We start from the raw sequence: 55,331 nt of genomic DNA on the forward strand, positions 1-55,331 counted from the left end.
AGACCCGGTGAAGCTGGCGGGTGGGATTAATGCGTACCGGTACGTGCCGAACCCTACGGGGTGGGTGGATCCGCTAGGCCTGAATAGCTGCCCGGGTGGGGGTGGGTGCAAGCCAACTACAAACACAGAAAATACGGGCAAACAGCCAAAAGTTGATGATCAAAGCCCCTCTCTGCCGACTTCCGATCAGAAACGAGAATATCTGTATCGTGGAGACTCGAGGCATCCAGATGAGATTTTTGAGGGGGGCTTTGAAAGTAGAGGCAAAAGCACAGATCTCTATCTGCACTCACAAAACAATGCGAATCCCCCAAGCAATTTTGTGAGTACATCAGTATCTAGATTGCAAGGTGTGATGTTCGCAACGACTTACGGGCTAGAGGATGGTTATCTTTACATCTTGAAAAAAATCCCAGGTCGAGATGTCAACAAAGAACTTGGCATTCGATCCGACTACCAAAAAGAACGTGAAATTGCTATACCTGGCCGAATAGACACAAAAGACATTTTAGGAGCCACGCCCTTACACGATGATGGCACACATAAAGGCTACTCATTAATTAACCCCAATAGAAGTTAGAAAATGAAAGAATTAGAGATAACCATAATCAAAAACTCGATTCGCGAAAATGCGACTATCGAATGTGACAGAAAAACAGCAACACTCTCGATAATATTCGCTAACGGCGTAAAAAAATCTTACACCGATATTGACATCTATATGTGTTTCGGCCTAATGAGAAAAGATTTTAGCGACATTAAATTTCTCTGCAAAGGAGCAAAAGTCAATGTGTATCCTTCAGCAATGGCCTCACAAATGTCTAGTGGAGTGGTGGCTTACGAAACAAAACTAGGTGATCCGGATGCGAAGCTCGTTCGTATATTTGATTATGAAGAAAAAGAACTAACAAACGACATCAACGAACAGATTGCTTACCGCACAAAATGGTCTGAATCGCTGTAGGTGCTGAGTGAAGACCTGTGAAGAGCAACCTCTCTCGCCACGGGCGAGTTACCTAACCTCGAAACTTAAGGATCAGCCCCCAAAAACAAAAAGTACGTGCCATTCACTACAAAATATATACAACAGACACCCTACTTACCACGCCAATAAAACCCAACGAAAGCCATGCAGGCCATTCAAACCAACCCCAGACAGAAAAAATATGGAAACGAAAAAAATATACATACTATCAAATGATGAAAAAATAGAAGCAACAGTAAAGTTTGACACAAGAAAACTCATCATGAAATTTTCAGAAGCAGAAAACTTCAAGAAAATTTATGAAGGAAGGGACATTTACGTTTGCCTCGCAAAAGTCAGAGCCGACTTCCCCCATATGACCTTCTTATGCAAAGGCGCAAAATTAAATGTAATGCCTTCAAGAATGGCATCTCAAATGAGTGCAGGACTTGTTGCTTACGAAATAACCTTAGGCAAACAAGCCACCAGAAAAGATATAGTTCACATCTTTGATTACGAGGAAGAAAACCTAACGAACGATCCAAAAGAACAAATCGACTTCTTTAAAAAATGGCTGGCATCATTGGGTGCCCAAGACTATGAAAAATTCAACTGAGCGTGATCGCAAAACATCAAAGAGCACTGCTCCTGTGACGAGCACCCTCACTCGCCACAGGCCCAAAACCCAAAATCAGATCCCGGCCAACGCCAAATCCATCGCAAAATACGTAAAAATCAAATCCGCGCCAGCGCGCTTAATCGACCCCAACGTCTCGCGCACCACTCGAGCCTCGTCAATTGCCCCTGCCTGGGCGCCAAACTTGATCATCGCGTATTCGCCACTCACCTGATACGCCGCCACCGGCAAGCGTGAGGCTTCGCGGATGTCGCGGATGATGTCGAGGTAGGCGCCAGCCGGTTTGACCATCAGCGCATCGGCGCCTTCCTGTTCGTCGAGCAGGGATTCGCGCACGGCTTCGCGGCGGTTCATTGGGTTCATCTGGTAGCTTTTGCGGTCGCCTTTGAGGGCGCTGCCGCCGGCTTCGCGGAACGGGCCGTAGAGGGCCGAGGCAAATTTGGTGGAATAGGCCATGATCGGGATATGGGTGAAACCGGCGTCGTCGAGGGCGCGGCGAATGGCCTGGACCTGGCCGTCCATGGCGGCCGACGGTGCGATGACATCGGCGCCGGCGCGGGCGGCGGCCACGGCTTGTTTGCCGAGGTTGACCAGGGTCGCGTCGTTGTCGACGTGGGCGCCGTGCATCACGCCGCAGTGGCCGTGGTCGGTGTATTCGCAGAAGCAGGTGTCGGACATCACGATCATGTCCGGTACGGCGTCCTTGATAATCGAGGACATGCGCGAGACCAGCCCGCGTTCCTTCCAGGTGTCGCTGCCGTTGGCGTCCAGGTGGTGGGACACACCGAAGGTCATCACCGACTTGATCCCGGCACGAGCATAACGCTCGATTTCACCGGCCAGTTTTTTCTCAGGAATACGCACCACGCCCGGCATGCTGGTGATCGGCACAAAATCATCAATTTCTTCTTCGACGAAAATCGGCAGTACCAGGTCGTTGAGGGTGAATTCGGTTTCCTGGAACAGGCCACGCAGCTCCGGGGAGCGGCGCAGGCGGCGAGGACGGGCTTGGGGGAACTGGCTGGTCATGGCTTTCCTGGATAGCGGCAGAATATTTGGGGCAAAAGCTTATGCCCCTTGGCCCCCGCAGCACAAACGCCCAGGGGCCAATAGTGTATTGCGTGGGCCGTAACAATATATTGATCTAGAGCTGGACTCGCCCTTCGATACACGCCGCCACTGCGCCGCCTACCCAGATTTCATCACCTTGGCGCTCTATGCGAATCCGTCCGGCACGCCCGATCGCGGTGCCCTGGCTGACCACATAACGCTCGGGCGCGAGGCCTTCGGCCAGCAACCATTGGGCCACACCGGCATTCAAACTGCCGGTGGCCGGATCTTCCTGGGCGCCGTCACCGGCGATAAAAGCGCGCACTTCAAAGTGGCTGTCCACCTCGTCACGCGTCGGATCACAGGCCGCGATGACGCCAATCGCCAAGCCGTGCAATTGCGAAAAATCAGGCTGCAAGGCCAACACCTGATCGCGCTCGCCCAGCATCACCGCCAGCCAACCTGCGCCATTATCCACCCACTGGCTGCGCACAACGGCCTCAGGTGCCAGGCCCAAGCCCAGGCGCACGCGCTCCAGCAGGGGCGCTTCCACCGCACCGGTGCGCAACAACGGTGGTGCAATAAACGCCAGTTCATCGCCTTGGCGACGGACCCGCACCAGGCCGATTTCGCACTCCTGGATGATCTCCTCACCTTTGGGCATGCCGCCTGCCAGCAGCCATGCATGGCAACTGCCCAGGGTTGGGTGCCCGGCGAACGGCAGCTCTTTAAGCGTGGTGAAAATTCTTACCCGATAGTCCGCCCGTGGATCCCGTGGCGTCAGCAAAAACGTGGTTTCGCTAAGGTTGGTCCAGTTGGCGAAGTCAGCCATTTGCTGGTCGGTGAGGCTATCGGCGCCGAGCACGACCGCCAAGGGGTTGCCCTTGAGCGAAACCCGGCTGAACACATCCAGTTGCTTGAAATCGAAAGTCGGCATGTCTTAGCTCGGAATACTCAGGCCACGAATCACCGCCGGACGGGCGACAAAACCGTCCAGCGCGCGCAGTACATTAGGAAAATCAGCGATACCAACCAAGTCGCCGGACTCGTAGAAACCAATCAAGTTGCGGATCCACGGGAAGGTGGCAATGTCGGCGATGCTGTATTCGTCGCCCATGATCCAGGTGCGGCCCAGCAGGTGTTTTTCCAGCACGCCGAGCAAACGCCGAGATTCGGCGGCGTAGCGATCACGTGGACGTTTGTCTTCGTATTCTTTGCCGGCGAACTTATTGAAGAACCCGACCTGGCCAAACATTGGGCCGATACCGGCCATCTGAAACATCAGCCACTGCAGGGTTTCGTAACGGGTGGCCGGGTCTTCGGAGAGCAACTGGCTGGTTTTTTCCGCCAGATAAATCAGGATCGCGCCGGACTCGAACAACGCCAACGGTTGGCCGCTTGGGCCATTGGGATCGATGATCGCCGGGATTTTATTGTTGGGGTTCAGGGACATGAACTCCGGCGACAACTGGTCCTGGGTCTCGAAACTGACCTTGTGCGCCTCGTAAGGCAGGCCCAGTTCCTCCAGCATGATCGACACTTTGACCCCATTGGGCGTGGGCAGCGAATACAGCTGCAAGCGCTCCGGGTGCTGGGCGGGCCATTTGCTGTTGATCGGGAAAGCGGCAAGTGCGTTCATCGGGAAGTCCCCAGGCTCAAAGTCCCCATAATAGCCACCTGCACGCCGTCCTGCATGGGTCATCATTGCGCAACATAGCCGCGCTATCGTGCGCGCAGGCGAACCAAAGAGCCGATTCACACTCTTAACTGCGCCATGACGGTGAAAGGAGATACGCCGTAACACTCACAGGTTAAACCGCAGCACGCCGGATGCGTCGCTGGGGCCAGGCTTGCCCGCCTTAATCGCTGCACTGAAGACTCGAACCTCTAATGACAATCAAGCCTCTGTGCCTTGCGCAACGCCTTAAACGTTATGCCTACATCATGTTGCCGCTGTTACTGGTGGGTGGCGCCATCGGCCTGACCCTGGAGTCGCGCACCAGCCGCGCCGCGCCGGTAGATGGCGTGCAAACCCTGGTGTTCCTGCGCCACGGCGAAAAACCCGTCGGCGGCCTCGGCCAGCTCAATTGCCAGGGTTTGAACCGCGCGATGAACCTGGCCACTGTGCTGCCGGAAAAATTCGGCAAGGCCAACTACGTGTTTGCGCCCAACCCGACGCGCAATGTCGAGGAAGGCGAGCACGACAACTCCTACAGCTACATTCGGCCCCTGATGACCATCAGCCCCAGCGCCATCAAACTCGGCCTGCCGGTGAACATCAAATACTCCGCCAATGATACCCACGACCTCGCCGATGAGCTGGTGGAAGACAAGTACCACAACTCCATCATCTACACCGCCTGGTCCCACGGCTACCTGCCGGAGCTGATCAACCGGGTGGCCAGTGAAGCCTCGGGTGAAAAACACACTATTACCGACGATTGGTCCGGTGGCGACTATGACACCCTGTATGTGCTGACCTTGACCTGGCACAACGGCAAGGCCTCGTTGCTGAGCCGCAACTACAAGCAAGGCCTGGATAACGGCCAGCAGACATGCCCGGATGCAACCCAAGTGAGCGCGGATATCTGAAGCCTGCGCAACACAGGCGTATGATGCCCCGCTATTGAATCATCTGCGGACCTGCACCATGCCCAACCTCATCTCCACCCAGCCCAACCGGGGCTGGTCGTTCTGGTGGAAACCAGCGCTGTTCGTGTTGGTGGCCTGCATCGGCCTCTATTTCGTGAAGTGGTCGCCCTACTACCTCAAGGCCTTTGTCGCTGCGGACAACCACAGCATCGGCGCCTCGATCCTCAATGATCAGCAAAGCTCACCCTTGGCCGCGGCACTGGCCTATGCCCAGGTGTATTTCCTGGCGATCTGGAAAGCTGCCGTGTTGGCGGTGATTTTGGGTTCACTGCTGCAAGTGCTGATCCCGCGTGACTGGCTGCTGCGCCTGTTTGGCCGTGCCGGGTTGGGTTCGACCGTGCGTGGCGGGCTATTCGCCTTGCCGGGCATGATGTGCAGTTGCTGCGCCGCTCCGGTGGCAGCGGGCATGCGCCGTCAGCAGGTGTCGGTGGGAGCGGCGCTGGCCTTCTGGATCGCCAACCCGGTGCTGAACCCGGCAACCTTGGTGTTCATGGGCTTTGTGCTGGGTTGGGGCTTTACTGCGCTGCGGCTGGTGGCGGGGATTGTGCTGGTGGTGGGCGTGTCGTTGGTCGCACAACGCATTGCCCGTCCCGACCACGTGCCGGAAGCGGCATTGGACGCCGTGGCTGATGTGAGTCAGGCCGAGTCGCAGCCATTTCTGAGCCGGTGGCTGCGGACCCTGTGGCAGCTGTTCTGGAGCACGATCCCGATCTATATCGTTGCCGTGCTGATTCTGGGCGCCGCGCGGGTGTGGCTGTTTCCCCATGTCGACGGCGCCATGGCCAATAGCCTGGTGTGGCTGGTACCGCTGGCCATCGTCGGCACGCTGTTCGTGATTCCTACGGCAGCCGAGATTCCTATCGTACAAACCATGATGGCATTGGGCATGGGCACCGGCCCGGCCGTAGCGTTGCTGATGACCTTGCCCAGCGTGAGCCTGCCGTCGCTGTTGATGCTGCGCAAGGATTTCGACGCGCGGGTGCTGGTGACGGTGGCTGGGCTGACCATGTTGGTGGGGGTGGTGTGTGGGTTGATCGGGGCATTGATTCTTTAGTGCTGTTCAGGGCCCTTTCGCGAGCAAGCCCGCTCCCACATTTGACTGCATTCACAGGTCAACATGTGGGAGCGGGCTTGCTCGCGAAGAGGCCCTCAAACCCACTGCATTAATTGCGCCTGGCAACCCGCTCACGCAGGTACTCCACCACAGCGCCCTGCTCTCCGGCAAACTCGATCCGCGCGCCTTTGCTTTCACGCTGGAACGCATACATCGGGTCGTAATACTCGCGCAACAAGCCTTCGATCCACACCCGGTGTAAATCCACAGCACCGCTGCGTGCCTGCTCTGCCAGGGCTTCCTGCAAAATGGCCTGCAAGCGCTGAAAGCGCTCGCCACCCAGGCGCTTGTGGATATTGGCCAGGCTCTGAGTCAGGCGCTCGGCAAACAGGGCCTGCCCGCTTTCGCCAAACACCGCGATAAATTCGGCGCAAAGATCCACCACGTAATCACGCAAAATCCGTTCGACGCGGCCTTCAACACTATCTTCCAGCCATACCATCGGAAACGACTGCATGCCCTTGTGCAACGGCAACGGCAGCGCACAGCTGCCGATCATGCGGCTTTCGTCTTCGACCACAAACTGTTCGATACCACCCGCGCGTTTCTTCAGCAGGTCCACCGCCAGGCGGTTCTCAAAGTCGATGTTGGACGGTTGCGCCGTGGCGCGCTTGCCGAAACTGGAGCCGCGATGGTTGGCGTGCCCTTCGAGGTCCAAGGCATTGCGCAACTGGCCTAACACCTCGGTTTTGCCGGTGCCAGTCATGCCGCCGAGCAAGACGAAATCACACTCGGCCGTCGCCTGCTCCAGGGTTTCCAGTAGAAAGGTGCGCATGGCCTTGTAGCCACCGCCGACGCGCGGATACTCGATACCCGCTTCTGTCTTCAACCATTGCTGCACGATCTGCGACCGCAACCCGCCGCGAAAACAGTACAGGTAGCCGTCGGGGTTGGCCTGGGCGAACTGCGCCCAATGCTCGATGCGTTCGGCCTTGATTGCCCCGGACACCAGTTCATGCCCCAGCACGATGGCCGCTTGCTGGCCTTGCTGTTTGTAGCAGGTGCCGACCCGCTGGCGTTCGTCGTCGGTCATCAGCGGCAGGTTGACCACGCCGGGGAACGCGCCCTTGGTGAACTCGATCGGCGCGCGGGTATCCATCATCGGCCGATCGTTGAGGAAGATGTCGCGGTAGTTGGTGATGTCAGTTGCCATCAAAACACCTCTACCGCGTGGGTCTGTCGCTCAACCAGCGTGCCGATCGGCTCAAGGTTCAGGCCCAGTTCAACAGCCACGGCGTGAAACTCGGCGTCGCCCTCTGGGGTGACGGCAATCAGCAGGCCGCCACTGGTCTGTGGGTCGCACAGCACACGCTTGTGCAGTTCCTGCAGACGCCCCAGCTTGCTTGAATAGCTGTCGAAATTGCGCAGGGTGCCACCGGGCATGCAGCCCTGGTCCAGGTAGTCCTCGATCCCAGGCAGGAGTGGGACTTTGGCGTATTCGATGCGGGCCGTGAGACCACTGCCGTCAGCCATTTCCACCAGATGGCCCAACAGGCCGAAACCGGTGACATCGGTCATGGCCGTTACGCCGGCCAACTTGCCAAAACGGCTGCCAGGCTTGTTGAGCGTACACATCCAGTCACGGGCCAGGCCGATATCCGCCTCGCGCAATTTGCCCTTCTTCTCGGCGGTGGTAAGGATGCCGATGCCCAGCGGCTTGGTCAGGTACAACTTGCAACCGGCGGTGGCGGTGTCGTTGCGCTTCATATGGCGCTTTTGCACGATGCCGGTCACGGCCAGGCCGAAGATCGGCTCCGGCGCGTCGATGGAGTGCCCACCGGCCAGCGGGATGCCGGCGGCGTCGCACACCGAGCGGCCGCCACGGATCACTTCGCGGGCGACTTCCGGCGCCAGCACATTCACTGGCCAACCCAGAATCGCAATGGCCATCAGCGGGTCGCCGCCCATGGCGTAGATATCGCTGATCGCGTTGGTGGCGGCAATACGGCCGAAGTCGAAGGGATCATCGACAATCGGCATGAAAAAGTCGGTGGTAGAGACCACGCCACGCTCGTCGTCGATGGCGTACACCGCCGCGTCGTCACGCGAGGCGTTGCCCACCCACAGGTTGGGGTCGAGGTTCTGCGCGCCGCTGCCGGCGAGGATCACTTCCAGCACCTGGGGTGAAATCTTGCAGCCGCAACCCGCGCCGTGGCTGTACTGGGTGAGGCGAATCGGCTCGTTCATGGTGGACCTCAAGGTAACAAGTGGGCCGATTCTAACAGACAGCAAAAAGCCGGCTGGGCTCTTGTGAGCACAGCCGGCCTTTTTGCTTCAGCGCTTACTGGCGGGCAGCGAGCAAGCGTTTGTGACGGTTACGCCGGGCGATGTTCAGGCATTCGATCGCCGCCGAGAACGCCATGGCCGCATACACGTAGCCTTTTGGCACATGGGCGCCGAAGCCTTCGGCGATCAGCGTCATGCCGATCATGATCAAGAAGCCCAGGGCCAGCATCACCACGGTAGGGTTGTCGTTGATGAACTTGGCCAACGGCTCAGCCGCCACCAGCATCACGATCACCGAGACCACTACGGCGATGATCATGATCGGCAAGTGCTCGGTCATGCCCACAGCGGTAATGATGCTGTCGATGGAGAACACCAGGTCGAGCAACAGGATCTGCCCAATCGCGGCGGCAAAGCCAATGGCCACAGTGTTGCTGACGGAGGCCTTCTCCTCGGGCTCCGGGTCCATGCTGTGGTGGATCTCGGTGGTGGCCTTCCACACCAGGAACAGGCCACCGGCGATCAGGATCATGTCTTTCCACGAGAACGCCTGGCCGAAGATTTCAAACACTGGCGCGGTCAACTGCACGATAAACGCGATGGTGCTCAACAGGCCCAGACGCAGGATCAACGCCATGCTGATGCCGATACGCCGCGCCTTGGCCCGGTGTTTTTCGGGCAATTTATTGGTAAGGATCGAGATGAAGATCAGGTTGTCGATGCCCAGCACGATTTCCATGACGATCAAGGTGGCCAGTGCGACCCAGGCGGTCGGGCTGGCAGCCAGTTGTAAAAGGTAGTCCATAGGTCAGTCCTGACGTTTGCTGGGAAATTAAGCTTCTTTACGGTCGGTTTCAGGTTCTTTTTCGGCCTGTTCAGCGTCTTTTTCAGGCTGGATCAAACCCTGGGTCGCTTCACTCAATGCCTGCTCGGCGGCCTTGTGGGTGTCATCGATGGCTTGTTTGGCCGATTCGGTGGCTTTGCCCAGCACCTGCTGCGCGCTCTTTTCGACTTGATCACAGCCGCTGATCACCACCAATGAAAGCGCAAGTACGGACGCCGCGCCCAGGGAATTGAGTTTCATCATGTATTCCTCGTTAGAACCATTGGGTCCAAGTAGTGGCCCCTCGATAGCGAGGCATTCTATGCAGCTGAACAGTTCAGTAAAATTCGTATTTTTCTCACGTATACTTCGGTTTTTACGAAGTGTAGACCGCCATGCTCAATTATCGACAATTGCATTACTTCTGGGTGGTGGCCAAGACCGGCAGTATTGTGCGTGCCTGTGAGCAGCTGAACCTCACGCCGCAGACCATCAGCGGCCAGATCAGCCTGCTGGAGCAGACTTTTGGTATCGCGCTGTTTCAGCGCGTCGGTCGCCAGTTGGAACTCACCGAAGCCGGGCGCCGGGCCTTGCCCTACGCCGAGCAGATGTTCCAAACCGGTAACGAGTTGGAAGCCATGTTGCGCGCAGCGCCCGACGAACAGCAGATCCTGTTTCGGGTCGGGGTCGCGGATGTGGTGCCCAAATCCATCGTTTACCGGCTGATCGCGCCGACCATGGAGCTGAGCGAACCGATCCGCATCACCTGCCGCGAAGACAAACTCGAACGGTTATTGGCCGACCTGGCGATCCAGCGCCTGGACCTGGTGATCTCCGACAGCCCGATGCCCACGCACCTGGACATCAAAGGCTACAGCCAGAAACTGGGGGAATGCGGCATCAGTTTTTTCGCCACCCAGGCGTTGGCTGACCAGTATGGCGGCGATTTCCCACACTGCCTGCAGGGTGCGCCGTTGTTGATTCCGGGCGCAGAGACGGTGGTACGCAGCCGCTTGCAGCGCTGGTTCGCCGAGCAGCAGATCCAGCCAAAGATCATCGGCGAGTTCGATGACAGCGCGTTGATGCAGGCATTCGGCCAATCCGGCAGCGGGATTTTTATCGCCCCCAGCGTGATTGCCGATGAAGTGGTGCGCCAATATGGCGTGGCGCTGATCGGCCAGACCGATGCGGTCACCGAGTCGTTCTACGCGATCTCGGTGGAGCGCAAGATCAAACACCCCGGTATCGTGGCGATTACCGAAGGCGCGCGGCGCGAGCTGTTTACCGCCCTGCCCTGACGGCAAGGTGTGGGAGCTGGCTTGCCTGCGATAGCATCAGCTTGGTCTCACTGATACACCGAGGTGCCTGCATCGCGGGCAAGCCCGGCTCCCACATAAGCCTGATCCCATCCAAGCCAGGCTGACTCAAGCGCAGGCAGGCAGAGGTTTCGCGGTCATCAACCACAGCGCCAGCAAAATCGACACCAGGATAAACCCGGACGCCGCAAAGCCCAGGCTGGCAAGGCCCAGGGTGTCGATCACATGCCCACCCACCATTGCTCCCAGGCCAATCCCCAGGTTGGCCCCGGCGATGTTCAACGACGCCGCAAAGGCCGGGGCGTGGGGCGCGGCTTTCATCAAGCGCACATGGCTGACCAGAAACATCGCCGCCTGCGTCACACCCCACACCGCCATCGCCGCTGCCAGGCCAATGGTGGAGTGAATCGCCGGGACCACCGCAACCATGCCGGCGATCATGAACCCACAGAACACCATCGACGCGATCAACGGATGACGGTCCACCGCACGCCCGCCGAGGGCGTTGCCAATCAGGCCCACCGCGCCAAAGCCCATCAGGCACCAGCCCACCAGCGTGCCGTCGAAGCCGGCCAGGCGCTCAAGGATGTCTGCCAGGTAGGTGTAAGCGGTAAACATGCCGCTGAACACCAAAATCGACAGCAGGATATGGCCCTGCATCAGCGGGCTGCGCAGGATCTTGAACTGCGAGCGCAGGCTCACCTGATCGTTCTTCGGCTTGGTCACCGGCAAGTAGATAAACAGCAACAAGGCCTTGGCCAACGCCACTACCGCGAGAATCGCAAAGGCGGTGCGCCAGCCGAACATATCGGAAATCAAGGTGCCTACCGGAATGCCGAACACCGTGGCGCAGACAATTCCGAAACCGATCTTTTCAATGGCCCGGCCGGCAAACTCCGGCCCGACGATGTCCACCGCCGTTTCACTCGCCAAGGCCCAAAACACCGGCAAACCCAACGCCGGGATCAAGCGCGCCAAGGCCATGACCCAGATGTTCGGCGCCAATGCCGCCACCGTATTGGCCATCGCAAACATGATCAGGATGCAGATAAACAGGCGCTTGCGCTGGAACCGCGCGAAGTACGCGGTCAGGAACGGCCCGAACGCCGCCACGGTAAACGCAAACAACGTCACCAGCAGCCCGGCCTGGGACACGCTGACATTCAGGTCCCGGGCGATCGACGGTAGCAGCCCGACAATGATGAATTCTGTGGTCAGCACGGTAAAACCGGCAGCCGACAGCAGCAGGATAGGGAACAACATGAAAACTCCAGAAACGACGACATCAACGACAGCCCGAAGGGCTCGCTGACAGAGAGGAAAGATGAGAGGCGGCGATCTTAACAGAATATGTCTTGGCCTGGCCAAACCCTACAGATGCGGGTGACGGAATGCCGCACCGAATGGGACGCTTCCTACAGCATGTTAGACTTCTGGCCTGCTTCCTACGGCGCTATCTGCCTGCAATGCTGCGTCCTACTAAAAAAACTAGAGACAACTGTTTATGACTGCTGCCCCTTCCCTGCTGCAACGACTGATGCGCGTCAGCCTGGTCACCCAAATTGTCATCGGCCTGGTGGCCGGTATCCTGCTCGCCCTGTTCTTGCCCGAGGCGGCGCGCGCCACCGGGTTTATCGGCAAGGTATTTGTCACCGCGCTGAAAGCCGTGGCGCCGATTCTGGTATTCGTATTGGTCATGGCGTCTATCGCCAACCATAAACATGGCCAGGAAACCCATATCAAGCCGATCCTGTTCCTGTACCTGCTCGGCACCTTTGCCGCTGCCGTCGTTGCGGTGGTTGCCAGCATGCTGTTCCCATCGCCTCTGGTGCTGGCCACCCATGACGCCACCGTCAGCGCTCCCGGCGGCATCGGCGAGGTGCTGCAAAGCCTGCTGCTGAGCGTGGTGGATAACCCGGTGAGTGCGCTGATGAATGCCAACTTCATCGGCATCCTGGCCTGGGCGATTGGCATGGGTATCGCGATTCGCCATGCAGGTGTTACCACTCGCACGGTGCTCGATGACCTGTCCAACGGCGTCACGCTGATCGTGCGCGTGGTGATTCGCTTTGCCCCGCTGGGCATCTTCGGCCTGGTGGCCTCGACCCTGGCCACCTCCGGTTTCGGCGCCCTGCTCGGCTATGCCCACCTGCTGGTGGTGTTGATCGGCTGCATGCTGTTCGTCGCGCTGGTGATCAACCCGGCCATCGTGTTCTGGAAGCTGCGCCGCAACCCTTACCCACTGGTGCTGATGTGCCTGCGCGAAAGCGGCATCACCGCGTTCTTCACCCGCAGCTCAGCGGCGAATATCCCGGTGAACCTGGCGCTGAGCAAACGCCTGGGCCTGCATGAAGACACTTATTCGGTGTCGATCCCGCTGGGCGCCACCATCAATATGGCCGGCGCGGCGATTACCATCACCGTGTTGACCCTGGCCGCCGTGCACACGCTCGGTATTGCCGTGGACATGCCCACCGCCGTGCTGCTCAGCGTGGTCGCGGCGGTATGTGCCTGCGGCGCGTCGGGTGTGGCTGGGGGCTCGTTGCTGCTGATTCCGTTGGCGTGCAGCCTGTTCGGCATTCCCAGCGAGATAGCCATGCAGGTGGTGGCCGTGGGCTTCATCATCGGTGTGCTGCAGGACTCGGCAGAAACCGCGCTCAATTCGTCCACCGATGTGCTGTTCACGGCAGCCGCCTGCCTGGGCCAGGAAGAGCAAGCGGCTTAAAGCATGAGGCGTAAAAAAGCCCGGGGCGTTCGACAAGAACGACCCCGGGCTTTTTTGTATCTGGTTGCTTAGAAAGCGCCCATGTAATCGCGCTTGCCCACTTCCACGCCGTTGTGACGCAGCAAAGCGTAAGCAGTGGTGACGTGGAAGAAGAACTGCGGCAGGCCGTAGGTCAGCAGGTAGGACTGGCCGCTGAAGCGCTTCTCTTTCGGGGTACCTGGGCGGGTGATGATTTCGATGCCTTCCTTGCCGTCGACTTGCTCAGGCTTGATGGTGTCGACAAACGCCAGCACCTTGGCGATCAGCGCTTGCAGGTCGGCGAAGGTCACTTCGCTGTCTTCGTACTTCGGTACTTCGATTTCGGCCAGGCGCGCAGAAACGCCCTTGGCGAAGTCGACGGCGATCTGCACCTGGCGCACCAGCTGGAACATGTCCGGGATCAGACGCGCTTGCAGCAAGGCGTTGGGCTCGATGTTCTTGGCGGTGGCGTGGGCTTCGGCTTTGCTCAGTACATCGCTCAGGGCGGTGAGCATTTGCTTGAAGACCGGGATGGAGGCGGCGTACAGGGAAATAGTCATGACAGTCTCACGGTGATGGCAGGGTTTGGAACCAGCGGCGATTATAGCCATGCCTGCGGCTTGTCTTTTATTTTTTCAGGATTAGGCTAGTGGGCTTCACTGCATAGGGAAAGCGCGATGACCGCCGAGCACGACACCGACACCCCTGAGCCGCGCCTGAACAGCACGGAAATCCGCATCCTGGGCTGCCTGATCGAAAAACAGGCGACCAACCCGGAAACCTATCCGCTCACGCTCAATGCGCTGGTGCTGGCCTGCAACCAGAAGACCAGCCGGGAACCGGTGACCAACTTGAGCCAGGGCCAGGTCGGCCAGAGCCTGCGCGTGCTCGAGGGCCAAGGCTTTACCCGCCTGGTGATGGGCAGCCGCGCCGACCGCTGGGAGCATCGGGTGGACAAGGCGCTGGAATTGGTGCCGGCCCAGGTGATCCTGATCGGGCTGCTGTTTCTGCGCGGGCCGCAGACCGTCAACGAACTGCTGACCCGCAGCGGGCGCATGCATGATTTTGAAGATGCCGAACAGGTTGTACACCAGCTTGAACGCCTGATTGCGCGAGGGCTGGCGGTGCTGGTGCCGCGCCAGGCGGGGCAACGGGAAGACCGTTATACCCATTCGCTGGGGGATCCGGCGGATATTGAGGCGATTATCGCGGCACGCGGGAGCCCGTTGGAGCGCTCGGCAGGTGGGGTTTCGGTGGAGCGTATTGAAGAGCTTGAAGCCAGGATTGCAGCGCTGGAAGAGCGTTTGGCCCAGCTGGAACAGGCTTAACTCGATCTAAAATGTGGGAGCCGGGCTTGCTCGCGAAGGCGGAGTGTCAGTCACTGGATGTATCGACTGATCCACCGCCTTCGCGAGCAAGCCCGCTCCCACATTTGGATCTGCGCAGTGCTTTAAATTCGGGCAAAAGCCACTGCCGCCTGGAACTGTTCATCCGTTGGCCGCACACCGGTGTAAAGCACAAACTGCTCCAATGCCTGGATTGCGATCACTTCCAACCCGGTAATCACCCGTTTGCCCTGGGCACGCCCGCGCACGATCAACGGCGTTTCGGCGGGGATCGCCACCACATCGAATACAGTGTCAGCCGCGTCCACAGCGTCGGCTTCAAAGGCCAACTGGTCCGCCTCTGCCCCACCGGTCATGCCGATTGGCGTCACGTTGACCAGCATCTGCGGGCGCAACTCCCCCAGTTCTGCTCGCCACTCATACCCCAGGCTCTGCGCCAACGCCCGGCCCGCCGCTTCATTGCGCGCCACAATCACGCCGTTGGCATAGCCGCCATCGCGCAAGGCACTGGCCACCGCCTTGCCCATACCGCCGCTGCCACGCAGGGCAAAGGTCGAGTCTTTGGGCACCGCATGTTTTTTCAGCAGTTGCTCCACGGCAATGTAGTCGGTGTTGTAAGCCTTGAGATGGCCGTCGGTGTTAACAATGGTGTTGAGCGAGGTGATGGCCTTGACCGAAGCGTCCAGCTCATCCACCAGGGCGATACTGGCTTCCTTGAACGGCATGGAAACCCCGCAACCACGGATGCCCAGCGCTCGGATACCGCCGATCGCGCCGGGCAAATCCTGGCTGCTGAAGGCTTTATAGTAGAAATTCAGCCCCAGCTGTTCGTACAAGTGGTTGTGAAATCGCAAGCCAAAATTCCCGGGACGCGCCGACAATGACATGCACAGTTGGGTGTCCTTGTTGGGGTGCATCTGCATGGAAAACTCCTTTGAGTAAGCAAATCGGTACAGACCTTACACAACCTTTACCTAGAGGCTGTGCTGTTTTTCGGAAATACGTTGTCTTAAAAGTATCCCCGCGACAATCCTTGAGTCTATTGATTGCAGACCACAAGCGCAGGGGCTAACCGAGGAATGACCATGATTCGTAAAATCCCCAAAATCGCCTTGCTTATCGGCGCACTCGCTATGGCAGGCCAAGCCTCCGCCCACGGTGGTGGTTGGGGTGGCCCGGCCATATTGGGTGGTTTGATCGGCGCAGCCGTTGTCGGCTCCGTAGTTGCCAGCCAATCGCAACCGGTCTACGTGCAGCAACCGGTGTATGTGCAGCCACAACCGGTGTATGCCGCGCCTCCGCCGGTCTACTATGCACCGCCGCCACCGGTGTATGTGCAACAGCAGGTTTACTACCGCCCGGCGCCGGTCTATTACGGCCCACCGCGTGGCTACTACGGCCCTCCCCACGGTTATTATGGCCGCGGCTGGTAACACGCAATCACGTTGGAAATGAACAGGCCTCGCTCACACGCGGGGCCTTTTTTTGCCTGATTTTTGCCTGACTTTTTTGTCAAAAAGCCCGGTTTTATCATGCCAAGGTCGTTATGAGGACAATGCCCGTGTCGCAATCCCACATCATGACGATCAAATGTCCACTTGCTTGACCCGGGCCTGCGCTGTCATGTTTACGTCACCCAACAGTCTCACTATCGAGCGGTCCACCCAATAACAACTAAGGACGACTGACATGCCCACACAAAACCCGCACCGCACCGCTGGCCTGTGCACGTCCAGCAAGGTCTACAGCGCACTCACCGAACTCAAGCACCTTGAGGGCCACCGCAGCGCAAAATTTCTCGCGTTGCTGGCAGAAAACCTGGTGCGCAAAGGCCTGCTCAGTGAACAGGAAGTGGTGAACATGCTCGATCAAGTGGTGGATTGACGCTTGGCGTTAATGTTGACTATCGAGATGGGTGATTTTTCCTACGCGCCACCAGCCCGTAAGGTGACCCCCATAGCAATTGGAGGTCCTTATGCCCACAGTTCAAATCATGTCCGTTGTCGGCAGTGCCGTCCCCGCCCCACTCCGGGAGCTTGGGTTGTTGGCCTGCTGGTATGTGGTACGCGATGGCGAAACCATCAGCGGCCCGCTCACCTCACTGTCCGCCGCGCAACAACAGCAACAGCAACAGCAAGTGCCGAACTTCAGGCTCCACGCCTGAAATCTATGGCAATGGCAGCTTGACCCGGGGTTTGCTTTCAACAAAAAGCGCCCAGCTGGACATAAACAGCGCTGCCACCAGTGGCCCGATCACAAAGCCATTCAAGCCAAATACCGACAGGCCGCCCAAGGTCGAGATCAGGATCAGGTAATCCGGCATCTTGGTGTCCTTGCCCACCAGGATCGGGCGCAATACATTGTCCACCAGCCCGATCACGAACACGCCGAACAAGCCCAGCACCACGCCCTGCCAGATCGAACCGCTCAACAGGAAGTAGGCGGCCACCGGCCCCCACACAATCCCCGCGCCGACCGCTGGCAACAGCGACAGAAACGCCATCAATACCGCCCAGAGCAACGCGCTGGGAATGTCCAGGAACCAGAAGATCAAACCACCCAGCGCACCCTGGGTCACGGCGACCAGCACGTTGCCCTTGACGGTGGCGCGCACCACCCGATTGAACTTGAGTTGCAACCGGCGCTTTTGCGGCTCGGCCAACGGCACCGCCGTGCGTACCTTGCGCACCAGTTCCGGGCCGTCACGCAGCAGGAAAAACAACAGGTACAGCATGATGAAAAAGCTCACCAGGAAATCAAACGTGCCTTGGCCGAAGCTGAACGCCTGGGTGGCAAAGAACTGGCTGCCCTGCATCGCGCTCTTGACGATCTTTTCCCGCAGGCCCTCCAGGTTGCCCATGCCGAAGCGGTCGAGCAGGTGCTGGAAGTACGGCGGCAGGAAATTCTTGAACTGTTCGATATACCCCGCCACGTCCAATTTGCCACTTTCGATATTTTTGTAGAGGGTGGCGCCCTCTTGCACCAGCAGCACGCTGGTGATGATCACCGGCAGAATCGCAATCACCAGGCACACCGTCAGCGTCGCCAGCGATGTCAGGTTGCGGTTCCAGCTGAAGCGTTGCTGCAGGCGCCGCTGCATCGGGGCGAAGATGATGCCAAGGATGACTGCCCAGAACACCGCACCGTAAAACGGCAGCAATATCCAGATAAAGGCGATGGTCACCAGGACCAGCAATAACAGCAGGGTTTTGAATTGAAGGTTGGTTTGGTTCATGTCCGGTCCATGTCAGAAAAGCAGAGGGCCTTCAGCGGCCCTGTTGCTTAGTCCGCGGCAAAACCTGGGAGTGCCCTTCAAGCATAGACCGCGTTATTGAATCGCCTTGGCCTCACTCAATAATGCCTCAATCACCTGCTCCTGGGCTTCGTAACGCCCCTCGCCGAAGTGGCTGTAGCGTACTTGGCCCTTGGCATCGATCAGGTAGTGGGCTGGCCAATATTGGTTATCGAAGCTGCGCCAGATCGCGTAGTTATTGTCGATGGCCACCGGGTAACCAATGCCCAGCTTGCGCACCTGTTCTTTGACATTGGCCGGGATGTGCTCAAACGCGTATTCGGGCGTGTGTACGCCAATCACCACCAAACCGTCTTTTTCGTAGCGTTTGGCCCAGCTATTGACGTAGGGCAGCGCGCGCCGGCAGTTGATGCAGTCATAGGTCCAGAAATCCACCAGCACCACTTTGCCTTTGAGCGTTTCAAGGCTCAGGGGCGGCGAATTGAGCCAGTCAACCGCCCCCGCCAGCGACGGTATAGTGGCTTCAGGGTGTTTGCTTTCGCCACTGGCTATCCAGCTTGCGGAAAGGGCAAAAGCCAGCAGCAGGCTGGCAAACAGCAACGTGATCGGTCGCATGGTGATTACCTTGTCGAGTCGCAGAGCGCCTATTGGAACCCTCTGAGGTATCCCGCCTGTGTCGAGCAGCACCTGCCGATACACGGCGATACAAAATCCGCAAAAGCCCGACCTGGATCAATAAAGGCGCACGCCCGCTGCTCTACCCTCGCGACCTTTTGCGACCTGAGCCCATGCCTCCCGTGATTGCCCCCGAACTGCTCGCCCCCGCCGGCACCTTGAAAAACATGCGTTATGCCTTCGCCTACGGCGCCGATGCGGTCTACGCCGGCCAGCCGCGCTACAGCCTGCGCGTGCGCAATAACGAGTTCGACCACGCCAACCTCGCGCTCGGCATCCAGGAGGCGCATGCACTGGGCAAGCGTTTCTACGTGGTGGTCAACATTGCCCCGCACAATGCCAAGCTCAAGACCTTCCTCAAGGATTTGGCCCCGGTGATCGCCATGGGCCCGGACGCGTTGATCATGTCCGACCCAGGCTTGATCATGCTGGTGCGCCGTCACTTCCCGTGCATGCCGATTCATTTGTCGGTGCAGGCCAATACCGTGAATTGGGCGAGCGTCGAGTTCTGGCAGCAGCAAGGTATCGGCCGGGTGATTCTGTCGCGAGAGTTGTCACTGGAAGAAATCGGCGAAATCCGCCAACAGGTGCCCGCCATGGAGCTGGAAGTGTTTGTGCATGGCGCCCTGTGCATGGCCTATTCCGGGCGCTGCTTGTTGTCCGGCTACATGAACAAGCGCGATGCCAACCAAGGCACCTGCACCAACGCATGCCGCTGGAAATACTCGGCCACACCGGCGGTGGAGAACGCCACAGGCGACATCGTGCAGCACTGTGAACCGACCTTGGGGATCGGCCCGCCGACCGATCAGGTGTTTTTGCTGCAGGAAGCCAACCGCCCGGATGAGCAGATGCCGGCCTTCGAAGACGAACACGGCACCTACATCATGAACGCCAAGGACCTGCGCGCCGTGCAGCACGTGGAGCGCCTGACGCACATGGGCGTGCATTCGCTGAAGATCGAAGGCCGCACCAAGTCCCACTTCTATTGCGCGCGCACCACCCAGGTGTATCGCCAGGCCATTGACGATGCGGTGGCTGGCCGTGCGTTTGACCGCAACCTGATGACTAACCTGGAGTCCCTGGCCCAACGCGGCTACACCGAAGGTTTCCTGCGTCGCCATGTACACGACGAATACCAGAACTACCAGAACGGCAGCTCGGTGTCGGAGCGCCAGCAGTTTGTCGGCGAATTGACCGGCGAGCGCCGGGGCGAGATGGCTGAGGTCAAGGTGAAGAACCGCTTTGCCGTGGGTAATCACCTAGAATTGATGACACCGGCCGGCAACTTTCACTTCGACCTGGCCAACCTGCACAACGCCAAGGGCGAGGCCATAGACGTGGCGCCGGGAGATGGGCACACCGTGTATCTCCCCCTGCCAGCGCAGATGAACCTGCGCTTCGGCCTGCTGATGCGCGACCTCTAACGCGGCGCCGCACAAAAAATAGAGCAGCCAAAAAGTACCCTGTGGCGAGCAGGCTTGCCCTGCGCTGGGTGGCGAAGCCGCCCCCATTCAGGCGACTCAGCCGGTCAGTTATAAACCGCTGGGGCAGCTTCGCAGCCCAACGCAGGGCAAGCCTGCTCGCCACAGTGACAGTGTTCGTCGTTACAACGTCGCCGCGCAGAACTGGCGGATCGCCTCGCACGCCTGCAACAGCGAGTCGTCGTCCAAGGCGTAGGCGATACGCAGGTACGGCGCCAAGCCAAATGCGCTGCCGTGTACCACGGCCACATTGGCTTCCTCGAGCAAGGCGTGGGCCACGTCTTCGTCGGTTTGCAGCAGCTTGCCACCGGGCGTGGTGCACCCCAGCAAACCCGCGCAGTTGGCGAAGGCGTAAAACGCGCCGGACGGGTTTGCGCATTCAAGTCCTGGCGTTTTGTTGAGGAAGGACACCACCAGATTGCGACGTTTCTCGAACACGGCGCGCGACTGCCGGATAAAATCCTGCGGTCCGCTCAAGGCAGCGATGGCGGCGTGCTGGGAAATCGCACTGGCCCCCGAGGTCTGCTGGCCCTGGAGTTTTTCCATCGCCTCCAGCAACCAGCGCGGGCCGGTGGCAAAGCCGATGCGCCAGCCGGTCATGGCGTAGGCTTTGGAGACGCCGTTCATGGTCAGCACCCGTGGCGCCAGGCGCGGCTCGACTTGCGCCAGGGTATGAAAGGTTTGCCCGTCGAACAGCAGATGTTCGTAGATATCGTCCGCCAGCACCAGCACGTGCGGATGCTCCAGCAGCACATTCGCCAGCGCCTGCAACTCGTGCCGGCTATACACCGCGCCGGTCGGGTTGGACGGTGAATTGAGGATCAGCCAGCGCGTGTTGCCCGTGATTGCCGCCTCCAGCGCCGTGGGCGCCAGTTTGAACCCCCCCTCGGCGCTGCACGCGACAATCCTGGCGGTGCCGCCGCACAGTTCCACCATCTCCGGATAACTGACCCAGTAAGGTGCAGGAACGATCACCTCGTCGCCTTCGTTCAGGGTGGCGGCCAGGGCGTTGTAGATCACATGCTTGCCGCCGTTGCTCACCAGCGTGTCCTGCCAGGTCACGTCCAGGCCGTTTTCGCGGCGGAACTTCTGCGCAACGGCCTCACGCAAGGCCCGTATACCCGCGACTTGGGTGTAGCGCGTGTGGCCGTTGCGGATCGCGTCGATACCGGCCTGGCGGATATGTTCCGGGGTGTCGAAATCCGGCTCGCCGGCACACAGCGAAATGATCATCGCACCCTCGGCACGGCGTGCGGCCACGCGGTCGATGATGCGGTAGGTGGCCGACGGCTTGGCCTGGGCCAGGCGCTTGTTCAGCGTATTCACGAGTGCTTCCTTTGCAGGGTGTGATAACCCAGGGCTTCACGCGCTTGTTTCAAAGTCTTGCCGGCCTCGAGCTGCGCACGGATCTGCGATTCCACGGCTTCAATCTGGCGTGCGGTACGTGCCACTTCCTCGGCACGCCCGCGCGGCACCACCAGCACACCATTGGCGTCGGCCACCACAATGTCCCGCGCACACACGCGGGCACCGCTGATGGCCACCGGCTGGTTCACCGACGCCACCTGCACGCGGTCCTTGCCGGTGCGCATGTAACGGCCCTTGCTGAACAGCGGGTAACCGTCGCCCAGCGCTTTGCTGACGTCGCGGCACACGCCGTCGATGACCGTCGCTGCGATCCCTCGACTGCCGGCGTACTGGGTCATGATGTCGCCCCACACGGTACAATCGGTGCGACCGGCGTTGGCGAGCACCACCACATCGCCCGGCAGCACGTCTTCGATAAAATCACCGACTGAACCTGGCGGCATGCTGGCCGGCATGTATTGCACGGTAAACGCCGGGCCGACCACGGTGCCACGGTAGTTATCCAGCGGCGCGATGCCCAGGCACTGGCCGGCAATGCCGAGCTTGTCCATGGCATCCGACACGCCAGGAGTGTCGAGCCCTTCGAACAGGGCGACTAGTTGTTGGTCATTCATTGGGCAGGCTCCACGCGGATGGCTTCAAATTGGCTGTCGTGCATCACATCGGCGACCGAGCGGCCACTGCGCACCGCCTCGACCATGCCGGCTTCACGGGCGGCGATGCGCTCGCCGAGGTCCAGCACCTGTTCGATCAGCGCTGCAGGGATAAACACGCTGCCGCAACGGTCGGCAATAACGAAGTCGTCTTGCGACACTTTCACGCCCGCCACATCAATGGTGACGCCGGACGCGACCTGCACCACTCGGTTGCGCGCGCTGATCATGGTCACGCCACGCCCGTACACCGGGTAACCGATGGTCGCACTGCCGTCGATGTCACGGCTGAAGCCGTCGATCACCGAGCCACGAATATTCCTGGCCACGGCGGCATTGGCGATGATGTCACCCCAGCACGATATGCCGTCGATGCCGCCGGCAATCACCAGTACGCGGTCGTCGGTGGTGATGGCGTCGATTACCGGGGAAATCAGGTGTACACCAGGCGCCGCGTCAGTCTTGGGCGCCAGTTGAATGGTGCTGGCCCGGCCGACGACTTTGGGGCAGTCCCACAACGGACGAATGCCGACGACGGCGCCGGGCAGTTGCAGGAAGTCCAGCGCGTCGGAAACCGTGTTGGTATCAAGTTCAGCCAGGCGCTGAAGCGGGTCGAGCAGTGGCATGGAGGTGAGCCCCTGTTGTAGTTGGGGCTCAAGTCTCACGCAGGGGCGGTGATGGGTATATTCGTATTAACGTTAGGCAAACATACGCTGAAGCTATGGTTGATCAGATCCTGAACTGCCCCACCAATTGCCCCAGGCGCTGGCCCAGGTCCGCCAGGCTGCGCGAGGTTTGCGCGCCCAGCTGGGTTTCATCCGCCACGCTGTCCACCGCCACAGCAATCTGATGCACACTGCGGTTGATCTCTTCGGCCACGGCGGTCTGCTCTTCGGCGGCGCTGGCGATTTGCGCGTTCATCGAGTTAATGGTGCCGATCAACTGCGCCATGGTGTCGAGCGAGGCGCCGGCTTGGTTGGCCTGGGCCGAAGTGCCGTCACCGGCATCGCTGGAGCGGCGCATGGCATCCACGGCGGCGACCGTACCCTTTTGCAGACGGTCGATCATGCCCTGGATTTCCTGCGTACTGGTTTGCGTGCGGCTGGCCAGCGCACGGACTTCGTCGGCGACCACGGCAAAACCACGCCCGGCCTCGCCTGCCCGTGCGGCTTCGATGGCGGCGTTGAGGGCCAGCAGGTTGGTCTGCTCGGCAATCGAGCGGATCACGCCGAGCACGCTGACAATCGACGACACGTCCTGCTGCAAGCTGTCGAGGGACACACCGCTGCTGCGGATGTCGTTCACCAGCGCATGGATCTGCGCGATGCTGCCGTCCACTACCCGCTTGGCAGCCTGGCCTTCGGCGTCGGTCTGTTGCGCGGCGACGGCGGCGCCCTGGGCACTGCGCGCCACTTCGTGGGCCGCTGAGGACATTTGGTTGATGGCGGTCGCCACCTGATCGGTCTCGTGACGTTGGCGTTCCATGGCGGTTTCCGAGCGCTGAGCCTGCTCGGACACCTGGCTGACCAGCCCGGTGAGTTGCGCGGTCATCTCGGTGATCTGGCGCACCAGCCCGTGGATTTTGTCGACAAAGCGGTTGAACGCGCCGGCCAAGTCGCCCAACTCATCCTGACTGGTGATCGCCAGGCGGCGTGTCAAGTCGCCCTCGCCTGCGGCGATATCGTCGAGGTTGGCTTTCATCAGGTTCAGTGGGCGCAAGATGGTATTGGCCACCAGCATGCCCACCGCCGCAATCACCAGCAGTACCACCACCGCCACGCCGAGGATGCTCAGCAGCACGCCTTCCATGCGTTTTTCGACCTTGGCCTCGACCACCTCCACCTGGGCTTCGATGCCATCGAGGTTCACCGACGTACCAATCACCATGTCCCACTTGGGCAAGTATTCGGTGTAGCCGAGCTTGGGCACCAACTCGGTCTGGCCGGGCTGGGTCGAGCTGTATTGCAGGTAGTGGGTGCCGTCCTTGCCGACCTTGACCAGGTCGCGGTTGACGTAGACACCGTTGGGGTCACGGTTGTCTTTGAAGCTCTTGCCTACGCCGTCCGGGCTGTTGCCCTTGAACAGGCGGATGGTCTCGGAGTCGTAGCCGAAGAAGTAGCCGTCCTTGCCGTACGCCGTGTTGGACAACAGCTTGACCACCTGCGCGCGCGCCGCCGTGTCGCCGGGGGCGGCCGCGTCGTAGAGCGGCTTGATGGTGGTCATCGCCACTTCGACATAACTTTGCAGCGTGGCCTTGGCGTCGTTGAGCAGGCGCTGGCGGGTTTCATCCACCTCATTGCGCGCCTGGCCCTGCAGGATCCACACCGTGGTCAGGCTGATGACTACGGCAAACAACAACACCGGCACAACGGCCAGGGACAGGACTTTGGCCTTTAAACTCAGACGCATGGCTTTTCTCTCTTATTCGTGGCGACTTGAGAGGTTAACGGCCAGTGGCGAAATATCTGTAGGACACCTTGGCTGAGTGGCGACTGGACTGTTGTGGCGAGCAGGCTTGCCCTGCGTTGGGCTGCGTAGCAGCCCCCTTTTCAGGCGCCGTAACACGCCAGGTAGATCGAGGTGTCTGGATTCAGGACCGCTTCGCGCTCCAACGCAGGGCAAGCCTGCTCGCCACAATTGAACCTGTTCCAGATACTAGAGGGTCATTGCGGCAATCCAGCCAAACGCCAGCAACGGAATGTTGTAGTGCAGGAAGGTCGGCACCACGGTGTCCCAGATATGGTGATGCTGGCCGTCGATATTCAGGCCGGACGTCGGGCCGAGCGTGGAGTCCGACGCTGGCGAACCGGCATCGCCCAATGCCCCCGCCGTACCCACGATGCACACAATCGCCAACGGGCTGAAGCCCAGCTGCACACACAACGGCACAAAAATCGCCGCCAGAATCGGCACCGTGGAAAATGACGAACCAATGCCCATGGTCACCAACAGCCCCACCAGCAACATCAGCAACGCGCCCACACCACGGCTGTGGCCAATGAACGCCGCCGAGGCTTCCACCAGTGAGCGCACGTCACCGGTGGCCTTGAGCACTTCGGCAAACCCCGAGGAGGCGATCATGATGAAGCCGATCATCGCCATCATCTTCATGCCTTCGGTGAACAGGTCGTCGGTCTCGCGCCAGCGCACAATGCCCGACACCGAGAAGATCAGGAACCCAGCCAGGGCGCCGATGATCATCGAGTCCAGCCACAGCTGGATGATAAATGCCGAGGCAATTGCCAGCCCGGCCACCAGCAGGGTCAGCGGGTTGTATTGCACCGCCACTTGCTCGACGCGCTCGATTTTCTCCAGGTCATACACGCGCTTTTTGCGGTAGCTGATAAACACCGCCACCAGCAGGCCCACCACCATGCCCAATGCCGGCAGGCCCATGGCATGGGTGACGTTGACCTGGCTGATGTCCACGCCGCTCTTGGCCACGTTGGCCAGCAGGATCTGATTAAGGAAGATATTGCCAAAGCCCACCGGCAGGAACATATACGGCGTGATCAGGCCGAAGGTCATTACACAGGCAATCAGCCGGCGATCCAGTTGCAGCTTGGTCAGCACATAAAGAAGTGGCGGCACCAGCAACGGGATAAACGCGATATGGATCGGCAAAATGTTCTGCGAGGCAATCGCCACCACCCACAACAGGCCGATCAGCAGCCATTTGACATGGCTGCCGCCGGTGGCTTCCTGGCGATCGACCAACAGCAGCGCCTTGTCCGCCAAGGCATGCGCCAGGCCGGACTTGGCAATCGCCACCGCGAACGCGCCGAGCAAGGCGTAGGAAAGCGCCACGGTCGCGCCGCCGCCCAAGCCGCCGTTAAAGGCCTTGAGCGTGGCCTCGATGCCCAACCCGCCGGTCAAGCCACCGACCAGGGCGCCGACGATAATGGCGATGACCACATGCACACGGGACAAACTGAGCACCAGCATGGTGCCGACCGCGGCGATGACTGCGTTAATCATGGTTACCTCAAGCAAAAAACATAAAAAACAGACAGGCCCGCGACCGGGCGGCCATCAGGTGGCGTCCGCGTGCAGGCTTTAGGAGGTCTTATTAGAGGGCGCGCACTTTGCAGCAGGCGGGCCGTCATGTCAAAAAACGACGCCGTTTCAGGCTTTAAATTGAACGTTTGAATAAAGAAATATCCGCATCAGCCGATAAACGGGTCTCTCTGTGTTTTCAGGTAAGGATGTCCCGATGTCGCTTAGACAGCTCTCCATTCAATGGAAAATCACCCTGCTCGCGGGCCTGTGCCTGCTGGGGATCGTGACCCTGCTGGTGGGTCTGTCGCTGTATCGCATGGAGCAGAGTTCACAGCAGGTCAAAGCCTCCAGCATGCAGATGCTCGACGCGTCTGCCCAAGCGCGCATCGAAGCCCAAGGTGAAGTCCAGGCGCTGGGCATTCGCCAGCAATTCATGGACGCCTACCAGTACGGCCATGGTTTTTCGCGCCAAGTGCTGTTTTTGCGTGAACAGGCGGAAAAACGCTTCCTCGACGCCTTCGATACCCGTGAAGACCTGACGCGCCAGGTCAAGGCCGCCTTGCAGGCCAACCCCGATCTGCTCGGCCTGTCGTTGGTGTTTGAGGCCAATGCGCTGGACGGCAAGGACGAGTTGTTCGCCAATCAGGCAGAACTGGGCAGCAACGATAAAGGCCGCTTCGCCCTCTACTGGTCGCAGCCCACGCCGGGCAATCTAACCTCCATGTCGCTACCCGAAAGCGACATGGCCGACATCAGCGTCGGCCCCAGCGGCGAAAAGGCGAACGCCTGGTTCACCTGCCCACGCACTACGCTGAAACCCTGCGTGATCGAACCGTACTTTTATGTGATCGACGGGCAAAACGTGCTGATGACCAGCATCGTCTTCCCGCTGATGGTCAACGGCAAAGTCATCGCCTCGCTGTCGGTGGACATCAACCTCAACAGCTTGCAGGCCGTTAGCCAACAGGCCAGCCAGAAGCTGTATGACGGCCAGACCCAGGTCAGCATCCTCAGCCCCACCGGTTTGCTCGCCGGCTACAGCCCGGACGCCGGCAAACTCAGCCAGCGTCTGGATCAGGTCGATACCACCAGCGGCGCGCAATTGATCAGCGTGCTGGCCAGTAACCCCCAGACCAGCAGCCTGCGTACCGACCATCAGCTCAAGGTGCTGGCGCCATTCGCGCCGATTCCCGGCGGTAAGCCGTGGGGCGTGTTGCTGGATGTGCCGGAAAAAGTCCTGGTCGGCCCCGCCGAAACGCTCAAGGCGCAGTTGGACGCGGACAACGCCCGCGGCACGCTGCTGGAGTTGAGCCTGGGCCTGCTGGCGGCCGTGGTTGGCTTAGTGCTCGTGTGGCTGATGGCCCGCAGCGTGACCCGGCCGATTCTCGGCGTGGCGCGCATGCTTGAAGACATTGCCAGCGGCGAAGGCGACCTCACCCGCCGCCTGGCCTATGACAAACACGATGAACTGGGCCAGTTGGCCGGCTGGTTCAACCGCTTCCTCGACAAGCTGCAACCGACCATTGCCCAAGTGAAACGCTCGGTGCAGGACGCCCGTGGCACTGCCGATCAGTCCGCCGCGATCGCCACGCAAACCAGCGCCGGCATGGAGCAGCAGTATCGCCAGGTCGATCAAGTGGCCACCGCCTCCCACGAAATGAGCGCCACCGCCCAGGATGTGGCGCGTAGCGCTGCCCAAGCAGCACACGCCGCACGCGATGCCGACCAGGCCACCCGCGACGGCTTGAGTGTGATCGACCGCACCACCACCAACATCGGCAACCTGGCGGCGGACATGAGCACCGCCATGGCCCAGGTCGAAGGCTTGGCGGCCAATAGCGAGAAGATCGGCTCGGTGCTGGAAGTGATTCGTGGCATCGCCGAGCAGACCAACCTGCTGGCGCTCAATGCCGCCATCGAAGCCGCCCGCGCCGGTGAGGCCGGGCGTGGCTTTGCGGTGGTCGCCGATGAAGTGCGCAACCTGGCGCGACGCACCCAGGAATCGGTAGAAGAAACCCGCCTGGTGATCGAGCACCTGCAAAGCGGCACCACCGACGTGGTCGACTCCATGGGCAACAGCTATCGCCAGGCCCAAGGCAGTGTCGAGCAGGTTGGCCAGGCGGTCACCGCCCTGCGCCAGATCGGCGAGGCGGTCACGGTGATCAGCGACATGAACCTGCAGATCGCCAGCGCCGCCGAACAGCAAAGCGCCGTGGCCGAAGAGATCAACAGCAATGTGGCGACGATTCGGGATGTGACTGAATCGCTGTCGGAGCAGGCGAATGAATCGGCGCGAGTGAGCCAGGCGTTGAACAGCCTGGCGAATCAGCAGCAGGGGTTGATGGATCAGTTTCGCGTATAAATCTTAACGATCGTTCCCACGCTCCGCGTGGGAATGCCTCCTGTGACGCTCCGCGTCACCCGTCGACAGCGGGACGCGGAGCGTCCAGGGCGGCGTTACCACGCAGAGCGTGGGAACGATCTCAGCAGTTTGTTCGGTGTTAACGTTTGGGTAATTCAATCAGCACCTTGAGCCCGCCCAGTTCGCTGTCCTGCAACTGCAACGTACCGCCCCACACCTCGACGATATCCCGCACGATCCCCAGCCCCAGGCCATGGCCGTCAATCTGCTCATCCAGGCGTGCACCGCGGCTGAGCACTTGCTCACGCTGGGCCTGCGGGATGCCGGGACCGTCGTCTTCGACTGCCAGCAGAAAGCTGCGCGGGGTTTCGCTGGCCGCCAAGCGCACGTCGGCGTCCGCCCATTTGCAGGCGTTATCCAGCAGGTTGCCAAGCAGTTCCAACAGGTCTTCGCGGTCCCAGGGCAATTGCAGGCCGGGGTCGACGTGGTAGCTCAAGTCCAGGTGTTCACCGTGGATCATGCGCAAGGTGGCCAGCAGGCCGGGCAATTCTTTTTCACAGTCGAACAGCGCGCCGGGCAGGGTTTCGCCGGCCAGGCGGGCGCGGTTGAGTTCGCGGTTGAGGCGTTGCTGCACTTGATCGAGTTGCTCGCGCAGCAGCTTGCTCAGTTCGGGATGGTCCTTGAGCGCTTCGCTGGAAGCCGCACTCAATAGCACCGCCAGTGGGGTTTTCAGTGCATGGCCAAGGTTGCCCAAGGCATTGCGCGAGCGCTTGAGGCTGTCTTCGGTATGGGCCAACAGATGGTTGATCTGCGCCACCAGCGGCTCCAGTTCCAACGGCACTTGGGTATCGAGTTGCGAGCGCCGGCCCTGTTGCAGTTGGGCGATCTGGTTGCGTGCGGTCTCCAGCGGGCGCAAGGCGCGGCGCACGGTAACCCGTTGCAGAATCAGCACCAGCAACAGCGCCGCCAAGCCGATGATCAGACCAATCTGGCGCATCAGGCGAAAGCTTTCGCGCACGGGCGTGTAGTCCTGAGCCACGCTGATGGAAATCGACTGGCCGAAACGTTTGTAGTCCGAACGCAACACCAGCAGTTGCTGGCGTTCCGGCCCCAGTTGCAGGTTGCCCTTGAGCCCAGGCTCGGTCAGCCGCGGCAGTTCCTGGTCCCACAGCGAGCGGGAACGCCAGTGGACGTCGGCAAAATCGATGCGAAAATAATGCCCGGAAAACGGCCGCTGGTAGGCCGGTGACAGACGCTGCTCATCCAACTGAACACCCTCAGGCTCGCGCACCAGTGCCGTCAGCAGGTTCTCGCTGTCGTTGCGCAGCCCGGCTTCCAGGTAACGCTGCAAACCGGCCTCGAACAACCACAAGCTGGTCTGCGCCAGCACCACGCCGACCACCACCATGACGCTGATCAACCCCAGGCTCAGGCGCCGTTGAATCGACTTCATGCCGGAGCGGCGCCAAACCGGTAACCCTGGCCGCGCCGGGTTTCAATCACACTGCGCCCCAGCTTGCGGCGCAGGTGGTTGACGTGGACTTCCAGCACATTGGAGTCGCGCTCGGTCTCGCCGTCATACAAATGCTCGGCCAAGTGGCTTTTCGACAGGATCTGTTCCGGGTGCAACATGAAGTAGCGCAGCAGGCGGAATTCGGCGGCGGTCAGTTGGATCTCGTCGCCATCGCGCAACACGCACTGGCGCCCTTCATCCAGGTGCAGGCCGGCGGCTTGCAGCGTCGGCTGGTTGGCCTGGCCGTGGGAACGGCGCAACAGTGCCTGGATGCGCAAGTAGAGTTCTTCGGGGTGAAAGGGTTTGCTCAGGTAATCGTCGGCGCCGGCTTTGAGCCCTTCGATACGCTCGGCCCAGGAATCGCGTGCGGTCAGCACCAGCACCGGTGTGGCCAAGGCCGCCGCGCGCCATTGCGCCAGCACCTCCAGCCCGGGCAGGCCCGGCAAGCCGAGGTCGAGGATGATCAGGTCATAGGGTTCGCTGCGACCTTGATACGCGGCATCGCGCCCATCGGCCAGCCAGTCGACCGCGTAGCCCTGGCGCTGCAGGCCCGCCAACAATTCATCGGCCAGCGGTACGTTATCTTCCACCAGAAGCAGGCGCATCAGTCGTCTTCCTTATCTTTGAGCAGCTTGCCGGTACTGGCGTCGAGCTCGATTTCACGCACCACACCTTCGACGGTCAGCAACTCGATCTCGTAGATATAGCGCACCGGCCGATCCTTGTGCTCTTCAAGCTCGGCGTCCAGCAGCTTAGCGCCCGGGTAGCGCTCCAGCGCCGGGCCCAGCAACTGTTCCAGCGGCGCAATGACGCCCTCCTGACGCAGACGCAGGGCTTCGTCCTGCCCAAGGTCATGGGCCGACAGGCTGGCGCTGCTCAGTAGTAATACCAGCGCCACCTGACTGCCTGCGCGTAGATTTACCTTCATTACGTATCCTGATGTTCCTTGAGGGCGGCCCGATGAGGGACATGGGCCACCACGGTACCCGTGACAACTTAACTGAAACTGAATTGCCACCATGGCAATTTTCAATCGGCATGCTTACCCATCGTTGCAAGAATTCTCTTATATTGCCTGTTCGTTGCAACCGAGACCTGTATGACTGCCATCCATATCAAGTTCCCCGCCCTGACCCTCAAGGCCGGCAAACGCGCTTTCACGCGCATTCGCGAGCAAGGCCTTGCGCCGGCGGATGTCGGTATCCTACCCGGTGCGGCCGGTGGCCCCAAGGCGCTGGGCATTCAAGGCCTGGACCTGGCGCTGTTCGGCGATTGGCTGCCGCGCGCACCGCGTGAGCGCGCATTGATCGGCGCGTCCATCGGCTCCTGGCGCTTTGCCAGTGCGTGCCTGCCCGACCCGGTGCAAGGCCTGCTCGACCTCGGCCGCCTGTATAACGAGCAACGCTTCGCCAAGGGCGTGACCATGGCCGAAGTCAGCCACAGCTGCCAGCGTATGCTCGACGACCTGCTGGCCGGCCGCGATGCGCAGGTGCTGGACAACCCCGACTATCGCCTGAATATCATGGTGGTCAAGAGCCACGGCCTGCTCGCCGATGACCACCGTGGGCGACTGGGGCTGGGCCTGTCGTCGGTGATTGCCGACAACCTGCGTGGCCGTGCGCGGCTGTCGCGGCATTTTGAGCGGTTGATCATCCACGACCCGCGCCAGCCACCACCCGTACATGCGCTGACGGACTTCCCTTCGCGCTTTCTCGACCTGCAATTGGGCAACCTGCGCCAGGCACTGCTGGCCTCGGGCTCCATCCCCATGGTGATGCAAGGCGTGCGCGACCTGCCCGGCGCAGGCACGGGCACTTACCGCGACGGTGGCCTGCTGGACTATCACCTCGACCTGCCTTACCACGGCGGCGACATCGTGCTGTACCCGCACTTCACCGACCGGGTGATCCCCGGCTGGTTCGACAAGGGCTTGCCGTGGCGGCGCAGTAACCCGCAAGGCTTGCAGGATGTGCTGCTAGTGGCGCCCTCCAAGGACTACCTGGCCCGCCTGCCCCACGGCAAATTGCCGGACCGCAGTGACTTCAAGCGCTTTATGGGCGATGACTCGAGCCGCAACAAATACTGGCAAACCGCGATGAGCGAGAGCCGGCGGCTGGGGGATGAGTTCCTGCAACTGGCGGACAATGGTGGGCTGGGCGAGCGGCTGCAAGCCCTGTGACCCAGCGGTATGCGCGGCAAGGGGTCAAGCTGTTAAACTCGCCGCCTGCCAGATACCTGACCGAGCTTAAAATACTGTGGAAATTTTCAAAGAGTTTACCTTCGAGTCCGCCCACCGCCTGCCACACGTGCCGCAGGGCCACAAATGCGGGCGCCTGCACGGGCATTCGTTCAAGGTGGCGATCCACCTCAGCGGCGACCTGGATCCCCATACCGGCTGGATTCGCGACTTCTCGGAAATCAAGGCGATTTTCAAGCCGCTCTACGAACGCCTCGACCACAACTACCTCAATGACATCCCAGGCCTGGAAAACCCGACCAGCGAAGTGCTGGCCAAGTGGATCTGGACCGAACTCAAACCCTTGTTGCCGGAACTCAGCGCGATTCGCATCCATGAGACCTGCACCAGCGGGTGCATCTATCGCGGCGAGTAAGCGGTTGAGTGTTTAAAACCACCTGCGGGTGGTTTTTTTATGCCTGGCCGTGCAAATGTAAAGCGTGCTTGACATGGAAAACGTGCCCACCTAATGTAAAGCACCCTTTACTTATGGAGAGAGTCATGTCGACCAAGCGCTTCCTGGTGGAATTTATAGTCACTCTGTTGGTGTACATTTGCTGCGTGGTGATTTCCAGCTCATCTGTACGGTCGATGCCTGACGGCGCCGCGAAAATCGCCTTGGCATTGCTGCCGGTTATTCCGATGATCGCGATGGCGGTGTCGATCATCCGTCGGCTGAACAGCATGGATGAGTTAGGCCGCAAGATTCAGTTGGAAGCGCTCGCGGTGGCGTTTGTATGCACCGCCCTCACCACCTTCAGCTACGGTTTCCTGGAAACCGCCGGCCTGCCGCGCCTCTCGGCCTTCATGGTCTGGCCGATCATGGGCGGCGTCTGGTGTGTGGCAACGATCATTGGCACAAGGCGTTATCAATGAATAATCAACTGCGCCAGTTACGCGCAGAATTGGGTTGGTCCCAGGCTGATCTGGCGCAGCGCCTGGGCGTATCGCGCCAGACCATCAACGCCATCGAGACCGGCCGCTACGACCCAAGCTTGCCGCTGGCGTTCAAGATCGCCAAGGTGTTCGAACGGCCCATCGAGGCGATCTTCGAAGCGCCAGTGGACTGAGCCTTTATGACAGGAGCACGCCCAAATGATGCGCCCCGCCACGGCCGATGACAGTGCCGCTATCGAAGCCATCGCCCAGGCTGCCTATGCGCCCTACATCGAGCGTATCGGCCGAAAGCCTGGGCCGATGCTGGAGGACTACGCGCAGCGGGTCGAAGACGGGGGCGTGCATGTGCTGGACCACGCCGGGCAGGTTCAAGGCTTTGTTATCCTCAAGCACACCGACACGGCGTTGCTGTTGGATAACCTCGCCGTCGCCCCACACGCCCAGGGCCTTGGCTTGGGGCGACAGCTGATGGATTTTGCCGAACAGCAGGCCCTTGATGCCGGCTACAGTGCTATCCGTCTGTACACCAATGAGATGATGACCGAGAACCTTGCGCTGTACAGTCGCCGTGGCTATGTGCAAACCCATCGCGCCGAGGAACACGGCCTGCGCCGCGTCTATATGATCAAACATCTTCTATAGGAACCCCCATGGAAAACCTCTGGCTGACCCAGGCCAAACGCTTGCAGGCACTGGCGTCTACGGGGCTGCATTTTTGCACCGACGACTTTGAGCGTGAGCGCCTCGAGGAAATCGCCGAGATTGCCCACAGCATGCTCGCGCAACTGGCGGATGTGCCGCTTGCGCGCATCACCGGGCTGGTGCCGGATTTTGCCAAGCGCTATTCAACCCCGATGATTGACGTACGCGGCGCGGTGATCGAAGGCGACCGGATACTGCTGGTACGCGAATTGACCGACGGTTGCTGGGCGCTGCCCGGTGGCTATGCCGATATCGGCCTGTCGGCGGCGGAAAATATCGTCAAGGAGATCCGTGAGGAAGCCGGTCTGAGCGTCACAGCACGCGCGCTGTACAGCGTCACGCACAAGGCCAAGGGCTTGTATCGCCCGGATGTGCGGGACTTCTACAAGCTGTACTTCCTGTGCGAGCGGGTCGACCAACTGGCGCCGGTGGCCGGGTTTGAAACCACTGAAGTGGGCTTTTTCACCCTCGACGACCTGCCGCCGCTGTCCCGTGGGCGCACCATCGAAAGCGATCTTGAAGCGGCGTTTGCCTTTCATCGTGGCGAGACCACCCAGACGCTGTTCGACTGATCCACTTTGTCTCACTGCTGCACTGCTTTCGTGCCTTCTTGGGCGCGCTCGACACAGCTGCCTGGCGACAAATACGCCGCGCTGCCGGTTTGGCACGCACAGTGCAACAGCACGGCGTCAGTCATCCAGGGAGCAAGGCCATGACGCAGCAAGAACCGGGTAACGATTACCCCCTCAGCGAAGTGCCGATGCATGCGCGCAAGGGCCTTGCGTCCACCGCCATGGTGTTGCTGGGCTTCACCTTCTTTACCGCGACCATGTTCGCCGGCGGCAAGCTGGGCGTGGCGTTCAGTTTTATCGACATGCTCGGCGTCGTGGCGTTGGGTAACCTGTTGCTGGGTATTTACGCCGCAGGCCTGGGCTACATCGCGTTCAAGAGCGGCTTGAATTCGGTCCTGATGGGCCGCTTCTGCTTTGGCGAGGTGGGCAGCAAACTCAGCGACTTGATCCTCGGCTTCACCCAGATCGGCTGGTACGCCTGGGGCACCGCCACCGCCGCCGTGGTGCTGGGCAAATATTTCGAATTGAACCAAGGCACGGTGCTGGCGCTGATGGTGTTGTTTGGCCTGCTGTTCTGCGCCACGGCGTATGTGGGCTATCGCGGGCTGGAGATTCTTTCCTATATCGCGGTGCCGGCCATGGGCGTCCTGCTGTTGCTGTCGATGTGGGTTGCCACCATCAAAGTCGGCGGTCTTGAGGGGCTTATGGCGGTGGTGCCGACGGCGGAACTGGACGTGTCCACCGCCATCACGCTGGTATTCGGTACCTTTGTCAGCGGCGCCACCCAGGCGACCAACTGGACGCGTTTTTCTCGTTCGGCCAAGGTCGCGGTGCTGGCCAGCCTGATCGGCTTTTTTATCGGCAATGGTTTGATGGTGTTGATCGGTGCCTATGGCGCCATCGTCTATCAGCAGCCCGATGTGGTCGAGGTACTCTTGCTGCAAGGTTTCGCCATGGCGGCGATGGCCATGTTGCTGCTCAACATCTGGAGCACGCAGGACAACACCATCTACAACTTCGCCGTCGCCGGCTGCAATCTGCTGCGTACCCGGCGACGCAAAACCGTGACCCTGGCCGGCGCGGTGATCGGTACATTGCTGGCACTGCTTGGCATGTACGACTTGCTGGTGCCTTATCTGATTCTGCTGGGCACCGTGATTCCGCCGATTGGCGGGGTCATCATGGCGGATTTCTTCTACCGCTATCGCGGCCAGTACCCGCGCCTGGCCGATGCACGCCTGCCGGCATTCAATTGGCCGGGGCTGGCGGCGTATGCCGTGGGCACAGTGCTGGCGTTTCACTCACCGTGGGTGGCGCCGTTGGTAGGGATCGTGGCCGCATCCCTGTCTTACATCGCGCTCACCGCCGCCCTACGTGTGCGCGCACCTTTGACTGACATACAGGCATGAACCCGACTGTCGCCATGAGGATGGTAACCTTGTGGCTGATAACCCTGATGACCTGGCGGCTGACTGCCTGATTATCCAAAGCCAAGAGGAACTTGCCCATGCATATCATCAATGCCCGCCTGCGCAACCGTGAAGGCCTGCATGATCTGCACCTGGAACACGGCCGGATCGCCCGCATTACCGCACAAACCGTGGCGCCGACATTAACAGCTGGCGACCTCGACGCCGCTGGCAACCTGGTCATACCGCCGTTCGTGGAGCCCCATATCCACCTGGATGCGACGCTGACTGCCGGCGAGCCGCGCTGGAACATGAGCGGTACCCTGTTCGAGGGCATCGAGTGCTGGGGCGAGCGCAAAGCCACCATCACCCAGGAAGACACCAAGGCCCGCGCCAAGAAAACCATCCAGGCCCTGGCCGCCCATGGCATCCAGCATGTGCGCACCCATGTTGATGTCACTGATCCCGACCTCACCGCGCTCAAAGCCATGTTGGAGGTGCGTGAAGAAAGCACGCACCTGATCGACCTGCAAATCGTCGCCTTCCCGCAGGAAGGCATCGAGTCTTACCGCAACGGCCGCGAGCTGATGCAGGAAGCCATTTGCCTGGGCGCTGATGTGGTCGGCGGTATTCCGCACTTTGAATACACCCGTGACCAAGGGGTTAGCTCGGTGAAGTTCCTGATGGACCTGGCCGAACGCACCGGCTGCCTGGTGGACGTGCACTGCGACGAAACCGATGACCCGCACTCGCGTTTTCTCGAAGTGCTCGCCGAAGAAGCCCGTAGCCGCGGCATGGGCGAGCGCGTCACCGCCAGCCACACCACGGCAATGGGTTCGTATGACAATGCCTACTGCGCCAAACTGTTTCGTCTGCTGGGGCACTCGGGCATCAGCTTCGTTTCGTGCCCTACCGAAAGTATTCACCTGCAGGGCCGCTTCGACAGTTTCCCGAAACGCCGAGGCGTCACCCGCGTCAATGAACTGCTCGAGGCCGGCATGAACGTCTGTTTCGGCCAGGACTCCATCGTCGACCCATGGTACCCGCTGGGCAACGGCAACATCCTGCGCGTGCTGGAAGCCGGTCTGCACATCTGCCACATGCTCGGCTACCGCAACTTGCAAAGCGCCCTGGACCTGGTCACCGACAACAGCGCCAAGGCCATGGCCCTGGGTGACCGGTATGGCCTGGAACCCGGTCGCCCAGCCAACCTGCTGGTGCTTTCGGCAGACAGTGACTACGAGGTTATCCGCAGCCAGGGCCTGCCGCTGTATTCAATCCGCAATGGCAAAGTGCTGATGCAACGTAGACCGGCACAGGTGGAGTTTTTGTAAGCAGCAGGGTCAGACGATTGAGTCGATGTCCAGTGGCTGCACCCGCCCGGCGCTGTCCTGGAGTGGCGCAGGAATACTGGCGATTTGCGCCGACTTGCGGTTTTCACGGTGGCGCAACCAGCGCTTCAAGCTGGGCTGCAAGCGGGTGGAGTCGGCGTGGCTGCCATACACGTCACGCACGTCCAGACGGCGCCAGCGTAACGACTCCAATCGACGCCGGCTGCTGCGCAAGCGGTCGACTTCAGCGTTCAGCGCTTGGTTATGCGCATGCCCATAATCGCGTTGGTTCGGTGGGCGACGACGTTCGAGCTCGCGGTTCTTGTCGCGCAGTTGTTGCGTCATGGTGTCGAGCGCCAGGTCGATCAACTCAAACTCCCTGGCTGTGATCAAAGGCCCTTGGCTATCCACGGTCTGCTGCCAACGACGCAGAGTGGCCCACGCGGCTGGAATGTAACTGGCGGTCATGAAGTGCTGGCTGGCCTGAAACAGTTGTTTCAACAGGTTGGCACGCTCGGGCATATCGCCATGCAGTTGCAGCACTCGGTTGCATCCTGCCTCGAGGATGGACTCACAGCCGGGCGTCCATAACACCGATGAGTGCGTGCCGTCCGGCAGCTTGATGGGCATGAAGTGCTGTTGTTCGCCGTGATGCTGGTAAGGGTTACCGCCGACACGCACAAGGCCGGCGGCGAATAGCAGGCCACCCGCACCGGGCGCGGCAAAAAGCGTGATGGCGCCCGGTACCCAGAGTTTGGCGCTGGTATTCATCCACGAGGCAGGGACACTGGGAACCGGGTCGTTGTGGTTGACGATGCGGTGATGGATGAGGGCCGAGGCGCCGTCGGTAAACTCGGAATCTGCGGCGCGGGGAGCGCCGTAGGTGTAGAGGAGGATGTTGTACTTTACGCGGGTAACTCGGCGTAACCCTTCTGCCAGGAGCAACGCGATGGCGCCACCAAGGCTGTGGCCGCAAATCACAACGCGCTGGCCGCTGTGGAATTGATCAAGGTAGTGCAGAACAAAATCGCGCATCGCTCGATAGGCCTGGTAAAAACCCTCATGGGCTTTGCCAACACCTTCGGTAAAGGGCACTTGGTGGGCATTCGCGTCTCGCAAAGCATCGGCACCACTGGCGGTACCCCGTACAGCGATCAGAATCACTTCGTTGTGGTGACTGATAAACGCCTGGGTATCCGTACCGAAGGCTTCATCATCAAAAAAGTGCAGGCTAGCGGGATGTTCCTGTTTATCTTCACGCTCCGGACGATTCAGTGGATACAACTCAGGATCAAAGGGCAAAATTTCAAAACGCTGGGAGTATGGAACCTCTTCATACAACGGGTAGAAGCGCTGAGCCTGATCACGATCGACCTTCCAGGCTTCTTGAAACCCCGAGAGTTTTTCCGCGAACAGATTTCCTGCGCTGGGATCCAGGGGAAAACTGACGTGCTCCACTGGCGGTTTTGGAGGTTGCTGGCCAAAATCGCAGTAACTCAATGTGGACATCAACGCCAATTGATACAGGTTCAACGCACAAAACTGATCGTCGGTCGATAACATCGGGCGCAGGGCTCGCAAAGGCCGTACTTCCAACACCGTGTGCAGGTTGGGGAACAGCACAACGCCTGACAATGCGGGCTGCGGCGGACCAAACCCCAGCTCGGCCATCATTTTCAACGCATGCCTTGGGGGCTGATAGGTTCTGGCGGCAAACGGCGGCAGGTGGGCAATATGTCGAACCAGGTCGCGCACCTCAACCTGGTAAAACCGGTCTGCTTGGCCTTGTGCAGGGTTGCCTTCGATACGCTGGCCATCAGCCGCTGAAAATCGGGTGTGTTCGGCGCGGGCTTGAAATTCGGTGATAGGTAACGGGTAAGTCTTGCGTTTTCTCAATTTTGAATACGTCTCCTCTTCGCCGGAATACTGCGCATCCAAAGAAAGAATGACAGGGCCGCAATAAAACCCTTCCACCTTGGCGTATCCCTCTCCATTCAACCTTCCGGTGTACCGGCGCCCAGTAGTATCCTGGATCGTGTAGACCAGCCCGCCATAAGCCTTCCCGCTGCCTGTTTCATCCACCAGGCAAACGCTTGCCCAATGCCCTTTCAACGGGCAAGCAGGCATCTTGCTGCTGAAAAAAGGTTGCTTCCATGCTTCCTGGTTCATGAATCATCTCCTTATTAATTGCACGTTGGATAAACATCGCAAACACGTCCATCCGGCATCGTTATAGGTTTAAAGTCCGTGGTGTTACTGCCACAGTATCCGGACAGATCTTCAAAGCTTTTACCCCGGCACCGTCTCCACCCCCCCGGTACAGCGAGCCAGGTGTCCTGAAAAGCTGGTGCCTCCTCGTCTGTAACGCTCAACGTCAGCCTTACTTTTTTCCCTGGGAGCAGCTCTCTCTGCGCCACGCCACCCGCGCGCGTTTCTTGCCTTTTCCCCTTCGTGTCCAACGCGTTACATTCCAACAATTTTCTGATCGCATGCTCGGGGCCGGCCGTCCGAAAAAACCACATACATTGTCCAAAAAACTCCTGCACACCCGACTCGGGCATCGCTGCTACGCGTTCAGACTCGATAGGATCTGCGAAAGAAATTGCCGCGAAACTGCCACCGACATCAGTGTCGAGTTCGCCCCACTTCGCATAAAGAGTGAACTGCACGCTTCGCAACACCGAAGGGCACCCCTCAATGGTTTCAGTCAGCGGGAACTCATAGCTCACCCGCTCGGCCAGGGGTTTGTAATCGGCAATAAAGATCTTGCGTTCAGGCCTTTTGCCTCGACGCTGCGGCAAGGTGCAGAGTTCATACCTGGCGGGACGGTAGTTAGCGGCCCCGATAAATCGAAACTGCGCGGGTAAATCCACCTCTAGCGTAAAACGATCAGCCCGTGGTGCCACCGCACAGCCCGAGAGCCATCCGACTCCAAGTGCGACCCACACGCTGCGCATCCACTTACTCATGGTTTTTCCCCAAACTGCGCCACTCCCGCAACACCCGCTCAAAATGCTCTCCAGGCGCCTCGCCCTCTATCGGCAGCCACCGAATCGCGCAGCCTTGCGCCGCCTCCTCCAACCGGCGCACTACCAGGAATTCGAGCTGTTGGGCGCTTCGCCACTCCCAGGCACGGGCCTGCTCGATAACCTGCGTCAGCCAAATTCTGGGGTCCTGAAACTCGACCAGACCGGCGAGCTTTTCGCTGTGTTCTGTCAGTAGGTAACGCAGGATATTGGCGTGCAGGATCACTTCCGCCTCAGGGTTGGGCGTGTTCAGCCAGGGCGCAGGCACAGGCACCGGATACTCACCTGGCATTGGATTTTCACTCTGGCACCAACGGCCTTGATGCCAATAGCACACACTGATCAGTGGGCCGAGCAACACTGGCCGATGCTCGCCCTGCAGATGGATCAACGCACGCGCCAAGGTGCGGTTATCGTGAAAGCGATACAGGGCCTGGCTTCCCGGGAGCCCTACCAACAGGCGTTCGCGCCAATGCCGAACCACCCCGGCCAGATCCTCGTCGGGCAGGCTGCCCAACCAGCCCCAGTTCGCCTCGGGGCGCTGCAGCAGGTCGACCAACCCCGGTTCATCCGCCTGCTCCACCAACACAATCACCGGGCCTGCGGCTGCCAACTCGAACAGGGCAGTCTCAGCGTACAGGCTGCAATACTGCGACAGCTGACGCACAGACAACAGCCGCTGACGTGCATCCTGATGCCCCTCAAGGATCAAGCACACTCGGCGCCCCGCTCGGTGCTGTTGGGCCATCCACTGGCCTGGCTCAATCGGCATCAGGCTGCCCTCCGCGCGAGGGTGCACTGGCCTTCACGGCATGCCTCGCATACCGGACAGAAGTCCGCGCCCAACTGCCGGGCCTCGTCCATAAGCGTGCCTTGCGCCGTCGAGAGGCTCGGCACGTCCACTGCCGACAAAGGGCTCGCTGAGGGCGTAACGGGCGGCAAGCCGCCAACGGTGACAGGCCGGCTGCTGAAAATGCCGCCCGCCTGGATAATCAGGTGTTCCCCACCGGCCTTGAGGCTCAATTGTGCGCCCGCATCGATGACCAGGTTGGCGCCGGCCTTGAGGACGATCTGCTGCCCGGCCTGGATAACCATCGACTGACCGATATGTGTCTGGCTGCCGCCCTGCACATCCAACCGGTCATTCGTGCCCAGCACGACGGTACGGTCTGCGCTGATGTGCCGTTGCTCGCCGCCTTCCAAGTGAACCGTGCTTGACCCGCGAATGATTTCGCGCCGCTCTCCCGCCACCTCAAGGCGGCTGTCATGGCCGACCCACTGTTCCAGATCCCGTTGGGCGCGCAGGTAGATGAGTTCCTCGCCATGACGGTCCTCAAGGTGCAGTTCGTTGGCACCCGCGCCGCCCATAACACTGCGGCTTCGCAGCACACTGCGTGTCTTGTGTTGGGGCAAGGGGTAAGCCGGCATGTGCAGCGCATTGGGCAGGCAGCCGTTGATCAACGGCCGGTCCGGGTCGCCTTCCAGGAAGGTCACCAGCACCTCCATGCCCACCCGTGGAATCAGCATGGCGCCAAAGCCATCGCCCGCCCAACCGGATGCTACCCGTACCCAATAACTGCTTTTGTCATCGGTGGGATCCAGGCGGTCCCAATGAAAACGTACCTTCACTCGGCCGTAGGCGTCGCAATGCACTTCCTCGCCTGGGGGCCCCGTCACGATGGCGGTCTGGCTGCCATTGAGGGTCGGTTTGGGGTGTTTGAGAGGCGGTCGATGCAAGACGCGCCAAGGCGTTGCAGTAAACCGGTTGCGATAGCCGTGGAATGTGCCAACCACGGGTGCCGCTTCCTCCAGCACCTGCGGCTGATACCCCTCGTGATGCACTGACGTGAGTAACCAAAGGTCGTTGCAGGCCGGATCCGGGTGATCACACAACTCAAGAAAATGACCGCTGCCCAGCGCCGGTTGGTCACTTTTGCCCACGGCACGATGGCGGTCGCGCTGATGCCGCTCCAGGGCTCGGCGCGCCAGCTGCCGACCTCGCATATGGTCACCGAAACCACCCGGGTAATGGTAATCCTCAAGGAACTGCGTCGATGCAGGCCCGGCTTTATCTTCCAGGCGCAGCGACGGATGCAGGAAGTCATGATCACGGCGCACCGTCAGCTGTGTACGGGTCTCCAGGCGCACGTCGAACTGCCGGATAGCACTCGTGTTGGCAGCCAGTTCTCGCGTCGGGCAAAATTGCTGTGCGCCCAGGCGGCGAAACACCGTCTGGTCATCGCCAAATACCAACAGGTGGTTATTCGGGTTATGGCGAAAGTGGTAATGAATGCCCTCCTCTTCGCACAACCGCTGGATAAAGTGCAGGTCGGTTTCTACGTATTGCACACAGAAGGGCCGGGGTGGATAGACCACGGGGCCAAGCTCGAAGGCATAAGCGTCCGCCAGGATGCCGTGGTGTTCAAGAACCGTCGCGATAATCTGCGGAACGCTGCGTTGCTGGAAAACCCGCTGGTTGCGCCGATGGGCAAGGCACGCCAGGCGTGGTGCCAGGGTGAGGCGATAACGCGTGAGTCGAATGCCCGGATCATCCCGACCGATGGCGTACACCTGCCCATGCAGCCCCGCATCAGCTTCGCCGAAGTCCAGGTAGGCCGGCTGGTGAAGCAGCGCCTCCAGATCCAGAGAAGGATTTTCGCTGACTAACTGCACGGTGATGAAATACGGCTGATCAAGGACTTCGCGGCCTTTAAAAGCAAGTACCTGAAAGTCATTGGCTATTTGTGGAAGTATCAACTTGAAACGTGGCGCGGCAGAAATTGCAACCATCCCTAAGTTACCCGTCATCAATTATTTGACTGAAAGGCTTCCCCCCATCGGGCATTGATTGAACTGCCGGGAAAAAGCGCCTGAACCCAATAGATATTAGCGATTCCAGGCGAAACTTGACCCTTTGAAAATAAAAAAGACGTTTCGCACACCGTGGTAGGACGTGTCTTTTACAAAATAATAAATTCGTGCAATTAAACACTATTCAACAACAAGAAACTTCCCACGCAAACTTCACCTATATAACTAACCAACAAAGAAACAGCTGACACGCATTCAAGATATCAGCCACTTCCACGCATTCAGGCTTGCACGCATGCAGTCCCGAACAGACTGACGCTCAGCAGAGTTTCGGCCTGGCACTGTAAACGCACCGGCACAGTGCCACCCGGCATGACCACGGCCACCTCTCCGGACTCAACCCAACCCGCCCGCCATGCCGCGCAGGCCACTGCACTGGCGCTGGTACCCGAGGACGCAGTAGGCCCTTCTCCCCGCTCAAACACCCGTGCGAGAACCCGATTGCCCGAAGAGTGTGCGGCCCATTGCAGATTGATCCCCGCCAAACAAGGTTGGCCGCGCCCGCCCGGCGGTGCAAAAGCAATCGCCTGTAACGGCTCAAACAGTGCGGGTTGGTGCAGCGACTGATTGTCCGGCAAGGCCTGGACATGCTCGACGAGCGTCACACAATGAGGATTGCCCACACGCACAAACTGGCTGACGCCCCACTGCGGGTCGATCGCCGCCAGTGCGGCTACATGGCTGAACTCACATTGCCCCCGCGTGACCGCGCCGATACCGGTAGCGGCCACCGCTGCCGGCCCGAACTCCGGTCGCCCCAAAGCCAGCCAGAAGCCAGCAACCTGTTCAAAAGTCGCCGGCTGCGAATAGGTCGCCACCGGAGAGGCTGCATCGTGCTTGTCGTGATGCACGTGCAACTCACACCCCTGGGTCATCAAACCCTGATCCGTCAGCGCCTGGGAAAAAATCGTCAAGCCGTTACCACTGCGTTCGGCGAGCGTGCCGTCGGTATTGACGATCAACACGTCAAACGGCGGCGCAGCCTGGAACGGCCCCACCAGCAAACCATCGCAGCGGTGTGCCTTGGCATTGCCCGCACGCGGTAACGTACCCCATTCACATTCCGACGCGATCGCCAAGGCGGCCCACTCTGTTCGAGTGCGGGCAGCCAGGTCGGCACACTCAGGCACCGCTATGCCCCGGCTGCGTAGGTAGCCGGGGCTGACCACGCCGTAAATATTGCCCCGTGCGTCATAGAACACCGTCATAGCGACACCTTCCAAAGAATTATCATCGGCGTATTTGGCCGATTGCCTGCACACTTGGCAGCAGCGTATTACAGAAGGCGGCGCAGTAGGAGGTGGCCTGGAAGGTGGTAATCCAACGTAAAAACCTGGGGTTCATCCGTTCTCACGCAGATTACGCACCTTCCAGGCCACCGCCGATACATTCGACAGCCCCTGTGTGGTCGCCACCGTCCTGGACGTTCCGCACCTGTAACAATAAACCCGCAGCCTGCGCGCCAGTCACTCTCTTCAAGGGAACCCGGCTCGCTCGACAGGGCCTGATGTGCAAGGATGTCGCGCCGGACATCGTTCGTTGAACGCAAAACCAAGGATTTTTCATGACTGCCATCCCCACCCCAGCGCCCGTGGTTCCCGGACGGCTGGAGCAAATGTCGACCCGTATCGCCTTTTTCATCGCCGGCTTCGGTATCGCGGCCTGGGCGCCGCTGGTGCCCTACGCCAAGGCACGGGCAAACCTCAATGAAGGCACGCTGGGCCTGTTGCTGTTGTGCCTGGGCGTCGGATCGATCATCGCCATGCCGATGGCTGGCGCGCTGGCTTCACGCTTCGGCTGTCGCCGGGTGCTGACTGCCGGCACAATCATGATCTGCCTGGCACTGCCGATGCTCGCGACGGTCAGTTCAATCCCCTTGCTGATCGCCGCGCTGTTCCTGTTTGGTGGGGGCCTGGGCACTGTGGATTCGACGGTCAACCTGCAGGCGGTGATTGTTGAGCGTGCCAGCGGCAAAACCATGATGTCGGGGTTCCACGGGTTGTTCAGCCTTGGCGGTATCGTCGGCGCAGCAGGGGTTGCCGGGTTGCTGGGGCTGGGCTTGTCGCCGTTGCAGGCGACCCTGGTGGTGATCGTCATCATGGCGCTGGCATTGTTCAAGGCCGGGCCGCATCTGCTGCCTTACGGCAGCGAAAGCTCTGGCCCCGCGTTTGCCGTTCCCCACGGTGTGGTGCTGTTTATCGGCTGCCTGTGTTTCATCGTGTTTTTGGCCGAAGGCGCCGTGCTGGATTGGAGCGCGGTGTTCCTGAGCGCCGAGCGCGGCCTTGATGAAGCTTACGCCGGCTTGGGTTACGCGGCGTTTGCCTTGACCATGACCGCAGGGCGCCTGACCGGTGATGCGATTGTGCGTCGCCTGGGAGCTACCCGCGTGATTGTGATTGGCGGCGCACTGGCCACTGCCGGCATGTTGCTCGCGACGTTATTGCCGGCCTGGGAAACGGCGCTGCTGGGGTATGCCTTGGTGGGCGCCGGCTGCTCGAATATCGTGCCGGTGTTGTACACCGCCGTCGGTAAACAAACGGTCATGCCGGAACATATCGCCGTGCCGGCCATCACCACGCTGGGGTATGCCGGCATTCTCGCCGGGCCAGCCGTTATCGGGTTTATCGCCCACGGCAGCAGTCTGAGCACCGCCTTTGTGCTGATTGCGCTGCTGCTGGCGGGCGTAGCCATCAGCGGCAAAATTCTCAAGGTGTAAAGCACTCACCGCACACAGCCGGGGCGTTACCTGGCTTTGTGGCTTTCATAGTGTTCCAGCCAACGCTCCAGGCTTTTGTTGCAAAGAAAGCCCTCGTGCCTGGGGCGTCCCAACAACCGCATATTGTTGTCGCGCTCCAGTGAACGCAGCAGGCCCGGGCGTTCCATAATGTTCTTGGCGGTGTACACGCAGTGTTCACTGTACTTCTTCCTGGGTAGCCCGGTGGCGGGCTCCAGCAGGGGCTGTCCTTGCGAGTCCAGGTCATCGGGATCGCTCATCACGATTTTGAGCTGGTTGATGTCCAGGTACTCAAGCGCCTCAAAAAATACTGCGCTGTCTTTGGGGATATCCCTCAGTTGCTTGAAATAGCCTTGCAGTGCCTTTACGACCTGAGCGTTGCCCTGATCATGAAAAGGGTCCTGGCTGAAGACGCTGGGGGAGCTGTTACCTTGCAGTGCCACAGCGGCCGCGTTCAGGCTGTCGCGGGTGATGTACCCCGCGCAATCGATGATCGCATCGTTGAGCAGGGGGCGATTGAGAATTTCCCTGACCAACAGAATCATACGGTCGCGCACCTTACTCTCCACTCAAGGTTTGAGCGGCGATCTGGCGTAATGACGACTGCGTCAAGCGCCCATCTTTCACAAAACCATGCAGCTCGCCAAAGTGTTTCTCCAGCTCACCGGCTAATTGGCTGTCCGTCGAGTTCGGGCCAGGCGGCGTGGTGTTGGTACGCACTGCGGGGGCATTCTGCAGCGCCTGCTGGCGCAGTGAAGACAAGCCTCCCCGCCACAGCATGGGCCGCTGCGCCGGCAGGTCCCGCGAGGCAAACGGCTCATCGCCCGGCAGCTGGAAAACGCGGGGCGATGAAGCCCAAGATACCTCTGGCCCGCCCACGCCCATTGGCTGTGCGCGCGGTATTGCACCCTCAATCTTCATGCGTCATCTCTCGCTTTTTGCAGATCTATGCTTGCCTGAAAAGTCAGTACCGAGAGTACCGAGTCATCGGTTCACCCCCCGGGCAGCAAGCATCCGATATGTGGTTAGCGCCACGCGATAGTTCCGGGCGACAGAAGAATCCCGATAACAGCATGTAACACGGGTTTACCCGGCTGCTGGCCCACGCCACCGGGTGGTGAGGTAGTTGATCAGCATGGCCCACCGGCAAGTGGGTTGCCCCAAGCTCTGGATGTCAGGGTGGCTGGCAGGCTCTGGCGCAAGCAGGCCACGGGCAAAATCATCCGCGACGGGCGCCTGGAATTTGTGTTGGCCCACAAAGGCTTTCATGCGCATCGTTTCGGTGGCGTGCACCGTCGATAAGGCTGGGCAGTTGCCCTCCTCGCCAACCGATGTTGAGCGGGCAACCTTGCATATACCCTCAAAGGTGCCCCGGCTATCGGCCTGACCGGATTGAAACGAAGTTGAAGTCATGTCTGGCTCCTGCTCGGCGTTTAAAAGCAACCCCTACGATCAAAGTCGCTGGTTACAACCTGTGTGGCAAACGCGCGAAAACAGTTCCTGTCCTGGCCTGGGCCGTGCAGTGAGCACTGGAAAAACAGGCAAAAAAAACGCAGCCCTCAGGCTGCGATTTTTCTTATCAACGGCTGGTCAGAAGCCAACGCTGGCCTGCACGAAGAAGGTGCGGGGCTGGCCCAGGTACAACCCGGCATTGTTGTCACTGGAACGCGTGTAGTGCTGTTGGTCGAAGACGTTCTTCACGCCCACGCCCAGTTTCAGGTTCGACAGTTGCGCGCCGAAGTCATACCCGCTGCGCACGTTGACCGAGACATAACCGGGAATATCGCCGTACTGGCCATCGGCGGTGCCCTGGGTGATGTAGGTGGTGCCGGTGCCCGGCGCGCGTTGGCCGGACTGGGCATAGACGTCCAGGTTATGAGTCCAGTGGTTGATGTCGTAGCGCAGACCCGCTGTCAGCACTTCACGGGAATAGAGCGGCAGGTCGCGGCCCTTGAACGGCACATCCCCCTCGGCAGTCGCCTTGGTGTAGGTGAAACCCGCGTTGGCGGTCAGGCCGTCGAGGCGTGGGTCCAGGTTCGACAGGTCGTAGTGGGCCGAGGTTTCGATACCCTGGTGCTTGGTCGCGCCGAGGTTGGTCCAGCCCACGTCATTGCTCACATATTGCAACTCATCCGAGAAATCGATGTAGAACAGCGTCACTTCGCCGCCCCAGACGCTGTCGTTGTAGCGTGTGCCGATCTCGTAGGTCTTGGCCTTTTCCGGGTTCAGCCCGTCGGCCGTCTGGTTGACGCGACCGCCCTGCCCGATCTGCGCGTACTGCAGGCTGCCGAAGGAGGTTTCGTAGTTGGCGAAGACTTTCCAGGCATCGGAAATGTGGTACATCACGCTCAACGCCGGCAACGGCTCGTTACTATTGATCTTGCGATTCTTTTCCACGGTGCGCACACCGTTCAAGGCGACCACCGGGCGGTCATGCCAGTTGGTTTCTATGTTTTCGAAGCGAATGCCCGGCGTAACGGTCCACTTGCCAATATCGATTTTGTTGTCGATATAGAACGCGTTGGCCACGGTGCCGCCGGTGCGGTCCTGGTAAACATGCCCATCGTTTTGCCCGCCCGGCGTCGGCACGTTGTTGACCAGGTTCAGGCTGCTGGCCTGTTCATGCATGCCTTCTTTGAGGTAGCGATAACCGACGCTGACTTCCTGGGTGCTCGGGCCCACATCGAACACATGGGACACCCGCGGCTCGATGCCGAAGGTGTAGTAGCTGCGCGGGTAGGAACCGATGGTCTTGAGGTCGCGGTTGGCGATGTTGCTGCCACGGAAGCTGTCGATGTAATAGGTCAGCACTTCGGCCTGGGTACGGTCGTCGATCTGGCGGATGTACTTAAAAGAAATGTCCTTGCGACGGCCGCTGAAATTGTCCCAATCACGTACCGATTGATACGGGTTGGCGTCAAACTGCTTCTGGGTCAGGCCGCCGGGCATATCGGCGTTGGCGTTGTAATAATGAAGGTTCAGCGAAAAATCGTCTTGATCGGTCGGTGCCCAGTGAGTCTTGAGGATCACGTCGTCGATGTCGTTGGAGTTGTTGCTGTTGCGGTAGCCGTTGCCATTCACCCCGGTATACAACAACGCCACGCCCATGCCGTTATCGGCGGTGCCGCCGACAAATGCATTGTCGACGTGTTTCCAGCCGCCGTGGGCGGAGGTTTCCAGGGTGGTGCCGACTTCACCCGAGGCCTGCTCAGGAATCGCGCGGGTCACGAAGTTGATCACACCGCCGACGTTCTGTGGCCCATAACGCACGGAACCGGCGCCGCGTACCACGTCGATGCTGTCCAGGTTGCCGGCGGAGATCGGCGCCATCGACAGTTGCGGTTGACCATAGGGAGCGAACGCCGCCGGTACGCCGTCGATCAATACGGTGGAGCGTGGCGACAGCCGTGAGGTCAGGCCTCGCACGCCGACGTTGAGGGAAATATCGCTGCCACCCGTGCCGTTGGCCTCTTGCACCTGCACGCCAGGGACGCGGCGCAGCACATCACTGACATTCATCGCCCCCTGCTCCACCATGGCTTCACGGCGGATCACGGTACGTGCGCCCGGATGGTTCTGCACCACTTCGGCATTCGCATCGCCCAGCCAGTCGCCCACCACTTTGATATCAGTGACGCCCAGCTCCAACGGCGAGCCGGCTTCACCGGTGCCACTGCGCAATGGGCGCAGGGTCACGGAACCGGCATCGATCTGGTAATCCAGGCCGCTGCCCTGAAGCAATTGGCGCAGGGCCTGTTCGGGAGAAAGGTTGCCGTCCACTGCTGGCGCTTGTTTACCCGCGACCATATCAGGGCTGAAGAACACTTGCAGGGAAGTCTGCTGGCCCAGTTGACTCAAAGCAGCGCCCAGCGGCTGTGAGCGAATATGGATGCCGTCAGCCGCATAGGCCGCAGGCAGCGCGGCACTGACCGCAAGTGCCAGCGCCATAGGCGCCCAGCGGGTGACTTTATTGTTGTTACCGACAAGTTTTTTCACGTCGAACCTAGTCCTGTGATCGCAAGAGTGTGCGGCTGTTAATGCAAACCAGTTGCAGTTGCAGAAGAAGACGAAGAACTCGAAAAAAACCTGAATGTCAGCGTGAAATAATTTCCTGGCTGCCGTCCGGCAAGGCTCGCACGGCCACTGGCAGGATATGTGGCAGGGCTTTGAGCAAGGCGTCGGTGTCAGTGGATTTGAACACGCTGGTCAGCCGTAGATTGCTCACCGCCGCCGTATTGACCCGCAACGGCTGCTCGCGATAGCGCGATACTTCCCGCGCCACTTCGCCAAGGGTGGCGTTGTTGAACACCAATTTGCCCGTGCGCCAGGCTGTCAGTTCATCGGCATTCACGGCATACGCCGTAACGACTTGCCCTGCAGGATCGACATGCGTGCCGAGCCCTGCCGTAAGCGTCACGCTCTGATCCGGCGCACGCCCCTGCACCTTGACCGTGCCGGCCTCGACCACCACGCGGGTCTGATCGTCATCGCGGCGCACATCAAAACGCGTGCCGGTGACCGTGATCTGCCCTGCCCCGGCGGCCACGATAAACGGGCGACTGGTGTCGTGTTCAACGCTGAACATCGCTTCGCCCTGTTTGATTTCTACGCCGCGCCGACCCTTTTCATAATGCACCGCGACCACACTGCGGCTGTTGAGGTCCATCACCGAACCGTCGGGCAATGCCACTTGGCGATGCTCCCCCAAGCGCGTGCTGAACTCAGCGCTGTAGGGTTTGGGATGTTCAAGCCCGCTGAACAGGCCAAGCCCCACGGCGATGGCCACCACACTGGCAGCCACGGCGTAACGCACAATGGCGTGACGTCTGGGACGTTCGACCGGAGCCTCGCACAGCGCTTGCAAACGCGCCGTGGGCACAAGGTCAGCGGCGCTCCACAGGCCTTGCAGCACTTCAAATTCATATTGATGCTCAGGCTGCTCGGCACACCACGCGTCGAAACGCTGCTGCTCTTCGGGGCTCAACTCGGCGTCTTGCAGGCGTACAAACCATTGCGCGGCTTCGTCGCGAGCACGGCTATCCATCGTGGAAGATCCTGTTTCAAAACGGGCAGAGTTCATGGGGCCATGGCGTCCAGGCGGTCGCGCAGATGCCGCAAGGTGCGGATCATATACTTTTCCACCATGTTTTTAGACAGCCCCAGGCGCACGGCGATTTCCTGCTGGGTCAGCCCCTCGATTTTCTGCCAGATAAATATCTTGCGACAGTTGAGCGGCAACTCGGCCAAGGCCCGCTCGATGGAGTCGGCCAACTGGATCGCGTGCATGAAATGCTCCGGGTCGCCGTTGTGGGGCGAACACTGATCAACGGCGTCCAAGGCCAGCGCCTCACGCCGGTCTTCGCGACGGTAAGCGTCCACCGCAATGTTGCGCGCCGTTTGATGCAGATAGGCACGCGGCTGCTCAACGTCGCTCGAACCAGACTCAAGCACGCGCACGAAAGTGTCGTGAGCCAGATCTTCGGCCTGCTGACGATTTCTCAGGCGGCGGGTCCAGGTTCCGATCAACTCTTCGTAATGCTCGAAAAAGCCTGTTCTGCGGGGCGGCTGAGGAATCATCGCGTGAGCACTGGGAGGCGGGGGCGTGAATAGTAATGCTTCCTATTAAGCGGGGCAATTGCTTCCCGTCGCCCACCGTATCGCGTTGCAACTAAAGATGACTGGCCGCCTGTTTAAGTCGGTTCAGTTTCTCTCGGCTGCCACACACACTCATCTGGCACCACTTGCGTTGTTTACTTTTGGAGAGATCGAGAAATATCCAATCGCAATCCGTGCAACTGCAGCACCTCAACGCGTGAAGCTGGCTCGATACCAGCAGTTGCGTCGCATCTGTGGCCAGGCGCGCTATCAGCATCGATGTCAACTCGTGCGCAGAAGCGCAGGTGCGCCAGCCCCATGCGGGCCTCCCATCAATGGAGCGCAAGACTCGCCACGCCGCGCCTTGTTGGTAGTGCAGGTTGATCTGCTGTAAGGCCTCATCGGTGACATTCTGGTGTAATGACAGAGTGTGGAAGACGCCGTAAAGACACTCTCGGAATGCAATAATCGCGTCCAGGTCTGGCTGGAAGGAAATAAGCGAGTCAAACACCATAGGTGAGTATTTATCGTACTCTTGCTCAGAGAGCAAAGAGGCGTGTAATGCCCACTCGATGAAGAACTTGAAACTGGTGAGTCGTTCTTCCTTAACCTTGAGTGCAGAATACGGCCTGCGACCATTAGTGGTATTGATAAAATCCAATACTCGGGCGCCGCCGATCAGCCGGATTGATTTTGCAGTCCCCGTGAAATGTGTCATTCCAACTCCCGAAAAAACCTGCACGCTCTGCCCTGGCAGAGAATACCTCGTTTCTTGGAGTCGAAGTCGTCGCCCCGCGGCTAGAAGACCAATGGCTAAGCGGGGTCCGCTGCACTCGCCATCCAACCAAGAATGATCTCGACCGATTGCTCAACCGAAAACAGGTGGGTCTGCACATGCACTTCAGGAAACAGCGGAGTGTCGTAGTTCGAATCAATCCCCGTAAAGTTCTTCAGCAATCCCGACCGCGCCTTTTTATACAAACCTTTAGGGTCCCGCTGTTCGACAATTGCCAGTGGAGCATCCACGTGGACTTCTACAAAATGCTCATTGCCAATGATCGAGCGGGCGTAATGCCGACTGGCCGATGACGGCGAGATCAGCGCGACGATAACAATAAGCCCCGCCGCCACCATCAAACCCGCTACCTCAGCGACCCGCCGAATGTTTTCATCGCGGTCACTGTCGGTAAACCCCAAGTCACGACACAGCCCAGTGCGTACCGAATCGCCGTCAATGATGCAGGTAAACCGGCCTTGGGCCCTTAAGGCAAGATCCAGCGCATCGGCAATGGTCGATTTCCCGGAGGCGGAAAGGCCAGTCATCCAAATGACCAAAGGTTTTTGCTTCATAAGCGACTGTTCGGCACGCACGTGGCTGAACGTGAACGCATGCAAGTTTTGTTGTGGACCTTGCGCAAAGTAACTCATGACCGTTCTCCCTCCTTAATCGAAACAGGCTGTTTGCCCAACATGAACACCATCACGCATTGCAAAAACAGCAGGAGCGAAACCACCCAATAAACTGTCGAGAATGACCCTGTCAGGTCTTTGGACAGTCCGCCCAGGAAGTTACCGCACACGCCACCCAGGCCAATCAGCACATTGGCAATGCCAAATGCCTGCGTCAGCCGGTTGACCGGAACGATTTGCCCGATGTAACTGGGGACCAACCCAAAAATGGGATAAAACGCCAGCGCAAACAAAAAAGCCGCCAGATAGAACAATGCGACAGTGTTAAAACTGAACACCAGCAGGGCTGCCAGACCCGCGCTCAGAAAGCACATGGCCAAGGCCGCCTTGGCACCCACTTTGTCTGCAACCCATCCCACCAAAAAGCCCGAAGCCATCCCTACAGCGCCGATGGTCGTCCAGATAAACCCTGCGTCTTGTACCGAAACGCCTAACTCATCGCGCAAGTAAGGTGCCAGGTAAGTTTGAAACGGCAGCAGTGCCATCCCGTTGAGAAAGGCGATGACCCAAATCAGATACAACGAACGGCTCAGCCATGGCGTGTGGCCATCGAGCGACCGCGAGCGCTCACCCGAAAAACCAGCTGTCTGGTCCGCCCCCATGTTGCGCAATAGAAACCAGGCCACGAAACAGAGGCCCAATGACACAAGGCCAGCTGTCAGCCAGATAGAGCGCCAGCCACCCTGCAAGGTAAGAAACGACACCAGCAATCCGTTGATGAACACACCGTAGCTGGTGCCACTGGAGATCAGTCCCATGACGCGGGAGCGGTTACCTGGACTGAAACCCTTGGTGACGATTTCTGCCAGCGGGATGTAAACCGAAGCGGAGCACCCTCCCAGCAATATCAACAACCCACCCGACAACCAGATAGTGTCGCTGACGCTCAAACCCAGCAGGGCCAGAGACGTCACTACGGTGGATACCAGGCTGATTTTCCAACCTTCGAAAAAACGGCTGATGTAACTGGTGACCGAAGAAAACAGCAGGAAACCTATCTGTGCGCCGCCGGTGATCAAGCCCACAGTGGTGTAGTCAAAGCCGATATCCCGGCGCATATCAACCACCAGGTTGGCGAACAAGTAGACGCCGAACCCATAGGTACTGGCCACAAACCCCGTCAGTACGACTGCCAGCACCACGCTATCGAGCGCGCGAGGATTATGCTGTACGAGTGTGCTCATCATGACTCCCTCACACGGCGCAGGCGGTGTGGATGACAAAATCACAATTCATCCTGTCGAAGTCACGCTGAAAATCACCGTAATCCTCATGGGCAAAGAAGCCGCTGGCCTGAATCTCGCTGGCCAGTTCTGCGGGCAGTAACGGATACACTTTCAGGCTGTAGCGTTGTTTATCTGCAAAGTCGTAAATGAACTCGCACACCTGTGCATCAACCCTTCCCAGGCTGACCGACGCGCTGGCGCCGCAGTAATAATAATTGCCGCTGGATTTGAAGTTGCCCGCGCGAATAGCAAAAAAATTACGCTGATCAACAATCAACACACCGCCTGGCTTGAGCAATGCCCTGAATTTGCGCAGCACGCTCATGCGGTCGTGCGCCTCAAACACATGGCACAGTGAACTGCCCAGGCACACCACGGCATCGAACGTACCCAACACGTCCGGGTCGAGGTCAAGCCACTCCATTTGGTGGGATTCAATATCCAACTCACGCTCAAGGAAGTTTTGCCGGGCTTTTTTCAGCATCGTCCCGCTGCCGTCCGTAGCGACCACCTTGAAACCTGCCTGCTTGAGTTGCACCGCATGGAATCCACTGCCCGTGGACACATCCAGCACCGATTTCACCGCGTGCCTTTCGAGCAGCCGCTCAAAGAAACCATCCTCACCGGCCTTTCTTTTTTCCCAATCAATCAACGCGTCCCAGCGCTCGACAAAATCCTGTGAATATTGTGCTGAATAACGGGCTACTTCCGCGTGTCTATTCCCCGGGATCTGACTCATGGCACACCGCTCCCTACCAGGTTGAATTCTTGAAAGACAAGTACTTTTCCGCCAGTTCATGAGCACAGTCAGCGGACTGTTGAACCGACATGATTTGCTTGGAGTACCCCAGCATCGTCTGCATGATTGCCATGCACCTGGGGTTGAAGGTGACCGAACCGTCACAATGGATTTCGTCGATACCATCGTGGCTTTGGCAAATGCTATTGAGGCGCACCGCGTCGTCGTATGGGCAGTCCTCGGAGAACTGCACATTGATGCGTCCGTCCTGAAGCCATACCGGATAACCGCCCGGCAGCCCCAGTGGACCGGGCGCGTGCACGAGGACCGGCGTCGGTGAGAACA

The 55,331-nt window shown here is 59.7% G+C and carries 56 protein-coding genes and 2 pseudogenes (1 of these 58 cut by a window edge); 22 read left to right on the forward strand and 36 right to left on the reverse strand.

Going from position 1 to position 55,331, the window contains the following annotated elements; genetic code table 11:
- From K0H48_RS30805 to K0H48_RS16605, 3 genes are all read left to right on the forward strand, one after another.
- The coding region (locus K0H48_RS30805; RefSeq protein WP_307877369.1) for an enterotoxin A family protein at positions 1 to 580 on the forward strand (580 nt) is incomplete at its 5' end.
- Positions 581 to 583: 3 nt separating this feature from the next.
- Positions 584 to 964: a hypothetical protein gene (locus K0H48_RS16600; protein WP_219268293.1), complete on the forward strand. Its 381-nt coding sequence runs from the start codon at positions 584 to 586 to the stop codon at positions 962 to 964.
- A 202-nt stretch (positions 965 to 1,166) separates the two neighbouring features.
- Positions 1,167 to 1,580: a hypothetical protein gene (locus K0H48_RS16605; protein WP_219268294.1), complete on the forward strand. Its 414-nt coding sequence runs from the start codon at positions 1,167 to 1,169 to the stop codon at positions 1,578 to 1,580.
- 75 nt (positions 1,581 to 1,655) lie between these two features.
- Here K0H48_RS16605 and hemB read toward each other — a convergent pair whose 3' ends face one another.
- The 3 genes from hemB to K0H48_RS16620 form a co-directional block, all read right to left on the reverse strand.
- Positions 1,656 to 2,630, reverse strand: coding sequence for a porphobilinogen synthase (gene hemB, locus K0H48_RS16610; RefSeq protein WP_069786976.1), 975 nt, complete (start codon positions 2,628 to 2,630; stop codon positions 1,656 to 1,658).
- 115 nt (positions 2,631 to 2,745) lie between these two features.
- Positions 2,746 to 3,588 carry a PhzF family phenazine biosynthesis protein gene (locus tag K0H48_RS16615; RefSeq protein WP_219268295.1) on the reverse strand — a complete coding sequence of 281 codons (843 nt, stop codon included), beginning with the start codon at positions 3,586 to 3,588 and terminating at the stop codon, positions 2,746 to 2,748.
- A 3-nt stretch (positions 3,589 to 3,591) separates the two neighbouring features.
- Positions 3,592 to 4,290 carry a glutathione S-transferase N-terminal domain-containing protein gene (locus K0H48_RS16620; protein WP_138815499.1) on the reverse strand — a complete coding sequence of 233 codons (699 nt, stop codon included), beginning with the start codon at positions 4,288 to 4,290 and terminating at the stop codon, positions 3,592 to 3,594.
- Positions 4,291 to 4,541: 251 nt separating this feature from the next.
- Between K0H48_RS16620 and K0H48_RS16625 the strand changes: the two genes are divergently transcribed.
- Together K0H48_RS16625 and K0H48_RS16630 are read left to right on the forward strand one after the other, a co-directional pair.
- A complete protein-coding gene (locus tag K0H48_RS16625; RefSeq protein ID WP_219268296.1) occupies positions 4,542 to 5,243 on the forward strand; it encodes a histidine phosphatase family protein in 702 nt (233 codons plus the stop codon).
- Between the two features lie 58 nt (positions 5,244 to 5,301).
- Positions 5,302 to 6,357 carry a permease gene (locus tag K0H48_RS16630; protein ID WP_219268297.1) on the forward strand — a complete coding sequence of 352 codons (1,056 nt, stop codon included), beginning with the start codon at positions 5,302 to 5,304 and terminating at the stop codon, positions 6,355 to 6,357.
- A 109-nt stretch (positions 6,358 to 6,466) separates the two neighbouring features.
- Here K0H48_RS16630 and mnmH read toward each other — a convergent pair whose 3' ends face one another.
- The 4 genes from mnmH to K0H48_RS16650 form a co-directional block, all read right to left on the reverse strand.
- Positions 6,467 to 7,570, reverse strand: a complete 1,104-nt coding sequence (mnmH, locus tag K0H48_RS16635) for a tRNA 2-selenouridine(34) synthase MnmH (RefSeq protein WP_219268298.1) — start codon at positions 7,568 to 7,570, stop codon at positions 6,467 to 6,469.
- On the reverse strand, positions 7,570 to 8,604 hold the full coding sequence (gene selD, locus K0H48_RS16640; RefSeq protein ID WP_219268299.1) for a selenide, water dikinase SelD: 1,035 nt from the start codon (positions 8,602 to 8,604) through the stop codon (positions 7,570 to 7,572). The genes mnmH and selD overlap by 1 nt, the downstream gene beginning before the upstream one ends.
- A 94-nt stretch (positions 8,605 to 8,698) precedes the next feature.
- Positions 8,699 to 9,448 (reverse strand): TerC family protein, encoded by a 750-nt coding sequence (locus tag K0H48_RS16645; RefSeq protein WP_056858755.1) that lies wholly within the window; start codon positions 9,446 to 9,448, stop codon positions 8,699 to 8,701.
- 27 nt (positions 9,449 to 9,475) lie between these two features.
- Complete coding sequence (locus tag K0H48_RS16650) at positions 9,476 to 9,727, reverse strand: hypothetical protein (RefSeq protein WP_219268367.1); 252 nt, start codon at positions 9,725 to 9,727, stop codon at positions 9,476 to 9,478.
- Between the two features lie 134 nt (positions 9,728 to 9,861).
- Here K0H48_RS16650 and nhaR point away from each other — a divergent pair, with 134 nt between their 5' ends.
- Positions 9,862 to 10,764 carry a transcriptional activator NhaR gene (gene nhaR / locus K0H48_RS16655; RefSeq protein WP_138815492.1) on the forward strand — a complete coding sequence of 301 codons (903 nt, stop codon included), beginning with the start codon at positions 9,862 to 9,864 and terminating at the stop codon, positions 10,762 to 10,764.
- 126 nt (positions 10,765 to 10,890) lie between these two features.
- Here the strand turns inward: nhaR and K0H48_RS16660 are convergent, their stop codons facing one another.
- Entirely contained in the window at positions 10,891 to 12,045 is a 1,155-nt protein-coding gene (locus K0H48_RS16660) for an MFS transporter (protein WP_219268300.1), read from the reverse strand.
- 241 nt (positions 12,046 to 12,286) lie between these two features.
- Between K0H48_RS16660 and sstT the strand changes: the two genes are divergently transcribed.
- On the forward strand, positions 12,287 to 13,507 hold the full coding sequence (gene sstT / locus K0H48_RS16665) for a serine/threonine transporter SstT (RefSeq protein ID WP_219268301.1): 1,221 nt from the start codon (positions 12,287 to 12,289) through the stop codon (positions 13,505 to 13,507).
- 68 nt (positions 13,508 to 13,575) lie between these two features.
- Here the strand turns inward: sstT and K0H48_RS16670 are convergent, their stop codons facing one another.
- Positions 13,576 to 14,085, reverse strand: a complete 510-nt coding sequence (locus K0H48_RS16670; protein WP_219268302.1) for a DUF1993 family protein — start codon at positions 14,083 to 14,085, stop codon at positions 13,576 to 13,578.
- A 117-nt stretch (positions 14,086 to 14,202) separates the two neighbouring features.
- Between K0H48_RS16670 and K0H48_RS16675 the strand changes: the two genes are divergently transcribed.
- Entirely contained in the window at positions 14,203 to 14,853 is a 651-nt protein-coding gene (locus K0H48_RS16675; RefSeq protein WP_219268303.1) for a YceH family protein, read from the forward strand.
- A gap of 122 nt (positions 14,854 to 14,975) precedes the next feature.
- On the opposite strand, the gene K0H48_RS16680 is transcribed toward K0H48_RS16675, so the two are convergent.
- Positions 14,976 to 15,794, reverse strand: coding sequence for a shikimate 5-dehydrogenase (locus K0H48_RS16680; RefSeq protein ID WP_219268304.1), 819 nt, complete (start codon positions 15,792 to 15,794; stop codon positions 14,976 to 14,978).
- Between the two features lie 156 nt (positions 15,795 to 15,950).
- On the opposite strand from K0H48_RS16680, the gene K0H48_RS16685 reads away from it, so the two are divergent.
- From K0H48_RS16685 to K0H48_RS16695, 3 genes are all read left to right on the forward strand, one after another.
- Positions 15,951 to 16,304: a hypothetical protein gene (locus tag K0H48_RS16685; RefSeq protein ID WP_078741781.1), complete on the forward strand. Its 354-nt coding sequence runs from the start codon at positions 15,951 to 15,953 to the stop codon at positions 16,302 to 16,304.
- A gap of 256 nt (positions 16,305 to 16,560) precedes the next feature.
- Positions 16,561 to 16,755: a hypothetical protein gene (locus tag K0H48_RS16690; RefSeq protein WP_010211349.1), complete on the forward strand. Its 195-nt coding sequence runs from the start codon at positions 16,561 to 16,563 to the stop codon at positions 16,753 to 16,755.
- A 91-nt stretch (positions 16,756 to 16,846) separates the two neighbouring features.
- The gene (locus tag K0H48_RS16695) at positions 16,847 to 17,035 is read left to right on the forward strand and encodes a hypothetical protein (protein WP_219268305.1); all 189 of its coding nucleotides are present in this window, start codon (positions 16,847 to 16,849) and stop codon (positions 17,033 to 17,035) included.
- Positions 17,036 to 17,038: 3 nt separating this feature from the next.
- Here the strand turns inward: K0H48_RS16695 and K0H48_RS16700 are convergent, their stop codons facing one another.
- Together K0H48_RS16700 and K0H48_RS16705 are read right to left on the reverse strand one after the other, a co-directional pair.
- Entirely contained in the window at positions 17,039 to 18,106 is a 1,068-nt protein-coding gene (locus tag K0H48_RS16700; protein ID WP_065912354.1) for an AI-2E family transporter, read from the reverse strand.
- A gap of 93 nt (positions 18,107 to 18,199) precedes the next feature.
- Positions 18,200 to 18,640: pseudogene (locus tag K0H48_RS16705) on the reverse strand (thioredoxin family protein); the annotation flags it as partial.
- A 272-nt stretch (positions 18,641 to 18,912) separates the two neighbouring features.
- Between K0H48_RS16705 and yegQ the strand changes: the two are divergent.
- Positions 18,913 to 20,340, forward strand: a pseudogene (gene yegQ, locus K0H48_RS16710) (tRNA 5-hydroxyuridine modification protein YegQ).
- Between the two features lie 66 nt (positions 20,341 to 20,406).
- Here yegQ and K0H48_RS16715 read toward each other — a convergent pair.
- The 5 genes from K0H48_RS16715 to K0H48_RS16735 all read right to left on the reverse strand — a co-directional run bounded on the left by K0H48_RS16715 (position 20,407) and on the right by K0H48_RS16735 (position 26,279).
- Entirely contained in the window at positions 20,407 to 21,609 is a 1,203-nt protein-coding gene (locus tag K0H48_RS16715) for a pyridoxal phosphate-dependent aminotransferase (protein WP_219268308.1), read from the reverse strand.
- On the reverse strand, positions 21,606 to 22,265 hold the full coding sequence (locus K0H48_RS16720; protein ID WP_219268309.1) for an RraA family protein: 660 nt from the start codon (positions 22,263 to 22,265) through the stop codon (positions 21,606 to 21,608). Before K0H48_RS16720 ends, K0H48_RS16715 begins: the two co-directional genes overlap by 4 nt.
- Entirely contained in the window at positions 22,262 to 22,930 is a 669-nt protein-coding gene (locus K0H48_RS16725; protein WP_219268310.1) for an RraA family protein, read from the reverse strand. The genes K0H48_RS16720 and K0H48_RS16725 overlap by 4 nt, the downstream gene beginning before the upstream one ends.
- Positions 22,931 to 23,033: 103 nt before the next feature.
- The gene (locus K0H48_RS16730; protein ID WP_219268311.1) at positions 23,034 to 24,713 is read right to left on the reverse strand and encodes a methyl-accepting chemotaxis protein; all 1,680 of its coding nucleotides are present in this window, start codon (positions 24,711 to 24,713) and stop codon (positions 23,034 to 23,036) included.
- Between the two features lie 246 nt (positions 24,714 to 24,959).
- Positions 24,960 to 26,279, reverse strand: coding sequence for a Na+/H+ antiporter family protein (locus K0H48_RS16735; protein ID WP_178112740.1), 1,320 nt, complete (start codon positions 26,277 to 26,279; stop codon positions 24,960 to 24,962).
- Positions 26,280 to 26,517: 238 nt separating this feature from the next.
- On the opposite strand from K0H48_RS16735, the gene K0H48_RS16740 reads away from it, so the two are divergent.
- Positions 26,518 to 28,665 carry a methyl-accepting chemotaxis protein gene (locus K0H48_RS16740; RefSeq protein WP_219268312.1) on the forward strand — a complete coding sequence of 716 codons (2,148 nt, stop codon included), beginning with the start codon at positions 26,518 to 26,520 and terminating at the stop codon, positions 28,663 to 28,665.
- A 139-nt stretch (positions 28,666 to 28,804) separates the two neighbouring features.
- Here the strand turns inward: K0H48_RS16740 and K0H48_RS16745 are convergent, their stop codons facing one another.
- Genes K0H48_RS16745 through K0H48_RS16755 form a run of 3 tightly spaced genes read right to left on the reverse strand, consistent with a single transcriptional unit; the run spans position 28,805 to position 31,106 of the window.
- Positions 28,805 to 30,118, reverse strand: a complete 1,314-nt coding sequence (locus tag K0H48_RS16745) for a sensor histidine kinase (RefSeq protein WP_219268313.1) — start codon at positions 30,116 to 30,118, stop codon at positions 28,805 to 28,807.
- Entirely contained in the window at positions 30,115 to 30,783 is a 669-nt protein-coding gene (locus tag K0H48_RS16750; RefSeq protein ID WP_017135293.1) for a response regulator transcription factor, read from the reverse strand. The genes K0H48_RS16745 and K0H48_RS16750 overlap by 4 nt, the downstream gene beginning before the upstream one ends.
- Positions 30,783 to 31,106 carry a PepSY domain-containing protein gene (locus tag K0H48_RS16755; protein ID WP_138815476.1) on the reverse strand — a complete coding sequence of 108 codons (324 nt, stop codon included), beginning with the start codon at positions 31,104 to 31,106 and terminating at the stop codon, positions 30,783 to 30,785. The genes K0H48_RS16750 and K0H48_RS16755 overlap by 1 nt, the downstream gene beginning before the upstream one ends.
- Positions 31,107 to 31,277: 171 nt before the next feature.
- On the opposite strand from K0H48_RS16755, the gene K0H48_RS16760 reads away from it, so the two are divergent.
- The 8 genes from K0H48_RS16760 to codA all read left to right on the forward strand — a co-directional run bounded on the left by K0H48_RS16760 (position 31,278) and on the right by codA (position 37,328).
- Entirely contained in the window at positions 31,278 to 32,357 is a 1,080-nt protein-coding gene (locus tag K0H48_RS16760) for a patatin-like phospholipase family protein (RefSeq protein ID WP_219268314.1), read from the forward strand.
- A gap of 76 nt (positions 32,358 to 32,433) precedes the next feature.
- The gene (gene queD, locus K0H48_RS16765; RefSeq protein WP_219268315.1) at positions 32,434 to 32,790 is read left to right on the forward strand and encodes a 6-carboxytetrahydropterin synthase QueD; all 357 of its coding nucleotides are present in this window, start codon (positions 32,434 to 32,436) and stop codon (positions 32,788 to 32,790) included.
- A 125-nt stretch (positions 32,791 to 32,915) separates the two neighbouring features.
- Complete coding sequence (locus K0H48_RS16770) at positions 32,916 to 33,290, forward strand: hypothetical protein (protein WP_219268316.1); 375 nt, start codon at positions 32,916 to 32,918, stop codon at positions 33,288 to 33,290.
- Positions 33,287 to 33,484, forward strand: a complete 198-nt coding sequence (locus K0H48_RS16775) for a helix-turn-helix transcriptional regulator (protein ID WP_017135296.1) — start codon at positions 33,287 to 33,289, stop codon at positions 33,482 to 33,484. The genes K0H48_RS16770 and K0H48_RS16775 overlap by 4 nt, the downstream gene beginning before the upstream one ends.
- Before the next feature lie 25 nt (positions 33,485 to 33,509).
- On the forward strand, positions 33,510 to 33,953 hold the full coding sequence (locus tag K0H48_RS16780; protein WP_219268317.1) for a GNAT family N-acetyltransferase: 444 nt from the start codon (positions 33,510 to 33,512) through the stop codon (positions 33,951 to 33,953).
- A gap of 8 nt (positions 33,954 to 33,961) precedes the next feature.
- Positions 33,962 to 34,585 carry an NUDIX hydrolase gene (locus tag K0H48_RS16785; protein ID WP_219268318.1) on the forward strand — a complete coding sequence of 208 codons (624 nt, stop codon included), beginning with the start codon at positions 33,962 to 33,964 and terminating at the stop codon, positions 34,583 to 34,585.
- A gap of 140 nt (positions 34,586 to 34,725) precedes the next feature.
- Complete coding sequence (gene codB / locus K0H48_RS16790; RefSeq protein ID WP_219268319.1) at positions 34,726 to 35,994, forward strand: cytosine permease; 1,269 nt, start codon at positions 34,726 to 34,728, stop codon at positions 35,992 to 35,994.
- Positions 35,995 to 36,092: 98 nt separating this feature from the next.
- Positions 36,093 to 37,328, forward strand: a complete 1,236-nt coding sequence (gene codA / locus K0H48_RS16795) for a cytosine deaminase (protein WP_219268320.1) — start codon at positions 36,093 to 36,095, stop codon at positions 37,326 to 37,328.
- Between the two features lie 9 nt (positions 37,329 to 37,337).
- Here codA and K0H48_RS16800 read toward each other — a convergent pair whose 3' ends face one another.
- From K0H48_RS16800 to K0H48_RS16820, 5 genes are all read right to left on the reverse strand, one after another.
- A complete protein-coding gene (locus K0H48_RS16800) occupies positions 37,338 to 39,494 on the reverse strand; it encodes a lipase family protein (protein WP_219268321.1) in 2,157 nt (718 codons plus the stop codon).
- Between the two features lie 14 nt (positions 39,495 to 39,508).
- On the reverse strand, positions 39,509 to 40,294 hold the full coding sequence (locus K0H48_RS16805; RefSeq protein ID WP_219268322.1) for a hypothetical protein: 786 nt from the start codon (positions 40,292 to 40,294) through the stop codon (positions 39,509 to 39,511).
- Positions 40,287 to 41,123, reverse strand: a complete 837-nt coding sequence (locus K0H48_RS16810; protein ID WP_219268323.1) for a DUF4123 domain-containing protein — start codon at positions 41,121 to 41,123, stop codon at positions 40,287 to 40,289. The genes K0H48_RS16805 and K0H48_RS16810 overlap by 8 nt, the downstream gene beginning before the upstream one ends.
- Positions 41,123 to 43,141, reverse strand: a complete 2,019-nt coding sequence (gene tssI / locus K0H48_RS16815) for a type VI secretion system tip protein TssI/VgrG (RefSeq protein ID WP_219268324.1) — start codon at positions 43,139 to 43,141, stop codon at positions 41,123 to 41,125. Before tssI ends, K0H48_RS16810 begins: the two co-directional genes overlap by 1 nt.
- 302 nt (positions 43,142 to 43,443) lie before the next feature.
- The gene (locus tag K0H48_RS16820; protein ID WP_219268325.1) at positions 43,444 to 44,430 is read right to left on the reverse strand and encodes a diaminopimelate epimerase; all 987 of its coding nucleotides are present in this window, start codon (positions 44,428 to 44,430) and stop codon (positions 43,444 to 43,446) included.
- Between the two features lie 356 nt (positions 44,431 to 44,786).
- Between K0H48_RS16820 and K0H48_RS16825 the strand changes: the two genes are divergently transcribed.
- Complete coding sequence (locus K0H48_RS16825) at positions 44,787 to 45,938, forward strand: MFS transporter (protein WP_219268326.1); 1,152 nt, start codon at positions 44,787 to 44,789, stop codon at positions 45,936 to 45,938.
- Between the two features lie 26 nt (positions 45,939 to 45,964).
- Here K0H48_RS16825 and K0H48_RS16830 read toward each other — a convergent pair whose 3' ends face one another.
- From K0H48_RS16830 to K0H48_RS16875, 11 genes are all read right to left on the reverse strand, one after another.
- Positions 45,965 to 46,501, reverse strand: a complete 537-nt coding sequence (locus K0H48_RS16830) for a type III secretion effector protein (protein WP_257626994.1) — start codon at positions 46,499 to 46,501, stop codon at positions 45,965 to 45,967.
- Between the two features lie 13 nt (positions 46,502 to 46,514).
- Complete coding sequence (locus K0H48_RS30810) at positions 46,515 to 46,877, reverse strand: hypothetical protein (RefSeq protein WP_257626995.1); 363 nt, start codon at positions 46,875 to 46,877, stop codon at positions 46,515 to 46,517.
- A 165-nt stretch (positions 46,878 to 47,042) separates the two neighbouring features.
- A complete protein-coding gene (locus K0H48_RS30815) occupies positions 47,043 to 47,369 on the reverse strand; it encodes a type III secretion protein (protein WP_257626996.1) in 327 nt (108 codons plus the stop codon).
- 177 nt (positions 47,370 to 47,546) lie between these two features.
- Positions 47,547 to 49,904: a TonB-dependent receptor gene (locus tag K0H48_RS16840; protein ID WP_219268368.1), complete on the reverse strand. Its 2,358-nt coding sequence runs from the start codon at positions 49,902 to 49,904 to the stop codon at positions 47,547 to 47,549.
- Positions 49,905 to 50,049: 145 nt separating this feature from the next.
- Positions 50,050 to 51,000 carry a FecR family protein gene (locus tag K0H48_RS16845; RefSeq protein ID WP_219268327.1) on the reverse strand — a complete coding sequence of 317 codons (951 nt, stop codon included), beginning with the start codon at positions 50,998 to 51,000 and terminating at the stop codon, positions 50,050 to 50,052.
- 32 nt (positions 51,001 to 51,032) lie between these two features.
- A complete protein-coding gene (locus tag K0H48_RS16850) occupies positions 51,033 to 51,533 on the reverse strand; it encodes a sigma-70 family RNA polymerase sigma factor (RefSeq protein ID WP_138815458.1) in 501 nt (166 codons plus the stop codon).
- A gap of 91 nt (positions 51,534 to 51,624) precedes the next feature.
- Positions 51,625 to 52,269: an ABATE domain-containing protein gene (locus K0H48_RS16855; protein ID WP_219268328.1), complete on the reverse strand. Its 645-nt coding sequence runs from the start codon at positions 52,267 to 52,269 to the stop codon at positions 51,625 to 51,627.
- Between the two features lie 95 nt (positions 52,270 to 52,364).
- Positions 52,365 to 52,979 carry an adenylyl-sulfate kinase gene (gene cysC, locus K0H48_RS16860; protein ID WP_219268329.1) on the reverse strand — a complete coding sequence of 205 codons (615 nt, stop codon included), beginning with the start codon at positions 52,977 to 52,979 and terminating at the stop codon, positions 52,365 to 52,367.
- On the reverse strand, positions 52,976 to 54,205 hold the full coding sequence (locus K0H48_RS16865; RefSeq protein WP_219268330.1) for a nitrate/nitrite transporter: 1,230 nt from the start codon (positions 54,203 to 54,205) through the stop codon (positions 52,976 to 52,978). Before K0H48_RS16865 ends, cysC begins: the two co-directional genes overlap by 4 nt.
- Before the next feature lie 10 nt (positions 54,206 to 54,215).
- Positions 54,216 to 54,986, reverse strand: a complete 771-nt coding sequence (locus K0H48_RS16870; protein ID WP_219268331.1) for a bifunctional 2-polyprenyl-6-hydroxyphenol methylase/3-demethylubiquinol 3-O-methyltransferase UbiG — start codon at positions 54,984 to 54,986, stop codon at positions 54,216 to 54,218.
- Positions 54,987 to 54,999: 13 nt separating this feature from the next.
- A protein-coding gene (locus K0H48_RS16875; protein WP_219268332.1) for a hypothetical protein crosses the window boundary here: on the reverse strand, positions 55,000 to 55,331 show its 3' portion. Its footprint extends 805 nt past the window's final position; the window shows 332 of its 1,137 coding nt (coding positions 806–1,137); its start codon lies beyond the right edge, outside the window; the stop codon is at positions 55,000 to 55,002.

Source organism: Pseudomonas sp. Xaverov 259, from assembly GCF_019352915.1.
In the GTDB taxonomy this organism is placed as follows: Bacteria; Pseudomonadota; Gammaproteobacteria; order Pseudomonadales; family Pseudomonadaceae; genus Aquipseudomonas.

What these genes read in the sequence shown, in the direction of transcription:
- K0H48_RS16600 (WP_219268293.1), top strand. Translation starts at nt 584, where the DNA reads ATGAAAGAATTAGAGATAACCATAATCAAAAACTCGATTCGCGAAAAT.
- K0H48_RS16605 (WP_219268294.1), top strand. Translation starts at nt 1,167, where the DNA reads ATGGAAACGAAAAAAATATACATACTATCAAATGATGAAAAAATAGAA.
- hemB (WP_069786976.1), bottom strand. Translation starts at nt 2,630, where the DNA reads ATGACCAGCCAGTTCCCCCAAGCCCGTCCTCGCCGCCTGCGCCGCTCC.
- K0H48_RS16615 (WP_219268295.1), bottom strand. Translation starts at nt 3,588, where the DNA reads ATGCCGACTTTCGATTTCAAGCAACTGGATGTGTTCAGCCGGGTTTCG.
- K0H48_RS16620 (WP_138815499.1), bottom strand. Translation starts at nt 4,290, where the DNA reads ATGAACGCACTTGCCGCTTTCCCGATCAACAGCAAATGGCCCGCCCAG.
- K0H48_RS16625 (WP_219268296.1), top strand. Translation starts at nt 4,542, where the DNA reads ATGACAATCAAGCCTCTGTGCCTTGCGCAACGCCTTAAACGTTATGCC.
- K0H48_RS16630 (WP_219268297.1), top strand. Translation starts at nt 5,302, where the DNA reads ATGCCCAACCTCATCTCCACCCAGCCCAACCGGGGCTGGTCGTTCTGG.
- mnmH (WP_219268298.1), bottom strand. Translation starts at nt 7,570, where the DNA reads ATGGCAACTGACATCACCAACTACCGCGACATCTTCCTCAACGATCGG.
- selD (WP_219268299.1), bottom strand. Translation starts at nt 8,604, where the DNA reads ATGAACGAGCCGATTCGCCTCACCCAGTACAGCCACGGCGCGGGTTGC.
- K0H48_RS16645 (WP_056858755.1), bottom strand. Translation starts at nt 9,448, where the DNA reads ATGGACTACCTTTTACAACTGGCTGCCAGCCCGACCGCCTGGGTCGCA.
- K0H48_RS16650 (WP_219268367.1), bottom strand. Translation starts at nt 9,727, where the DNA reads ATGAAACTCAATTCCCTGGGCGCGGCGTCCGTACTTGCGCTTTCATTG.
- nhaR (WP_138815492.1), top strand. Translation starts at nt 9,862, where the DNA reads ATGCTCAATTATCGACAATTGCATTACTTCTGGGTGGTGGCCAAGACC.
- K0H48_RS16660 (WP_219268300.1), bottom strand. Translation starts at nt 12,045, where the DNA reads ATGTTGTTCCCTATCCTGCTGCTGTCGGCTGCCGGTTTTACCGTGCTG.
- sstT (WP_219268301.1), top strand. Translation starts at nt 12,287, where the DNA reads ATGACTGCTGCCCCTTCCCTGCTGCAACGACTGATGCGCGTCAGCCTG.
- K0H48_RS16670 (WP_219268302.1), bottom strand. Translation starts at nt 14,085, where the DNA reads ATGACTATTTCCCTGTACGCCGCCTCCATCCCGGTCTTCAAGCAAATG.
- K0H48_RS16675 (WP_219268303.1), top strand. Translation starts at nt 14,203, where the DNA reads ATGACCGCCGAGCACGACACCGACACCCCTGAGCCGCGCCTGAACAGC.
- K0H48_RS16680 (WP_219268304.1), bottom strand. Translation starts at nt 15,794, where the DNA reads ATGCAGATGCACCCCAACAAGGACACCCAACTGTGCATGTCATTGTCG.
- K0H48_RS16685 (WP_078741781.1), top strand. Translation starts at nt 15,951, where the DNA reads ATGACCATGATTCGTAAAATCCCCAAAATCGCCTTGCTTATCGGCGCA.
- K0H48_RS16690 (WP_010211349.1), top strand. Translation starts at nt 16,561, where the DNA reads ATGCCCACACAAAACCCGCACCGCACCGCTGGCCTGTGCACGTCCAGC.
- K0H48_RS16695 (WP_219268305.1), top strand. Translation starts at nt 16,847, where the DNA reads ATGCCCACAGTTCAAATCATGTCCGTTGTCGGCAGTGCCGTCCCCGCC.
- K0H48_RS16700 (WP_065912354.1), bottom strand. Translation starts at nt 18,106, where the DNA reads ATGAACCAAACCAACCTTCAATTCAAAACCCTGCTGTTATTGCTGGTC.
- K0H48_RS16720 (WP_219268309.1), bottom strand. Translation starts at nt 22,265, where the DNA reads ATGAATGACCAACAACTAGTCGCCCTGTTCGAAGGGCTCGACACTCCT.
- K0H48_RS16725 (WP_219268310.1), bottom strand. Translation starts at nt 22,930, where the DNA reads ATGCCACTGCTCGACCCGCTTCAGCGCCTGGCTGAACTTGATACCAAC.
- K0H48_RS16730 (WP_219268311.1), bottom strand. Translation starts at nt 24,713, where the DNA reads ATGCGTCTGAGTTTAAAGGCCAAAGTCCTGTCCCTGGCCGTTGTGCCG.
- K0H48_RS16740 (WP_219268312.1), top strand. Translation starts at nt 26,518, where the DNA reads ATGTCGCTTAGACAGCTCTCCATTCAATGGAAAATCACCCTGCTCGCG.
- K0H48_RS16745 (WP_219268313.1), bottom strand. Translation starts at nt 30,118, where the DNA reads ATGAAGTCGATTCAACGGCGCCTGAGCCTGGGGTTGATCAGCGTCATG.
- K0H48_RS16750 (WP_017135293.1), bottom strand. Translation starts at nt 30,783, where the DNA reads ATGCGCCTGCTTCTGGTGGAAGATAACGTACCGCTGGCCGATGAATTG.
- K0H48_RS16755 (WP_138815476.1), bottom strand. Translation starts at nt 31,106, where the DNA reads ATGAAGGTAAATCTACGCGCAGGCAGTCAGGTGGCGCTGGTATTACTA.
- K0H48_RS16760 (WP_219268314.1), top strand. Translation starts at nt 31,278, where the DNA reads ATGACTGCCATCCATATCAAGTTCCCCGCCCTGACCCTCAAGGCCGGC.
- K0H48_RS16770 (WP_219268316.1), top strand. Translation starts at nt 32,916, where the DNA reads ATGTCGACCAAGCGCTTCCTGGTGGAATTTATAGTCACTCTGTTGGTG.
- K0H48_RS16775 (WP_017135296.1), top strand. Translation starts at nt 33,287, where the DNA reads ATGAATAATCAACTGCGCCAGTTACGCGCAGAATTGGGTTGGTCCCAG.
- K0H48_RS16780 (WP_219268317.1), top strand. Translation starts at nt 33,510, where the DNA reads ATGATGCGCCCCGCCACGGCCGATGACAGTGCCGCTATCGAAGCCATC.
- K0H48_RS16785 (WP_219268318.1), top strand. Translation starts at nt 33,962, where the DNA reads ATGGAAAACCTCTGGCTGACCCAGGCCAAACGCTTGCAGGCACTGGCG.
- codB (WP_219268319.1), top strand. Translation starts at nt 34,726, where the DNA reads ATGACGCAGCAAGAACCGGGTAACGATTACCCCCTCAGCGAAGTGCCG.
- codA (WP_219268320.1), top strand. Translation starts at nt 36,093, where the DNA reads ATGCATATCATCAATGCCCGCCTGCGCAACCGTGAAGGCCTGCATGAT.
- K0H48_RS16800 (WP_219268321.1), bottom strand. Translation starts at nt 39,494, where the DNA reads ATGAACCAGGAAGCATGGAAGCAACCTTTTTTCAGCAGCAAGATGCCT.
- K0H48_RS16805 (WP_219268322.1), bottom strand. Translation starts at nt 40,294, where the DNA reads ATGAGTAAGTGGATGCGCAGCGTGTGGGTCGCACTTGGAGTCGGATGG.
- K0H48_RS16810 (WP_219268323.1), bottom strand. Translation starts at nt 41,123, where the DNA reads ATGCCGATTGAGCCAGGCCAGTGGATGGCCCAACAGCACCGAGCGGGG.
- tssI (WP_219268324.1), bottom strand. Translation starts at nt 43,141, where the DNA reads ATGGTTGCAATTTCTGCCGCGCCACGTTTCAAGTTGATACTTCCACAA.
- K0H48_RS16820 (WP_219268325.1), bottom strand. Translation starts at nt 44,430, where the DNA reads ATGACGGTGTTCTATGACGCACGGGGCAATATTTACGGCGTGGTCAGC.
- K0H48_RS16825 (WP_219268326.1), top strand. Translation starts at nt 44,787, where the DNA reads ATGACTGCCATCCCCACCCCAGCGCCCGTGGTTCCCGGACGGCTGGAG.
- K0H48_RS16830 (WP_257626994.1), bottom strand. Translation starts at nt 46,501, where the DNA reads ATGATTCTGTTGGTCAGGGAAATTCTCAATCGCCCCCTGCTCAACGAT.
- K0H48_RS30810 (WP_257626995.1), bottom strand. Translation starts at nt 46,877, where the DNA reads ATGAAGATTGAGGGTGCAATACCGCGCGCACAGCCAATGGGCGTGGGC.
- K0H48_RS30815 (WP_257626996.1), bottom strand. Translation starts at nt 47,369, where the DNA reads ATGACTTCAACTTCGTTTCAATCCGGTCAGGCCGATAGCCGGGGCACC.
- K0H48_RS16840 (WP_219268368.1), bottom strand. Translation starts at nt 49,904, where the DNA reads ATGGCGCTGGCACTTGCGGTCAGTGCCGCGCTGCCTGCGGCCTATGCG.
- K0H48_RS16845 (WP_219268327.1), bottom strand. Translation starts at nt 51,000, where the DNA reads ATGGATAGCCGTGCTCGCGACGAAGCCGCGCAATGGTTTGTACGCCTG.
- K0H48_RS16850 (WP_138815458.1), bottom strand. Translation starts at nt 51,533, where the DNA reads ATGATTCCTCAGCCGCCCCGCAGAACAGGCTTTTTCGAGCATTACGAA.
- K0H48_RS16855 (WP_219268328.1), bottom strand. Translation starts at nt 52,269, where the DNA reads ATGACACATTTCACGGGGACTGCAAAATCAATCCGGCTGATCGGCGGC.
- cysC (WP_219268329.1), bottom strand. Translation starts at nt 52,979, where the DNA reads ATGAGTTACTTTGCGCAAGGTCCACAACAAAACTTGCATGCGTTCACG.
- K0H48_RS16865 (WP_219268330.1), bottom strand. Translation starts at nt 54,205, where the DNA reads ATGAGCACACTCGTACAGCATAATCCTCGCGCGCTCGATAGCGTGGTG.
- K0H48_RS16870 (WP_219268331.1), bottom strand. Translation starts at nt 54,986, where the DNA reads ATGAGTCAGATCCCGGGGAATAGACACGCGGAAGTAGCCCGTTATTCA.